Origin of the sequence: Halorientalis regularis (assembly GCF_023698535.1) — an archaeon.
In the GTDB taxonomy this organism is placed as follows: domain Archaea; phylum Halobacteriota; class Halobacteria; order Halobacteriales; family Haloarculaceae; genus Halorientalis; species Halorientalis regularis.
Genome location: NZ_JALJCL010000010.1, coordinates 109,288 through 163,365, shown reverse-complemented (window position 1 = coordinate 163,365; position 54,078 = coordinate 109,288). Strand labels below are relative to the sequence as shown.

Sequence of the window (54,078 nt, the reverse complement as noted above, 5' to 3'; positions counted from 1 at the left end):
AAAGCGACTTTTACGGAAACGTCGCTTTACACCGCCCTGAAAACCATGTCGACGACACAGGATCATCCAGCACGGAGAGGACAGCGCTACAATCGCATCATCATGGCCGTCTTCGCGGTGGGGATCGCGAGTTTCTTCGCCGGAATGTTGCTCGATCGGACCTTCGTCGGGCTGGTCGTGTACGCGGTCGCCTGTCTCGGCGGCATCACGGCCCTGCTGTACCTGCAGTTCGCGAGTTCGGTCCGGCTGAGCGACGAGCGCGAACAGCGGCTCCACGAGCGGGCCAGCGGCGCGCTCATCATGATCGCCGCCTACGTCGGGCTCCCCGTCGTGATCGGTCTCTACCTGCTCGACAGCCTCGGCTACTACACGATCCCGCCGGTCGTCTGGGGCGGCATCTACGCCTACTCCGCGCTCTTCCTGCTGTGGGGGGTCGTCTATACGGTCGTCCGATACAACGCATGAAAAACGACCTGCGTGACCGACGCGAGCAACGCGATCTGAGCCAGGCCGACCTGGCCGCCGAGGTGGACGTGACCCGGCAGACGATCAACTCCATCGAGCGCGGCCGGTACGACCCCTCCCTGGAACTGGCCTTCACGCTCGCCGACTACTTCGACTGCCGGATCGAGGACATCTTCGACCCCGAATAGGTCCCCCTGACGTTACAGCGTGACCGCCATCATCACCTCGTCGACGGCCTCGCCGTCGATCCGGTAGTGGTCCTCGCGGACGGCTTCGACCGCCCCGCCGTGGGCCTCGAAGAACTCGATCGCGCCCTCGTTGGTTGCCGGGAAACTGTTGTACACCTTCGTCAGCTCCATCTCCTCGGCCCAGTCGAGCCCGTGATCCAGCAGACGACTCCCGATGCCGTGGCCGCGGTGGGCCTCGACCAGCCCGATTGTCAACTCCGCGGTGTGGTGGAGTTTGTCGAGTTCGGGAATCTCCAGGTGGACCCACCCGACGACCTCCTCGCCGACCGTGGCGACGAAGAAGACGCGGGACTCGAACTCGTTGTGCCGGAGCAGGGAGTCTTCGTAATCCAGTTGTTGGGCGACGCTCTCGGCCTCGATGTAGGAACCCTCGCTGGCGACCTGCCGGAGCGTGCCCACGATGCCCGCGATGTCGTCCTGCCGGGCCGGGCGGATCGTCACCGTGAGCCCGTCGATCTCGTACTGCTCGGCCGTGCCGGGGTCCATCGCGATCTCCAGTTGGCCGTCCCGCTCGGTCAGATAGCCGTCGCGCTTGAGCATCGAGAGGTGGTGGCCGAAGCGGCGTGGCTCGAACCCCAGCGCCGCCCGCGCTCGCTCGGGTTCGACGCGGCCCTCCCGCTCGACGTACTCGTAGATCCGTTGCCTGTCGTCGTCCAGTCGCCCCGGTTTCGGTGCCTCCATACCCCACGGTCACGGCGAACCGTCTTAGTAATTGATGACAGTTACCACACTGCACACTACTCGGGGCTGTCGCAGGGCTGATTGTCCCGCCGCTCCCAGCCGGGGTATGCAGTTCGATCACGCGGGGATCGCGACAGACGACGCCGACGCGCTCGCCGAACAGTACGCGGCGCTGTTCGACGCGACGGTCGCCCACGAGGAACGGTTCGACGGAATGACGGTGGTCTTTCTCGACCTCGGGAACGGCTTCTTCGAGGTGCTCGAACCCCTCGACGACGAGGGTGCCATCGCCAGCTATCTGGACCGGAACGGCCCGGGCATCCACCACCTCGCGGTGGCGACCGACGACGTCGAGGCGGCCCTGGCTCGCGCTCGCGAGGCCGGCGTCGAGTTGATCGACGAGGAACCGCGGGGCGGGGCCTGGGGTCACGACGTGGCCTTCCTGCACCCCGAATCCACCGGTGGTGTCCTGCTCGAATTCGTCGAACACTAGGCCGCCGCCGTCTCGACTTCGACCGGTTCGCGGAAACACTCGATCTCGAAGCGCGCGCCGCCTTCCGGGCTCTCGGTGATGGAGAGTTCCCAGCCGTGAGCGCCCACGATATCCCGGACGATGGCGAGTCCGAGGCCAGTGCCTTCCTCGTGGGTCGTGTAGCCCTGTTCGAGCACTTCGTCGCGCTCGTCTTCGGGGATGCCGTCGCCGGTGTCCTCGACGTAGAACCCGGTGTCGTCCGCGAGGGTACCGACCCTGATCGTGAGGTCGCCGTCGTTGTGGTCCAGCGCGTTCCGGTAGAGGTTCTCGAAGACGTTGAGCAGGCGGTCACGGTCGCTCTCCAGCCGGAGATCGATGTCGGCTTCTAGCGTCGCCCGGTCGGTGTCGACGTTCTCCCAGGCCTCGGTCGCGACCGATCCCACGTCAACGTCCTCTTTCTCGGTAATGGCCTTCCCGGAGCGGGCCAGCGTGAGCGCGTCGTCGATGATGTCCCGCATGCGTTCGTGGGCCGTATCGAGTTCCTCGACGCTCTCGCGGTGTTCGGCGTCGAGTCTGGCCTCCAGCAGTTCGACGTGGCCGGTGGCGACGTTCAGCGGGTTGCGGAGGTCGTGCGAGACGATGCTGGCGAACCGGTCCAGCCGCTCGTTCTGGTGTTCGAGTTGCTGTTTCTGCCGTTCGAGGTCCTGTTTCTGCTGGCGCAGTTCCTCCTCGCGCTCGCGGAGCTGTTCTTCGCGTTCTTTCTGTTCGGTGATGTCGTAGATCATCACCGACCGACCCACGACCTCACCGTCATTGACGATCTCTGAGACGTTGATGTCGTAACAGTACTCGCCGTTCTCGGTCGAAATCCAGACCTGCTCGCGATGGTTGCCGACCCGTTCGCCCGTCTCGTAGTCGTCGAAATACTGTCCGATGTCGACCACGGTGTGGACCTGTTTGCCGACCACGCGCTCGTCCAGCCCCAGCATCTTCCGTGCCGTCGAGTTGATGTCGACGATCCGGGCGTCGTCGTCCATGATGATGACGCCGCTGTCGATCTCCTCGATCACGAAGTCCCGGGCCAGGGGCAACACGTCGTCGAAGCGTGAACTGAACCGGGCGAGAATGGCGTTGACCGGAATCATCTGGACGAATCTGATACTCGTGAAGAGCACGAGCGCGACGGCCCCCCAGAACAGGAACGAGAAGGGGACGAGCATCATGTGCGGGAACGGGCTGAACCCGGCGACGGTGATCATGTTGGTCGTCCACATCGACAGCCCACCAAACCCGAGCACCAGACTCAGCTTCCGGTAGACGTTCCGTGAGTGGAGCGCCTTCCGGAACAGGAGGACCGTCGCCGCCACCAGCAACGTGTACGTAAATAGGATGAATCCCCAGGCGATCGGCCCCCAGGCGTCGTAGGTCAGCAACACCGTTCCGCCCTCCGTGACGAGTCGAGGGTTCACGATCACCAGGTCGTCTACTGCGCTCGTCAGCGTCGCCGGGACGTACACGAGCGGCACGGTGAGGAGCGCGTGTGGCAGGTACCGCGGTAATCTGTCGTAGTGTCCGGTGTAAGCGACGGCGAAGAGGAACCAACAGCTACAGAGAGCGACACTCGAGACGAGAAACCCGGCGAAAAAGACCAGCTTCAGCCGGTAGCTCGTGCTGGCGACCGTCAGCGCCAGGAACAGCGACCACGTCGCGATAGCGGCCATGGACCCGGCGTACCAGACGGTCCCGCGCCGGTCGCGTTTTACGTACCCGAGGTACGCGGCCACCGCGGAGATGCCTGCGACGAGCAACAACGCGGGAACGTAGATACTGTACTGAAACATTGGCGTGATCGATACACCGTCCCCTCTACGACAGTGTCTCTTGCTCGAATAGGTCTCTCGACGGAGTAAAAGGTATCTCCCGTATTATCGGCCGTGATAACAATCAGCCCCAGTCTGCGGCGCGGAACTCGCCTTCCGGGTGCATCCGCGCGGGCGGCTGGGAAAACCACGCTGCACCGTTGAGTTCGCCGGGCTGGATGGCGAGGTGGCCACCCTCGTACCGGCCGTCGAAGAAGACCCACAGCGTGTGGAGTCGTTCGTCGTGTTCACCCTTCGAAACGCTGACCCGGCGGCGGAGCAGGAACGGTTCGACGATCCGACAGTCGATCCCGGTCTCCTCCCGCACCTCGCGGACCGCGGTCTCCTCGTAAGACTCGCCACACTCCCGGCCGCCGCCGGGCAGGCCCCACCGGGTCGAGCCCCGCGAGAGTATCATCAGGACGCGCCGGTCCTCCTGGATGTCGGCCGGGAGCGACTCCGAGAGCGGGGCCGTCTCGGGGGGTTCGCGCACGACCCAGACGTAGCCGCCGCCGGTGTACCCCTCCGTGGCCAGGTCGCGCAACTCCGGGAACACGCCGGCGGGCACCTCCTCGTGTTCCTCGCGGACGGGCACGTCACCGTACTCCGACAGCAGTCGCTCCTGCCGGCGGTCGACCTCCGTCCGATTCACGTCGCGGACCATTCTCACCCAGCCTTTTCGTTCGCAGTAAAATGTCCTCCGACCCGGCAGAACGAGTCAGGCCGAGAGTGTCTCGAAGACCTCCCGCTCGGTCTCCGCGACCGTCGAGAGATGTCCCAGATCGGGGTAGAAGTGCGATTCCGCTGTCGGGATGGCGTCTGCGAGATAGTACCCCATCGCCGGCGGAACGACGGTATCGGCCTTCCCGTACCACAGCCACGTCGGGACGGAGATTGCCCCGAGGTCGAACCCCCACGGCTGGCCGAACAGCGCGGTCTCCGTCACCAGCGGATCGAGGCCGTGGTGGCGGCGCGACTCCACCATGCTCGCGTGGACGACCGTCCCGAGTTCGCCGGTCCAGACCGGGCCGTCCGCCGGCGCGGCGCTGTCGGCCATGGATTCGAGGAAGGCGTCCCGGTCGTCGAGGGCTTGCCGCCCGCCGAGCCACAGCCCGAGTTTCGTCACCGGCGGCAGGAACCGAGCGCTGTAGTACCAGAGCCGATTCCGGAGCCCGACCGCCGCCATCGGGCCGAGGCCACAGACGATTCCCGCCCGCTCGACGCGCTGGTCGAGCAGCGCCGCCGTCGCCGCGGCGTAGGGGCCGCCAGCCGAGATCCCGAGGACCGGAAACCCGTCCAGGTCGAGCGCGTCGGCCAGATCCGCCACGTCGGCCGGCCAGTCGGTCAGCGTCCGGTCGGGGTCCGGGTCGGAGACCCCAAAGCCCGGGCGCTCCGGGGCGATCACGCGGACGCCTTGCTCGCGAGCAACGCCATCGAACGCCGCCGCGAACACCCGCGAGTTGGGGAACCCGTGGAACAGCATCAGGGGGTCGCCCTCGGGGTCGCCGACGGTCGCATAACCCAGTTCTCGGCCGTCACGGAGCGTGACGGTCCGGGGGTGCTCGGCCATCTCCGCAGCGAGGTCCAGCGCCGCGGACTCCCCGGTGGCCACGTCCGTCGCCCGTTCCGCCTCGCCCTCGAACCACTCGCCGAGCGCGTCGCGTAGTCCCATGGCCCACCGTGGTGTCGCCCCTCGAATAACGGTTCGGGACGCGGCTACTCGTAATACTCCAGGTAGAGTGCGATGATCTTCAGGCCGAGGTAGATCCCCAGCGGAATCCCGACCAGGGCGTGGCCGATCGTGCTGTCGAGAAAACCCAGGATCGCCCAGACGATCCCCCCGAGGGCTCCGACCAGACTGCCGAGGAGACCGAGCACCGTTCCGACGATGCCATCGCTGCCATCGTCGCCGTCACTCGCGGCCGTCTGGAGCTGTGAGCCGTTGCCGGTCGCGTTCGTCGCCGTAGCCGTCCCGGTGGCGGTTTCCTGGGCTTGGACGACGGCCGAACCCGACACGACCAGTGCCGCGACCGCACTCACGACGAGCAGGCAGGCACCGATCCGGCCCGCGAGGCGGGCCCACCGACACACGTGCATCGCCACCGAGTACCGACCGACGCGGGTTAAACCTCACCCGCGTTTCGCCGCCCTAGCCGAAGTTCTCGACCTTGGCTCCATCGGGGTCACCACCCGCCGCGTCGATGGCGGTGGTCGCGGCGTCCAGAAAGTCCGCGAAGCCGTAGACGAACACCTGTTCGCCCTCGTCGTGGGTCAACACGTCGGTCGTCGCCTCGCCCATGTCGTCGTCGGCGTCCAGCACGTGGACCGTGATGCCCTCGGCGGCGAGTTCGTCGAGGGCGTCCTCGTGGATGGGGTCGTCGTCGCGGTAGACGATGGCGGCCTCGTTGCCGTCAGCGAGCGCGCGGCGCGCGATGCCGACCGCGGGACCGACGCCCGGACCGCCGGCGAGAATCACGGCGCGTGGCTCGTCCTCGTAGTAGGCGTTGCCGTAGGGCCCCGAAATCGTCATGGTGTCGCCGGCGTCCAGTTCGGCGAGGATCGGGCCGAGCGCGCCGTCGGGGTCGATCTCGACGGTGACCTCGAAGGTGTCGGCCACGTCCGACGAGGAGATGGTGTAGAAGCGACTCTCGCGCTCGCCGTCGACCTCGGCGACGAGCTTGACGAACTGTCCCGGGCGGGCGGCAAAGTCGGGAGGCGACTCGAAGGCGATGGCGACGGCGTTCTGACCGACCGACGACACGGCGGCGACGGAGAGGGGTTCGTCTTCCATATTTCCCTTCTGGGAGCCCTTGCCGAAAGGTGCTTTCGATCCGAAGAGAAATGGACGTACAGTCAGTTAGCTGAACGATTTGTGGACCTGAACACCTATTGCAGAAGGCTTTTGCGTCGTGGCTGGGTAGCCCCTCGCTAGTATGCCCGCGGACCTCAACTGGGCCATCGGCGGTGAAGCTGGCGACGGGATCGACTCGACGGGCAAGATTTTCGCACAAGCTCTGTCCCGTGCCGGTCGCCACGTCTTCACCTCCAAAGACTTCGCGTCGCGTATCCGTGGCGGGTACACGGCGTACAAGGTACGTACCTCGGTCGACCGCGTCGAGAGTGTCGTCGACAGACTCGACATTCTCATCGCTCTGACCGAGCGAACCATCGACGAGAACATGAACGAACTGCACGAGGGCAGCGTCATCATCTACGACGGTGAGCGCACCACGATGCAGGACGTCGAGGTCCCCGAGGGAATGATCGGGCTCGACGTGCCCCTCAAGTCGCTGGCGGAGGACGCCGGCGGCGCGATCATGCGCAACATCGTCGCCCTCGGGGCTGCCTGCGAGGTGACGAACTTCCCCATCGCGAACCTCGACGAATCGCTGGAAAAGCGGTTCAAAGACAAGGGACAGGCCATCGTCGAGAACAACAAGAAGGCCGCCCGACTCGGCCAGGACTACGTCCAGGAAGAGTTCGACCACGACTTCGACTACGACGTCGAGACCACGGACAACGACTACGTCCTCCTGAACGGCGACGAGGCAATCGGCATGGGTGCCATCGCCGCCGGCTGTCGGTTCTACTCGGGTTACCCCATCACCCCCGCGACGGACGTGATGGAGTACCTGACCGGCCGGATCGACCGCTACGGCGGGAAAGTCGTCCAGGCCGAGGACGAACTCGCCGCGATCAACATGGCGCTGGGCGCGGCCCGCGCGGGAGCCCGCGCGATGACGGCCACTTCGGGCCCCGGTATCGACCTGATGACCGAGACGTTCGGGCTCGTGGCGACCAGCGAGACCCCCCTCGTCATCTGTGACGTGATGCGGTCCGGGCCGTCGACCGGGATGCCCACGAAACAGGAACAGGGCGACCTCAACCAGTTGCTGTACGGGGGCCACGGCGAGATCCCGCGCTTCGTCGTCGCACCGACGAACATCTCGGAGTGTTTCTGGAAGACCGTCGAGGCGTTCAACCTCGCCGAGAAGTACCAGACCCCGGTGTATCTGGTCGCGGACCTCTCGCTGGCGGTCACCGAGCAGACGTTCCCGCCCGAGACCTTCGACATGGACGAGGTCGAGATCGAGCGCGGGAAGATCGTCGACGAGAACGATATCGACGCCTGGCAGAACGAAAAAGGGCAGTTCCAGCCCCACTTCCCGACGGCCGACGGGGTCAGCCCGCGCACCCTCCCCGGCGTCGAGGGCGGTGCCCACATGACGACTGGACTGGAACACGACGAACTCGGTCGCCGGACCGAGGACACGGACGTGCGCATCGAGCAGGTCGACAAACGCGAACGGAAAGTCGATACCGCTCGCGACGAGGAAGACTGGAGTTACCGGGAATTCGGCGATCCCGACTCGGACACCCTCGTCCTCTCGTGGGGTTCGAACGAGGGCGCGATGCGGGAGGCTCTCGAGTTCCTCGAGGGGGAGGGCACCGACGTGCGCTTCATCTCGGTGCCGTACATCTTCCCCCGTCCAGACTTGTCCGAGGAGATCGAAGCCGCAGACGACGTAATCGTCGTCGAGTGTAACGCGACCGGACAGTTCGCCGACCTGATCGAACACGACTCGCTGACGCGGGTCAAGCGCGTCAACAAGTACAACGGCGTGCGATTCAAGGCCGACGAACTCGCAGAGGAAATCGAAGACAAACTCGCAGAACCCACCGAGGTCGAAGCAGAATAATGAGCTCCGAGATCAGATTCACGGACTTCAAATCCGACAAGCAACCGACGTGGTGTCCCGGATGCGGTGACTTCGGGACGATGAACGGCATGATGAAAGCGCTGGCCAACACCGGCAACTCCCCGGACGATACGTTCGTCGTCGCCGGGATCGGGTGTTCGGGGAAGATCGGCACCTACATGCACAGCTACGCGCTCCACGGTGTCCACGGTCGCGCACTGCCCGTGGGCATCGGGACGAAGCTGGCCAATCCCAACCTCGAAGTGATGGTCGCCGGCGGGGACGGCGACGGCTACTCCATCGGTGCGGGCCACTTCATCCACGCCGTGCGCCGGAACGTCGACATGACCTACGTCGTCATGGACAACCGCATCTACGGCCTCACGAAGGGGCAGGCATCGCCGACCTCGCGTGAGGAGTTCGAGACGGCGACCACGCCCGAGGGGCCCAAACAGCCGCCGGTCAATCCGCTGGCGCTGGCCCTGGCGGCGGGCGGTACGTTCATCGCCCAGTCGTTCAGTTCCGACAGCCAGCGCCACACCGAAATCGTCAAGCAGGCCATCGAACACGACGGCTTCGGCTTCGTCAACGTCTACTCGCCGTGTGTCACGTTCAACGACGTGGACACCTACGACTACTTCCGGGACACCATCGTCGACCTCAGCGAGGCCGACCACGACCCGACCGACTACGACGACGCCAAGTCGGCCATCCTCGACGCCGACAAGGAGTACCAGGGCGTCATCTACCAGGACGAGGGTTCGGTGCCTTTCGACGAGCGTGAAGGGCTGACCGACTCCATGGCGGACATCCCCGAGGGCGCACCCGAGGACGCGATGGATCTCGTCCGGGAGTTCTACTAGACGACCTTTTTTCCGGTTCGGGTGCGCTTCGCGCACCATCTGCTCACGGGCGCTTTGCGCCCGTTCGCATGGTATGCGGGACCTCCGATCCGCACTACTCACGGAAAAGAGGTCGATCAAAAAAGCGGAGCGCGCCGACGGCGCGCTCCGTACGACGACCGTGCCCGCACAGCGACCGCCACGCACCGCGACCGCCGCCGAACCGGTGATGCGGCCTCCACGGGGGCCGGTCGTCGAGCGGGATTCCGTAGCCCGTCGGCGGGCCCTCGGAGACGGCATCGCAAACCGCCTGTCGACGCTACCCTGGAAATGTGAACCTAACGACCAGAATGCTTTACTCGGTAAGGGCGGAGATGTGGGGTGATGAGTGCAGACTCCGTCGCCGAGGTTCTCCACCTCTTCCACAAGCGCCACGACGTGTTCCGGTGTCTGTGTGACGACGAGTTCGACAAGCAGGCCGTCGAGGAGCGAACGGGGGCGTCGCGTCCGACAGTCGACCGCGCGTTCCGTGAACTCGAGGACGCGGGCATTCTCACCTCGACGGGGACCGTCTACGAGTTGACCAACTTCGGGGACCTCTGCTGTGCGGAGTTCGAGCGTGTGGCCGGGACGCTGGGGACGCTCACCGAAGCCGAGAGTCTCCTCTCGCACCTCCCCCGTGACGCCGGGTTCGACATGCGGCTTCTGGAGGGGGCCGAGATCCACCACGCCGAGGATCACGCGCCACACGAACCGCTGACGGAGATGGTCGACCTCGCCCGGTCCGCTGGTGAGTTCTACGGCTACTCGAACCGGATCATCCCCTACATCGTCGAGGGGTTCCACCGACTGACCGTCGAAGAAGGGTTGCCCGCCCGCCTGATTCTCTCGGAAGAAGTCGTCGAGACCGGGTTAGCAAACTACCCCGAGAAGTTCGGCGCTATCGTCGACGCCGACACCACCACCGTCTACGCGACCGAGCACGCCTACAACTACGGCGCGGCGGTGGGTGACGGCCGCGTCGCCGTCTCCGTCTCCAACGACATGGACCGCTTGCTGGCAGTCGTCACGAACGATACCGACGCCGCCGTCGAGTGGGTCGAGGAGTTCCTCGACGGGATTGTCGCGTCCGACAGCACACGCGAACGCTGAACACGATCACTTCCCGATCCTCGATCACGATCTGATCGAAAGTCGCTCAGTAATACTTTGCCGGTACAGTTCGTATCCACACTCGATGGGCCAGCAGTTGGTTCGCGGGCTCTCGGGGTTCGGGGAGCTATCGGTGGACGAGGCACTCGAAGCGCTCGCTGACGAGCGCCGGCGGGCCGTCGTCCGTGTCCTCCACGGGACCGAGGGGAGCGTGACCGCTCAGGAACTGGCCACCGAGATCCGTCTCCACCCGGAGGGGCCACAGGACCGCGGCCGGGTCGTCGTCGACCTGCATCACCGGACGCTCCCGAAACTCGACGCGCTCGGGGTCCTCAGCTACGACCCCGAGGCGACGGTGGTGGAGCCACGCCCCCCACTCGACGATCTGGTCGGCCTCGTCGAACACGTCGAGTTCACGAGCCGCTGACCCCGTTCAGTCCAGCGCCCGGACCATCTCGACGTGGGGAATCCCTGCCTCCTCGAACTCGTCGCTCACCGTCCGGTAGCCGAGTCCTCGGTAGAACCCTTCGACCTCGGTCTGTGCGTGCAGGACGAGTCGCGTGAGTCCGCGCTCGCGAGCCGCGGTGTGGACGGTCGCCATCACGCGCCGTCCCCACCCTTCGCCGCGTCGGTCCTCGCGGACGGCGACGCGCTCGACCTTCCCCGTTCCCGTCTCGGGCTCGCGGAGCCGGGCGGCTCCGATGGGGTTCCCGTCGTCGTACGCGACGACGTGGACGGCCCCGTCGTCCAGCCCGTCGAGTTCGCGGTCCTCGGCGATGCCCTGTCCCTCGACGAAGACGGCGTGACGGACGGCGAGGGCGTCGGCCCGCTCGCGTTCGGTGTCGGCGACGACGACGCCGGACTCGACCATGTTGACAGGTAGTGTGCCGGCGACAAAAACACCGCGCCGTCAGGCCTTGCGGATCTGTTCGGCGACTTCCTCGACGCCCTCGTAGGTGTGATCGACGATGCCTTCCATGTTGAGGAAGCCGTGGATCATCGACTCGTGGTTGCTGTACTCCACGTCGACGCCGGCCTCGGCGAGTTCCTGCGCGTAGGCGTGGCCCTCGTCCCGGAGCGGGTCGAACCCGCAGGTCAGGACGAACGCCGGCGGCGTCTCGGCGAGTTTGTCACGCCGGGCGTTCAGCGGGAACGCCCACGGGTGGTGGGCGTCGATCTCGTCGTCGATGTAGTGTTTGACGAACCAGAGCATGTCCTGGGCCGTCAGGAAGTAGCCGTCCCCGTTCTGTGCCCGCGAGGGCATCGGGTCCATGTAGGTCGTGGCCGGATAGAGCAGGAGTTGCCGGTCGATGTTCGGCATGCCGCGCTCGGCGGCCATCAGCGAGACGACGGCACTGAGGTTCCCCCCGGCGCTGTCGCCCGCGACGACGTGCGTGCTCGTGTCTCCACCGTACTCGTCGGCGTTGCGGCTGGTCCACTGCGCGCCGGCGTAGGCGTCCTTGATCGGTTCCGGCCACGGAGCTTCCGGTGCCTTGCGGTACTCGACGGAGACGATCACCGCCTCCGCGCGGTTGGCCAGCATCCGGCAGAGTTCGTCGTGGGTGTCGATATCGCCCGCGACGAAGCCGCCGCCGTGGAAGAAGGTGACCGTCGGGTGACCGTCGCCGGCCGGCGCGTACACCCGGGCCGGGATGGGCTCCTCGCCGTTCCCGGCAGGCGGAATCTCGACGTCCTCGACGGTGTCGACCGCCTCTGGCTCACCCGTCGAGAGGTTCGTCATGATCGTCAACTGCTCGCGTGCGTCCTCCGGTGTCCCCTTCGAGAGTGTGATGTCGTAGTCGTTGAGCAAGTCGAGCATGTTCTCGACGTGCTCGTCGAGTTCCCCCCGTACCGGCTGGTCGTCGAACATGTGCTTTTCTTTCACACCGGGCCCCTGATGAACGTTCTACCTCTCACTTACGGCCACTTTTAACAACCCTCGATCCAGGCCGCGAGAGCCGGCTGTTTTCGCCGCGGAGAGGGTCCTTTTTTACGAGATGAAGCGATAATGGTGAACAATGAGTGCGCAGTCCGAAAACATCGTGTGGGGTGATGCGGTGGGGGCCGTCGTCACGGTGTCGGCGTCGGGGTGTCGGTGCTGCGCACGGCGAGACGGTTCGGTTTCCGGTGGGGAACAGCGCCACGAGAACGGATCTGCAGTTCACAACACGACGCTATGACTGATCACTACGACGTAGTCGTCGCCGGTGCAGGGCCGGCTGGAGCACAGTGCGCTCGCGACCTGGCGGCACGGGACTACGAGGTCCTCGTCCTCGAAACGGAGGCCGAAGACGAGTTCCCGCGCCAGAGCAACAAGTCGACCGCCGGCACGTTCCCGTCGATGATGGCCTCGTTCAACGTGCCAAGCGACGTGGTGATGAACTACACCGACAACGTCGTCCTGGAGTCGCCCAACGATCACTACGTCCAGGAACGGGCGGGTGCGGTCCTCGAATTCGCCGACTTCAAGCAGTGGCTCGTCGCGGAAGGCCGCTCGAAGGGGGCCGAGTACTGGTTCGACGCTCGCGTCGCCAACCCCATCATGGACGGCGGCGAGATCGTCGGCGTCGAGTACAACGGCTCCGAGGAGGTGTACGCCGACGTGGTCGTCGACGCGACCGGTCCGTCCGCGCCGCTGGCCCGTGAACTTGGCGTGACCGATCTGGAACGCCGGAACCAGGCCATCGGCATCGAGTACGAGTTCGAGGGTCTCGGCGTGGATCACGACCGCTACGCCGACCTGACCGACGCGATGATGCTCCGGCTCGACCACGACCTCGCGCCCGGTGGGTACTCTTGGATCTTCCACACCGGGGAAGACACCGCCAAGGTCGGCCTCTGTTACATCCAGAACGAGCGTTTCCAGTCCCGCGGCAAGGACGGGATGACCATCGACGACCATCTGGACTACTGGCTGGAGACCGATCCCCGCTTCGAGAACGCGACCAAACTCGAAGGCAAGATGCACCGCGGGTCGGCCCACATCCAGATGCCCGGCACGCTGAGCACGGACAACTTCATGGCCATCGGCGACACCGTGCCGACCATCGACCCGCTGTGGGGCGAGGGCATCCACAAGTGCATGGAGTCGGGCCGCGTCGCGGCCGTCACGGCCGACAAGTGCCTCACGCCCAACGAGCCCGATACCTCCGCCGAGAACATGGCGACCTACGACGACCTCTGGCACGACCGGGTCGCTCCCCGGATGCGCAACCGACTGCTGATGACGAAGCTCCTCTATCTCGCGCCCAACGAGCGATACGATCAGCTGATGGCCGATCTCCGGCAGACGCCCGACGAGACGCTGGCCAGGGCCAACAAGGGGAGTCCGCTGGCCATCGGGAAGCTCATCCACACCGGCGACCTCCCCTTGCTGGTCGACTACGCGAAACAGCGGTTCGACGGTGCCGGGGCCAACCCCGCCAGTGCCGTCGCGGCCATCGCGAAACTCTTCCAGAACTAGGCCGGTGCCGATTTCACAACGGTTTTGCGCGCGGCACTCATTCCTCCGGTGACTATGACCCCCCAACTCGACCCCGAGAGCGTCCCGCGTGCCAGCGGCATGCCGATGCTCGGTCTCGGCACCTGGCAGAACGACGACGCCGACCAGTGTGCAGAGAGCGTCCGAACCGCACTGGAGACGGGCTATCGCCACATCGACACCGCACAGGCCTACGGTAACGAGGACGCCGTCGGTCGCGGCATCGCCGAGGCCGACGTGGACCGCGAGGACGTCTTCCTCGCGACGAAGGTGTGGATCTCACAGCTCTCCCACGACGACGTAATCGAGAGTACCGAGCGCAGTCTCGACAAACTCGGCGTCGACTACGTGGACCTGCTGTACATCCACTGGCCGTCCGGCGAGTACGACCCCGAGGGGACGATCGGCGCGTTCAATCAGCTCTCCGACGAGGGGAAGATCGAGCGCTTCGGCGTGTCGAACTTCGAGCCCGACCACGTCGAGACGGCTCGCGACCACGCCGACATGCCCGTGTTCGCCAACCAGGTAGAGATGCACCCCCTCCTGCCACAGGCGGAACTGCGGGAGTACGCGGCGGAGACGGAGCTGGAACTGGTCGCGTACTCGCCGCTGGCCCGCGGACAGGTGTTCGAGAACGACACCATCGTCGACATCGCCGAGGCCCACGACGCCAGCCCCGCGCAGGTCAGTCTCGCGTGGCTCCGCGAGAAAGGCGTCACCGCCATCCCGAAGGCCACGAACGAGGCCCACATCCGGGACAACTGGGAGAGCGGCGACCTGGACCTGACCGACGAGGATATCGACCGGATCGACGCCATCGACGAGCGCGACCGCCGCGTCCACCCCGACTTCGCGCCCGACGCCTGGTGACTGGCCGGAGCGGCCATCGAACCCCTCGTATTCACGCCAACTGACACCCGTCTGACGAGGCCAGAATGATTATACCCCCCGCGTCGTTACCCGCCGCACATGGCAGCGGGACGCGGACGCGCGTCGGGCGGTGTCGTCGACGATATCCGCTTCGATCTGCGGCGGATGCACGAGACCTGGATGGAGCTGTTCTTTCCGCGCCAGCGCAACGCTTCGAGTTCCGTCCTCGGGAAGTGGCAACCGAAGACGGCCCGGGAGAAACTGACCTACAACACCTGGTACTACCTCGGGATTCCGATCATCGGACTCGTCTACCCACTCGTCTTGCTCGGCGTCGTCTTGCGCTTCCAGAGCCGGCGACTCGACAGCGCGGCGCTCCGACTCGGGACGGTGGGCGTCGTCGCTCTCTTTGTCGTCCTCTGGGGCGCGCTGACCGCGGCGTCGTACGTCCGGTTCGACGGGCTCACGGAGGGCTTTTTCGCGGTCGCGGCCGCCTCGACGGTCGCCGTCGTCGCCGCGGCGCTGGCGGTCGGCTTCCGCGTCATCGGCGGGCGGGTGACGACGGTCGTGTTCGCGTGGCCGTTCGCGATGACGGCGATCTTCCTCCCGCCGGTCGTCGCGGCGCTGTACTCGCCGACGGTCGCGGCGGTCGTCCTCCCCGAGAGCGAGCGCCTCGCCATCTGGCTGCTGGAGAACCCACTCGACTTCGCGAACGTGAACGCGTACCTCCGGACCCGGTACGACCTCGAAGGGATCGCCTTCGCCGGCATGTGGTTCGGCCTCTCCGTCCCCGTCGGCTGGGTGCTGGGCATCCTGGTGACGCTGGCCGACCTCGTCCGGCCGAAAGCCGACGGCGGTGACGACGGTGACGACGACTGAGGTCGCCGAGACGAGCGCCGTCCCGCGGACCGGCCCGCCGGAAACACAATCCTGATTTTCGTCGCTTCCCACGGGTCAGATATGGAGTTCGATCTGGCGAAGACGCTGGCACTGTTCGCCGTGCTGATCGTCGTCGGTATCGGTGGCCTGATCGCCGCGCCGATCCCGATGGCGACGACCACGATCGTGATGATGGTCCTGCCGTCGACGCTCGTCTTCGGCGGGATCTGTCTGTTCCTGGGCGTCAAACACGGCGAGTATCGCGCCGGTTACTGATCCGCACCGAGGTCCCGCCGCCGCCCCTTCGGGATCTGTGAGCGCAACTCCCCGTGCAGGTAGAGGCCGACACCGAGCGGTTCGGTCTCCCCGACGATGTCGTGGGTGGCGATCAGGTAGCCCCAGTCGCCGTCCCACGCGATCTCCCGATCCTCGCCCGCGACGAACGCCGCGGCCTGCTCGCGGGTGAGGTGGATCACGTTCTGCTCCGCTCGGTTCCCGAATCGCTGGACCGCGTTCGTCGTCGGCTTCCAGTGGTCACCGCGGGTCCGCAGGACGCTCATGCCGAGTCCCTCCACCCGGACGGGCGAGTCGGTGTCGGCGTGGAACGCCCAGATCTTCCCGCGGCCTTTCTCCCAGTAGCTGAACTCGGCGAGGCACTCCCGGCCGATTCCGAACCGGTCGACCCACCAGTCGAGGACTTCCTCACGAGTGGGCTGGTCCTCGTGAATCCGGTCGCCGGGATCGGTCGGGAGGCGGACGAACTCTTGGCCGTCGTGCTGGTCTGTCATCCGGTCACCTCCAGTTTCGCACAGAAGAACCCGCCCGTATCGTTGTGGTGCGGGTAGATTCGCTTCGCTTTCCGGGCCGACTCGTCGAAGATTTCGCCCTCGAACTCGGTCACGCCGGGCGCGTGGTCGAGGGGGAGGTCGAACTCGACCAGCCGGCAGTCCTCCTCTGTGAGGACGTGGTCGAGGACGGCTTCGTTCTCCTCGGGCGCGAACGTGCAGGTCGAGTAGACGACGTGTCCCCCCTCCCGGACCGTCTGGACCGCGCGTCGGAGGATACCCTTCTGTGAGCCGGCGATGCCCTCGACGTGTTCGAGCGACCACTCGTCCAGGGTGTCGGGGTTCTTCCGGATGGTCCCCTCGCAGGAACACGGTACGTCGACCAGTGCGGCGTCGTAGGGTTTCGACTCCCAGGGCTTCAGCGAGTGGTTGCGCGCGTCCTCGCGGGTGACGGCGACGTTCGTGGCGCCCAGTCGTTCGGCGTTGCTCCGCAGTGCGGAGATGCGGCCGAGGTTGTTGTCGGTGGCCACCAGCAGGCCGCGGTCGTCCATCAGCGCCGAGAGCTGGGTGGTCTTGCTCCCGGGCGCGGCGCAGGCGTCCCATACCCGGTCGCCCGGGTCGGGATCGAGGACGGTCGCGGGGACGGCCGAGACCTCCTCCTGGCCGTGGAGCCAGCCGTGGTAGTACGGCCAGTTCGCCCCGGGCTGGGTGTCCAGTCTGAACAGGCCGGGATGCCACTCGCAGGGGTCGACGCTGATCCCCTCCGATTCGAGGGCTTCCCGTGCGGTCTCGGGGTCAGTCTCGATCGTGTTGACGCGGACCACCGGCGGTAGGGGGCGCTCGCAGGCCGCACGGAACGCCTCGAAGTCGTCGATCAGCGGTTCGTAACGGTCCAGTACCTCCATCGGCCGTCCGTTCGCTCCCGGCGGTAAAAACGTCGGCCATCCGGCCCGGGCGACTCGACCAGCGGGGAGTGCGCGGTCAGTACGCTTCGCGCTCGATGTCTTCGAGGTGGGCCTGCAGGTCGGGGAACTGCTCGACCTCGGCGAAGCCGTACTCGGCCCCGCCGTAGAACGATTCGGGGATCTCGGTCTCGACGAGAACGTCTTCGGCGTCGCCGTCGACGTGGTTGACTTTGTCGATGGGGACCAGCCGGACCGACTCCTCGTCCGCTCGCACGCAGACGACCAGTCCGTCCCGGAACAGAACGGCGTCGAACGCCTGCGGTTCGTACTCCGACGTGGTGAAGAGGGTGATCGAACCCATACGGGACGCGACGAGGCCGAGACACAAAACCCTCTCGCGGCTCGGGGGCGGTCCCGGCCGGCCCGGTCACTCCGTCGACGGCTGCCAGGCGACACAGAGGCTCCCGCCCACGACGCCGAGCAGGAGGCCGCCGACGAGGCCGCCCAGCGCGCCGAACACCGACAGCAGCGAGAGGACGATGGCGACCACACCGAGTTCGGTCGTGAACGAGGGCTGGAGGTGGGCGGCCACGCCGACGAGGACGAGCGCACCACCGATTCCGAGGCCCACCGCCGGCGCGCCGTCGGCTCCGAAGACGGCGAGGATATCCCCGAACAGGAGCGGCACGGCGGCGATGACGACCCCGGCGAGGATCACCACGAACGGGCCGGCGACGGGACCGCGGTTCCCACGCATACCGGCACGTCCACGTTCGCACGGAAAACCCTGGGCTCGTCAGGCGTAGTCGGCGAGCGGTTCCTCGATGCCCAGCAGGTCGGCGCTACGCTTCCAGAGGTCGCGCTGGGCCGTCTCGTCGCGGGCGTCGGGTGCGGGGCGGCGCTTGCGACAACGTGCGTAGTACTTCCCGGTGTCTCCCTCGACGTCTCCGGACGCGGCGAGGTAGGCCATGGTGGCCGCGCCGTCCTCGGGCGAGTCGGTCAGTGGCACGTCGTCGAGCAGGTCGCCGAACTGCTGGATCGGGCCCGGGAGCGCACGCGAGAATTCGCTCCCGGGAATGATGCCGGGGTGGAAGGAGTTCGAGGTCACGTCGCTCCCGGCGTTGTCCAGTCGCCGGGCGAGTTCGTTCGAGAAGTGAATGTTCGCCAGCTTCGACTGGCAGTAGGCCGCCCACTCCGAGAACGGACCGGGTTCGATCAGGGCGTCGAGGTTCAGCGAGGAGACGCGGTGACCGATGGACGCCGTCGTGATGACCCGGGCGTCCGACGCGAGCGTGTCGAGCAACTCCGTCGTCAGCAGGAACGGCGAGAGGTGGTTGATGTGGAAGTTCAGGTCCACGCCCAGGTCGGTCCGCTCGCCGTCCTCGAACAGTCCGCCGGCGTTGTTACAGAGGACGTCGATCTCGTCGACGGCCGTCTCGACCTCGGCGGCCATCTCTCGGACCGCCGTCACGTCGGTGTAGTCGGCCGAGACGAACTGGGCGTCCGAGCCGAGTCCCTCCAGTTCCTGCACGGCGCTCTCACCGGCTGCCTGGTCGCGTCCGTGGACGATCACGTCGGCCCCGAGCCGTCCCATCGCCACAGCGGCCTGCCGACCGAGGCCGTTCGTCGACCCGGTCACCAGCACCGTCTGCCCGGACATATCAACATCCTGTACCCCCGCTTTCACTTCCGGATCCCGTTCCCCGAGTATCATCACCCGGCAATTCTACCCAATTCCACATAATATTCGTGGAATTCTTCGCGCACAGAACGCCTACACGGCCGTCGAGGGCACTGGCCGGCGATCCGACACCCGACCGCCGGACGGCGACGGCCCACGGACTTTTTACTCACTCCCGTTCCAAGGTCGGCCATGGCACACGTAGAAGTCCACGACGACCGCTCGCTGGAGTCCCCGGTCCTGATCGAAGGGCTGCCGGGCGTCGGGCTCGTCGGGAAGATCGCGACCGACCACCTCGTCGACACGTTCGACATGAGCTACTACGCATCCTGTCGGTGTGCGGGACTGCCCGACGTGGCCGTCTACCACGAGGGCGACCCCACCGTCGAACCGCCTGTCCGGATCTACGCCGATCACGAGCGGGACCTGCTCGCCCTCCAGAGCGACGTGCCCGTCTCCCCCAGCGACGCCACGGAGTTCGCGGCCTGCCTCTCGGGCTGGATCGACGAGCAGGACGCCCTGCCGCTGTATCTCAGCGGCCTCCCGGCCGAGAAAGACGGGCCGCCGAAACTCCACGGAATCGCGACCGGCGATGCCGGCGACTTGCTGGAGGAGTACGACATCCCCGCTCCGCCACAGAGCGGTCTCATCAGCGGGCCCACCGGCAACCTGCTCTCGCGAGCCGAACAGGACGACCTCGACGGGCTCGGGTTCGTCGTCGAATCCAACGCCCAGTTCCCCGATCCCGAGGCCGCCCGCACGCTCCTGATCGACGCCATCGCACCCGTCGCAGGGATCGAAGTCGACACCCAGAAACTGGTCGATCAGGCCGAAGAGATCGCCAACGCGCGCCAGCAACTCGCCCAGCAGATGGGACAGGCCGGCGACGAGAGTTCGCAGGCCCAGCCCATCGGCTTCCAGTGAGACTTCCCGGGCCGACGCCAGCAGTCGACCCGGATTAGCCTTCGGTCTGGACTTCCTTTCGACCTGTTATCGTCTCCGGATCCAGCACGAAGTCCCGGAACGTAACCTCCTCGCGTGGCCGATCGAAGATATCGACCGCCGGGATCTCCACCGTCCACAGCCCCTGCACGGCGCTCGATTCGTAGGGCATGTCGGCCACCTCTTCCAGCGTGCCCACGGCGACGACGCTTCGCCAGCCGTCAGGTGTCTCCTCGTGTGTCGCGAACGCGACCGGGCCGTCGACGACCGCCGACTTCGTCGAACCCGCCGGGAACGAGAGACTGAAGTACAACAGCCCCGTGTTCGCGTCGTACCCGTAAGATATCGGGAGCAGCCACGGTGGCTCTTCGGGTGGTGTCGAGAACGATAGCACGCCCGTGCCACCGTCGCCGAGGAACGCGTCCCGTTCCTTCGAACTGAGCTGGACCCATCGGAGCCCCTGCATACGCTACCAACCACCGCGAGTCGTAATAACACCCCTCCCGAACCGCTCCCACTCGCCAGCGACTGGTCTCGGAACCGCTCGCTGGCGGGACACGAGCGATGGTCGGTCGGCCACTTCTCGGGAGCCACCGGCGAAGGACCTCGCGATTTGCAGGCTCAGCAAATCGCCGCACGCACTATGTGGGCTCCACCACGACCAGGACGCATGGACGGTCCGGATTCGTCGACGACACGACGAGCCATGCTGGGCGGCATCGGCACGCTCGTCGCCGGCGGGGGTGTCGTTTACGGTGCCTCACGACTCGATTCCGACAGCGCCGAACCGACCTCGAGTGAATCGAACCGCACGCAGTTTCACAGCAGGTCCGAGACGACCGGCCTCGGGATCGAACTCGGGGGCCACCCGATCATGGGCGAGATGGACGCCCCGGTCGACGTGTACTACTGGAGCGACTACCAGTGCCCGTTCTGTCGCCGGTTCGAGGCAGACTCCTTCCCGAAGATCGTCGAGAACCACGTCCGGCCGGGGACTGTCCGCTTCGTGTTCATCCAGTACCCCTACCTCTCCGAGTCGTCGATGACCGCTGCGGTGATGGATCGGTGTGTCTGGCGACAGGTCCGCGGTGGGGACGCCGCCCGGTACCTCGACTGGCACTCGGCGGTGTTCGACGCACAGGGGGAGAAAAACTCCGGCTGGGCGTCCGCGGAGAATCTCCTGGAAATCACGGCGAATGTCGAGGGTGTCGACGCCGACGCCGTCGAGACGTGTCTGGACAGCCACGGCACCGAGATCGAGGCAGCGATCGAAACGGACGTTCAGCAGGCGTCCCAGTACGGGATCCGCGGCTCGCCGGCGTTCGTCCTCTACAATCGCGAGTCCGACAAGGCGGGGAAAATCGTCGGCGCACAGCCCTACGAGCGCTTCGACTCGGCCATCTCCAAAGTGAAAAACGCATGAACGACGCCGTCGACGCCCACATCTCGCGGTTCGTCGCGGCCTTCGGGTATCCGTTCACTTCCACCGGGCGGACGGTAGCCACGTTCGCGTTCGCCGCCGTGACGTACGCCCTATTGATTCTGTCGTCGTTTCCGACCTACTCGATGCAGATGCTCACGACGGATCTGGGCTACCTCGACGAGGCGATCGTCGCACTCACTGCGAACACCTACCAGTCGGTCGGCGCGGTCGCGCTCGGCCTGATCGTCGTCTACGCCGTTTTGACCGGGATCGCCCTCACGACGGCAATCGGCCGCATCCGTCACGCTGGGGGCACGAGCGCTCGCGGACTGTCCAGCGTCCTTCCCGGGCTCCTCGCCTCGGGCTGTGCGAGCTGTGGGGCCGGCCTCCTCGGCACGCTCGGATTCGTCGGTGCACTCTCGATGCTGCCCTTCGACGGGAACCTCCTCCGTCTGGCCGGTCTCCTCCTCCTCGTGGCCTACCTCTCCCGGCTCGGTGATCCCCGTCGGTGTACGATCCCGTCTGCGACCGGCGGCGAGTAAGCGACGGGCACGAAACCGACCTGACCGACGACCTTACTGCTCACAACCGCTCGCGTCGGTGCGTCGTCGCCACACGACGGCGAGGAGACCGACCGTCAGGGCCGAGACCGCGACGCGGATGACACCCCCGCCGAGCGCCGCCGTCGTGCCCCCCGCGACGGCACCGCCCGCGGCGCCGGTCGCCGTGGGCGCGGCGAACAGACAGCAGAGGCTCACTGCACCGCCGACGGCCACGAGCGGCCACCGGGCGTCCGAACCGTCGGCAGACGCTCCAGTCGAATCCGGCATGGGTCTCAGTCGGCCCCCGAACCCGCCGATCGCGAGCCGGCACAGTCCTCACAGGATCGCCGGGAGCGAACGTAGAGGAGTCCCGCGAAGACGACGACGCTCACGACACCGAGCACCGGCCGGAGCGGGTCGAGATAGGTCATCAGTGCGGAACTGCTGAACAGCGCCAGCAGGATGGCGTTACAGATCGGGCAACCGAACGCGAGAAAGCCCAGGGCGGTCCCGGCGGCTGCAGCCCCGTCGTCGCCGTCGGGCGTTCGCTGGAACGTATAGAGGGCGAGCGCGCCCGCAGTGAGCGTCAGGAACAGGTAGTCCAGTCCCGTCCGCGGGACCATGCGGACGTAGAGGGGATTCGGGATCAATCCCGTGACGACCCCGAAGAGCACGAACGTGCCGGTCCCCACCGCCAGCGCCTTCAGGACGCGTGTCCGGAAACGGTTCATACCCCTCGTTCGCCAGTGGCCGACTAAAACGAACTGGCTCTTTGCAGTCTTGTTTAAAACACGCACTACTAATGGCAGTGAGTGCCGAACCGCTGGGCCTTTGTCCGGGGGTGGTGTACGTGAGGTCATGGACGGTGGCGAGCGTGCGCCGATCGCCGATGTTCTTCAGCTCCTCGCGGACGACTACTCGCGGCGAATTCTGCTGGCGGCCGACGAGGAGCCACGGACGGCGAAAGACCTCAGCGATATCTGTGACGCTTCGCTCGCGACGATCTACCGTCGTGTCTCGACGCTCCAAGACTACGAACTCGTCGACGAGCGCTCGACCGTGGACGACGACGGGGCCCACCGACGGAAGTACGAGACGACGCTTGAGGAACTTCACCTCGAGATGGACGACGGCGAACTCCAGGGATCGGTCACGACGCGGGACGAACTCGCGGACAACTTCACCGCCCTCTGGTCGAACCTCAGGGATCGCACATGATCGACGCTCCCTTTTTGCTCGTCAAACTCGTCACGCTCGTGCTCGCCCTCGCAGTTGCGGCGCTTGCCTTCCACGGCTACCGACGGAGTGGGAACGATCCGATGCTGTACGTCGCCGTCGGGTTCGTGTTCATCGGCGTCGGCGCGATCTGTGAAGGGCTGATCTACCAGCTGTTCGGCACCTCCCTCCTGTCGGCGGCGCTCGTCCAGGCCGTGGTCGTCTCAAGCGGGATGGTGTTGATCCTGGCGTCACTGACGCTGGGCAGCGAGTGAGCGGCTCCGCTTCGCAACCTTCACCCCGCTCCCAGTCGGACGGTGTTCCATGACCGACACGGACGAAGCCGTCGAGACGTTCCTCACGGAAACCGAGACCGTCTTCGAGGAGTACGATCAGGGCTACATGAACCCGGACGTGGCGCTGGAGCGTTTGCGGGGGCACATCGAGGACCTCGACGAGGCGACCGACTGAGAGCCAGCCCTTCTGTCCGCTTGGTTCGTGTCTAAGTACCCGGCGATCCAAGATGGAACGATGACGAACGACGAAGTAATCAACCTCCTGCAGACGGCGTACAGCGACGAGATCGAGACCGTGATGAACTACCTCACGAACTCCATCGTGCTGGACGGCGTCAGCGCCGAGGAAGTCAAAGCGAGTCTCCAGGCCGACATCCAAGAGGAGCTGAACCACGCCGAGATGCTCGGCCAGCGGCTGAAACAGCTCGACGCACGCCCGCCGGGCTCGGCGGAGTTCGAGGCGCGCCAGCACTCGCTGCAGCCTCCCGAAGATTCCACCGACGTACTCAGCGTGATCGAGGGCGTGCTCGACGCCGAGAACGACGCCATCGAGACCTACCGCAAACTGATCGACGCCGCCGAGGACGCGAACGATCCGGTGACCGAGGACATCGCGGTGACGGTCCTCGCGGACGAGGAGGCTCACCGGACGGAGTTCCGCGGGTTCCGCAAGGAGTACCGGCAGGACTGAGCTGTTTTAGAATCCACTACCATTATCGGGATCGGTCCCCCGGAGTAGGGTATGACGGAGTTTTCCGACCGGATCGAGCAGGTGTCGATCTCGGGCATCCGCGAGGTGTTCGAGGCCGCCGGCGAAGACGCGATCAACCTCGGGCTTGGTCAGCCGGACTTCCCCACCCCCGACCACGTCCGCGAGGCCGCCGTCGACGCCATCGAGGCCGGCGAGGCCGACGCCTACACCTCCAACAAGGGGACCCGGGAACTCAGAGACGCCATCTCGGCGAAGTACGACCGGGACTACGGTCTGACTGTGGACCCCGAACACGTCGTCGCGACCGCCGGGGGCAGCGAAGCGCTCCACATCGCGCTGGAGGCCCACGTCGACCCGGGCGACGAAGTGATCTACCCCGACCCCGGTTTCGTCTCCTACGAGGCGCTGACCCACATCGCGGGCGGCGATCCGAAACCAGTCCCCCTGCGCGAGGACCTGACGATGGACCCGGCGACCGTCGAGGAAGCGATCACAGACGACACGGCGGTGTTCGTCGTGAACTCCCCGGCGAATCCGACGGGTGCGGTCCAGTCGCCCGCGGACATGCGCGAGTTCGCCCGCATCGCCGACGAACACGACGTGCTCTGTCTCTCCGACGAGGTGTACGAACACATCGTCTTCGAGGGTGAACACCGCTCACCGCTGGAATTCGCGGAGACGGACAACGTCGCCGTCGTCGGTGCGTGCTCGAAGACCTACTCGATGACGGGCTGGCGGCTGGGCTGGATCACCGCCAGCGAGCGCCGGATCGAGCGGATGCTCCGTGCCCACCAGTACGGACAGGCCTGCGCGACCGCCGCCTCCCAGCACGCCGCCGAGGCCGCCCTCTCGGGTCCCCAGGAGCCAGTCGAGGAGATGGTGGGGGCCTTCGAGGAGCGCCGGGACGTGCTGCTGGACGGCCTGGCCGACATCGGCCTCGACTGTCCGACGCCCGAAGGAGCGTTCTACGCGATGCCGCGAGTGCCCGAGGGATTCGTCGACGAAGTGATCGAGCGCGGCGTCGTGGTCGTCCCGGGCGACGCGTTCGGCGAACACGGCACGGGCTACGCCCGCATCTCCTACGCCGTCGACGTGGAGACGCTGAAGGAGGCTCTGGAGATCATGGACGACGCGGCGCAGGCGGTCTGAACCGTCCTGTCACCCGCCGCCGGCACGTTTTATCCGCGCCGAGAACGACGAACGCACCATGGCAATCACTCGCCATGGTAGCGGTCTCACAGCCGCCGTCGGGGCGCTCTCCTCGCAGATTCATCCGGTGTTCATGTTGCCGCCCCTGGCCGCGTCGCTGTTCGGTGCCCTCCTGGCCGGCGTCGAGTCGCTCCCGCTGGCTGGCCTCCACGCCACCGCCGTCTTCGCCGGCCTCTACACGGCCCACGTCAAGGACGGCTACGTCGACTTCTTCGTCCGCGGGGAGGACGACGACCACCCACTGACAGCCCGCGGGTGCCGGCTCGCGCTCGCCGGTGCGACGCTGACCTTCGCCTGCTGTGTCGTCGCCATCGCACTGCTCGTCGACCTCCCGGCCGCGCTGCTGACGGCGCCCGGGTGGGCCATCGGCTACTTCCACGCGCCCCAGCTGGACACCCACCCGGTGACCGCGACCGTCGGCTATCCGACGGGTATCGCGATCGCGTTGCTCGGCGGGTACTACGTCCAGGCCGGGACGCTCGCCCCCGTCGCGCCCGCGTTCGCGGGCACGTTCCTCGTCGTCCTCTCGGGCATCAAGGTGATCGACGACGCACAGGACTACGAATACGACCAGTCCATCGGGAAGCGGACCGTCGCCGTGGTACTCGGCCGCGACCGTGCGCGCCTGACCGCCTACGGACTCATGGGACTCGGCCTGGCTGCGGTCCTGGCCTTCGCCGCGGCCGGGGTCTTCCCGCCCAGCGCGGCCGCCGCACCGGCCGTCTTCGGGGCCGTCGCGCTCACTACCCGGCGTGCCGACGACCGACTGGCCACGATGTTGCTCATCCGGGGATCGTATCTCTTCCTCGCGGTCCTGATCGCCGCTACCTGGTTCCGCCCCCTGGCCGTGTGACCGTCGTCCGCCTCGCCCACGGAACCCGACGCGAAGGCGCCCGCAAACCGGGATTTGTTACGGGACGTCGATCCGAGAAACGATAAGATATATAATAAATGCCGGGGCATAGCCGGCGACACGTACACCCGGGCGGGCCCGTTCGTATACGGCAAGGGATCCCATCACATGTCGACGTTCCAGACTGCGGTGAACGAATCGCTGGCGGTTACCGAAGCGGAACTCGAATCGCTCGTGGTCGCCGACGACGCGATGTCGCTGGGCTACCGCGTGCCGTCCACGGACGACCGGGACGCCATCACGGAACAGGTCGCGGCGGTCGCAGCCGCGTTCCTGCTAGTCGTCCGAGACGGGGCCGGCCGGCCCGAGCTGACGGTCCACATCTACGAGGGGGACGCGCTGGTGCCGACCGCCTCGTATTGCATCGACGCCGACTGGGCGCGAGCCTGCATTCTCGGCGACAGCGAACACAGCGAGTACCTCCAGCGCGTCCTGGACTCGCTCGTCTCCCGCGAGCAACTCGCCGCCGGCAAAGTCTCCTTCGTCGAGGCCTGACACGGCGAACCGTCACGGGTGGGGTGTGGGGTTCGTCGACACCCGTCTCCTCCGGCGTCGGATTGATGCGGCTGTCGGCCGCATAGGCACGTATGTCCGCCCCGAACACGGACGACGGCTCGAACCGCTCGCTCCCCGACATCGGCGTCTTCGGTCCCTACACGTACCTCGTCACCGAATTCCTGTGGGGAGCCGTCGCGGTCGCACTCCTCCGGTACGCAAACGCCTTCCGTGCCGCCGGCCGCGTCGTCGCCGTCGTCTACCTGCCCGCCTACCTCTGGGATCGGTACACGCTCGAAGTCGGCGTCTTCGAGATCCCGCTCCGGACTGGCCTTGAGGTATTCGAGGTGCCGATCGAGGAACATGTGTTCATGATCCTCGTTCCGTCGCTGGTCGTCGGGGTCCACGAGTCCGTCGAGAAGTGGCTGGCCGAGCGACGGGGGACGGAGTCCACGGCCGACACCGGTGAGTGACCGTCACGTCGCCGTGCTCACGATCTTCACCACGTCGGCCTCTTCGAGCTCGTGGTCGTCACTGATCTTCCGCCCGTCCTTCGCGTCGACGGCGTGGAGGTACCCGTCGCCGATGTCGGAGTGGACGGCGTAAGCCAGATCGACTGGCGTCGAACCATCGGGGAGCAGGTGTGCGTCCGGCAGAACGTTCCCTTTCGCGTCGGTCCACTTGCTCTCGTTCTGGACGGGGTAGGCCGTGAAGTGATCGAGCAGGTCGTAGACGGCCGTGTTCAGCGATCTCTGGACGCCGGTGCCGCCCCACTCCTGCATGACCTCGCGGATCCGCTCTAACCCCTCGGCCTGCTGGTCGCTCACGTCCCCGACGATGTCGAAGTCCGGGTCCCCGGGGTCGTAGTCGACGATGCCCGCCTCGGCCCCGTTGCGCAGGGCCAGCTCCCCGTCGGCGGTCGCGGGGACGACGTACTCGGCGGCCTCGCGGAGGCGTTCGACGTTGCCCTCGGGCGCGACGTCGGCCTTGTTCGCGACGACCACGATGGGTTTGGTGCGCTGACGGATCTTCTCGGCCAGCGCCTCGCGATGTTCGTCGGTCCACTGGATCGGGTCGTCGGGATAGTCGAGTTCCCGGAGGGTGCGAGCCACGTCGAGTTCCGTCGCGCCGACGCCGGTGAGCATCTCCGCCAGCGCCTCGTCGATGTCGAAATCGGGCGAGCGCGACTGGCGTTCGACCGACTCCCAGTTGCGCGAGACGATGCTCGCCAGCCAGAGGTCCATCTCCTCCTCGACGAAGTCCACGTCCTCCACGGGGTCGTGCTCGCCCACCTCGACTGGCTCGCCCTCTTCGTTGGTGCCACCGGAGGCGTCCACGACGTTCAGGATGGCGTCGGCGTTCGAGAGTTCGTCCAGGAACTGGTTGCCGAGCCCTCTGCCCTCGTGGGCACCGGGGACGAGGCCGGCCACGTCGAGCAGTTCGACGGGGACGTAGCGTTTGCCCGCGCGGCAGTGTTCGTCGCCACAGCGCTCGTCGCGTTCGAGGCAGGGGCACTCCGTCCGGACGTAGCTGACGCCGCGGTTGGCGTCGATGGTCGTGAAGGGATAGTTGCCCACGTCGACGTCGGCCCTGGTTGCGGCCGTGTAGAACGTCGACTTGCCGGCGTTTGGCTTGCCGGCGAGTGCGACCGATAACATGCCCCGAGATACCCGGGATGCGTGGAAGGGGCTTTCGGTTCCGGGGGTCGTGGTGGGCGCGCGGTAGCTGTCACTGACTCGCCGCCAAAAGAGTCGATTTACTCCGCGAGGCCGGCCTCGTGGCCGTTCTCGCGGTAGTCGTCGTCGGTGTCGGCGGACTCGTCTTCGGGCGCAGTCACACGCTCGCCCTCCGAGTCCTCCGCAGTCACACGCTCTGCATCCGTGTCGTCGTCCTCCTCGGGCACAGTCACACGCTCGTCGTCGGTCGAGTCGTCGGCCTCGTCGGCCGGCTCCGCGTCCGGGCCGCCCGTTTCGTCGGCGGCCGGGTCGTCGGCCTCGGTGGCCGCCTCGTCGGTCGCCGAGTCGTCGGCCGCCGGCGCTCCAGTTCCGGAGTCCGACTGCAACATGGTCATCTCACCGCGCGCACGGATGGATCCCTCGACGGTCGCGTCCTCGTGCAGTTGCACGTCGGTCGCGGAGATGTCACCCCAGACGGTGACGCCCGGGCTGACGCTGACGGTGCCGTCCCGGGTCGTCACGTCGCCTTTGATCTCCGTGCCTGCGCCGACGTGCACGTCGGACTTGGCGCGGAGACTCCCGAAGACGACGGTGTCCTCGCCGACGGCCAGCCGTTCGGCGCGGACGTTGCCGTGCAGTCGGCAGTCGTCGCCGACGGTGGCCGGCGTCGAGACGCGCCAGGCGTCGTCGCTGACGCTCCCGTTCCGGGGGATCAGGACCGGGTCGCCCTCGGCCCCGTCGTCGCTCAGCACTTCGGAGACGACCTCGTCTGCAGCCTCCTCCTCGCCGATCCGGAGGAGATGCGAGAGGTACACGAAAAGGAAGACGATGGTCGGCATCGGATTGCGGATGACGATCCAGCCGTTGGCCTCGAAGCCGTCCTCGATGTCGACGTCGTCGCCGATGTCGAGGTCGCCCGAGACCATCAACTGGCCGCCGATGTGGACGCGCTCGCCGATGTACGCGTTCTCACCGACAAGGACGTTCCCGGCCACGTCGCTCCACATGTCGAGCCGACAGTCGCCCTCGGCCTCGATGTCGCCGCCGAAGCGGACGCGCTCGCCCGCGATGACGTTGTGCCCGCGGACGCCGAACTCGACGGTACTCTGTCCGCCGACGATCACGTCCCCGTCGGTGACGAGGTCGTGTTCCTCGACGGTAGTCCCGTCCGGGATCTGCAGTTCGTCCAGGAGATCCGAGCGCAACGGCACACCCGCACAACTGTCGGGGTCGATATTAAACTCGGGGGCAACGTCTGACGCCCGTCTGACGCTGACAGCCGTCGCTGCCCCGCCGTGACTGTGACACCGCGCAGTTTTTTACCGGCGATGGCGTAGCGCCCCAGCATGACGGCGCTTTCCTTCGACGAACAGGGTGTCGACGTGGTGTACCAGGGCACCGAATTCCGCCTGGAGAAATCTCTCATCGAGGACGCGATCGGCAAGTCCTACCCCGACGTGACCGACCACGAGGTCCTGAAGATCGTCGCCGAGGACCCGGCGCTGTCGGGCGAGCCACGCCGCATCGCCGAGATCCTCGCCTGAATCGAGTCGGTACAACTAAATTCCGCGCCCCGAATATTTCCCCCATGAACGACCTCGTCGAGAAGTTCGATCATCCGTCGTGGTTCACTATCGGTGGGACAGTTGCTGGCTACGGGCTCATCCTCGTGGCGATGTTCGTGTTGCTCTTCGTGGTGCCGTTCCTCATTTTCTCGGCGCTGTGATTGCGCCAGGACCCGCGTTCCGTTTCTCCTTTCCGACCAGGGTCTCCGTTCGCGTCCGGTCGTTTCGGGTCCGATTCGACGCACTCACCGGAGCGCGATGTACGGACCAAGGAGCAACAACAGCGCCGCGAGGACGCGGGTGAGACGCTCCGAGTCGACCGATTGGGCGACTCTCCAGCCGGCGACGACGCCCGCGACTTCCGGAACGCCGACGACGACGACCAGCGGCCACGAGACGGCGTCGCGGGCGACGTAACCGAGGGTCGCGAACCCGGCGACGAAGATCGACTGGACCTGCGCGATACCGACGGACAGGAGCATCGGGACGCCGACGGCGACCAGTAGCGGCACCGCCAGAACCGGTCCGCCGACGCCGAGGAGCCCGCCGGAGACGCCGACGAACGCGCCGATCGCTCCGATGCCAAGCGTCCCGCGGCGCGTCGTCGCGTCGTACTCCCCGTCGGTCGAACCGTAGCGATTGCGGTAGAAGACGAGGATGCCCGTCAGCGAGACGAACACGCCCAGCAGGACGGCGAACACCGACTCGTCGACGAGCGCGTTCAGGCGGACGCCCGCGAGCGCCCCGGCCAGTCCGGTGAGGCTCAACACGACGGCCATCCGCCTCCCCGCCCGCGAGGCGAGTTCGCCCGAGCGTCGGTAACTCTCGGCACCGATTAGCCCCGTCGCGACGAAGGTCGCACTCGCCGTGCCGACGACGACGGCCGGCGGGAGGTCGGTCACCGTGACGAGTGCGATCGTGACGAAGATGCCGCCCGGGCCGACGGCGGTGATCCCGACACCCGCCAGCAGCGAGACGGCGACGACGAACGCCAGCGTCGCGGTGGAGAGACCGGCGACCATCGCGTCAGAATCCGCCGGTGAGGATGGCGTTGATGACGAACCGGCCGGCGCTCCACGCCGAGTAGACGGCGAGGAGGATGAGCGCGCTGTTGACGGCGTTGAGCTTCCAGCCGTTCGTGTACTCGCCCATGACGTCGGTGTCGTTGACCGCCCAGAACAGCAGGACGGCGGTAACGGGGAGCCCGACGACGCCGTTGTACGCCGGGAAGAGAATTATCATGTCGATGACGCTCAACCCGAAGTACTGGTGGACCAGCGGCGAGAGGCTCCCGAGGGCGACACCGCCCACGTAGACGAGCTTGAACACACGGTTGCTGTCGGCGACTTCGCCGCCGATCGCTTCCGGGATCATGTACGCGGGTGCCCACATGATCGGGACGATGCTGTTGAACGCGGCCGCGAGCGTCCCGACGAGGAAGACGACCATCGCCCACTCGCCGAGGACGGACGCGAGCGCGCGGCCGGGCGTGAGGAACGACCGCAGTTGCTCGTACCCTGCTGGTCTGAGGACCGCGGCCGCGACGACGACGATCGCGATGGTCGTGATGCCGCCGATCGCGTAGCCGATGGACAGATCGCGCCGCATCGTCGGCACGTCGGCCCGCTCGGTCCATCCCTTCTTGTCGACGAGCTGTGATTCAAGGAAGAAGTTCGGCCACAGCGCCGTGGTTCCGAGGATACTCACGGCTAGCGCCATCGAGCCGGTCGGGCCGAGCGAGGGGACGAACCCCGTGGCCGTGGCGACGAGGTCGGGGCCGCTCGCCCCCGCGACGACGATGTACGCTATCAGGAGGCCGAACATCATCGCGACCATGATCTTCTCGACGGCGTCGTACCCGAGTACCCCGACGACGAGGGCCAGGAGTCCAGTCAGATACGCGAAGGGTTCCCAGCCGATCCCCTGGAGATTCAACAGGACGACGATACCCTTCCCGACCGCAGCCGTGAGTTCGAGCGTCCAGGCGACACAGCCGACCGAGAGCAACACCATCAGGGCGGTCGCGGCCCTCGATCCGAGTTTCGTCCGGGCGAACCCCGCCAGGGAGTCCCCGTGGATGCCGAGGCGAGCGCTCATGTCCTGGGCCACGAACCCGAGCAACACCGCGCCGACGACGGCCCACAGCAGCGTGTAGCCGTACCTGACACCCGCGGCACTCGCGATGAACACTGACCCCGATCCGAAGTAGCTCGCGACCATGACGAGCGCGAGCCCGTACTTCCGGAAGAACTCCGAGAGAGAGGGAACCGATACGCTGTCCGTTATGTTTACAGTTTCCATTGTCTCACCAGTAGCTCCGTATCCTGTTACTGAGACCGACGAAAGCGGATCTCAGAACCGATCCGTTCGGATACCAGACGAGCCAGGTGGAAGGAAGTTGTGCTATCGTCACGGCCGAGTTCCGACTCCGTGTGGGCGTACCACAGGGCTTCTCCGGAGTCGGAACTCGGCGACTCGATACGACGGCGGCGAGGCCGGCAGCGGGCTACACCGGAGCGTTCAGAATGGGGCCTATGCGAACGTCTTCGAGACTTCTTCGTCCTCGTCGGCCTCCTCCTGAATCTTCTCCCAGGCCTCCTCGAAGTCCGTCATGCGGACCTCGGTGCGGTCGTCGCGGATGGCGAACATGCCGGCCTCGGTACAGATCGCCTTCACGTCAGCGCCGGACGACTCGTCGGCCATCTCGGCGAGTGCCGCCCAGTCCACGTCGTCGGAGACGTTCATGTCACGGGTGTGGATCTGGAAGATCTGTTCGCGACCCTCGGCGTCGGGCTTGGGCACTTCGATGAGCCGGTCGAAACGACCGGGGCGGAGGATGGCACGGTCGAGCATATCGAAGCGGTTGGTGGCAGCGATGATCCGGATTTCGCCCCGATCCTCGAAGCCGTCCATCTCCGAGAGCAACTGCATCATCGTCCGCTGGACCTCGGCGTCGCCGGAGGTCTTGGAGTCGGTCCGCTTGGCCGCGATGGCGTCGATTTCGTCGATGAAGACGACGGCGGGCTCCTCCTGACGGGCCAGTTCGAACAGGTCCCGGACGAGTTTCGCCCCCTCACCGATGAACTTGTGGACCAGTTCGGAGCCGGCCATCTTGATGAAGGTGGCGTCGGTCTGGTTGGCGACGGCCTTGGCGAGCATCGTCTTCCCCGTGCCTGGCGGGCCGTGGAGCAACACGCCGCTCGGCGGGTCGATGCCGACTTCCTCGAACATCCCGGGGTTTTTCAGCGGCATCTCGACGGTCTCGCGGACTTCCTCCATCTGGTCCTCGATGCCGCCGATGTCTTGGTAGGTCACGTCGGGGCTCTTGTCGACCTGCATGACACGGGCCCGAACGTCCGTCTCGTCGTCCAGGGACTTCACGATCGAGAGGGAGTTGTTGACGGCGACCCGACTGTCGGGTTCGAGGTCCTCGCGCATCTCGTCGGTGACCTCCGTCAGGGCCTCCTGGTTGTTGCCGTGCTGTTTGATGATGACGCCCTCGTCGGTGAGTTCCTGCACCGTTGCGACGAACAGCGGGGACTGCTTGAGCTTCTTGTTTTCGTGGGTGAGCCGTTCGAGCTTCTGCTGGTACTTGTTGTTCTCGGCGTTGGCGTCCAGCAACTTGTCCCGCATCTCCTCGTTCTGGGACTCGAGGACTTCGAGCCGTTCCTGGAGGGCGTTGATCTTCTCCTGCTGAGAAGCGTCCTCGTCGTACGGCAACTCGACGTCGTCCACGGTGTCGGTCATTGGCACTGGATAAGGGATGTAGTAATAAGAGACTTCGGGTAGACACAAGCACCGAAGCAAGCCCGAAGGCACGCGATTCCGGATTTTGGCGATTACTATTGGGCATAATCCTGAACAGGAAATATTATTAGCCTGTATGCGAAATTGACGGGTAAGATGAGTGCCTCAGAGTCCGCCGGAACGGACGCCGATGCCGCGGGCTGGGACGCGGTGCGGGAGCTCCCGCCCAGTGCCAAGCTGGTCGCGAAGACCCTGGAGTACAACGACACGTTGACACAGAGTCAGCTGGCAGAGGAGACGCTGTTGCCGCCCCGGACCGTTCGGTACGGGTTGAACAGGCTGGAGGAGGTCGGCGTCGTCGAGTCGCGGTTCTCCTTCTCGGACGCTCGCAAGCGGATATACACGCTGACGATCGACGAGTCCCGCTGAGCGACGCCTCCAGTCACGTCCGAACGTTCAAGTACGGTCACGCGGCCATTCCGACGCGTGCCCGATACAGCCACCGTCAAGCGCGCCCTCTCCCGTCTCGCAGCGCAGTCAGCGGACGCGCCGGCCGTCGACGGCGGGTGGTTCGGTGGCGACGACTACCGGACCGTCGTCACGGCCGCGGACGACGCCGTCGAATCCCTCGCGGCCGCCGTCGACTTCCTCGACAACGACGGCCTCGACCGTCTCGACGCGGCGATCGAAGCCGCCGATGACGCGGGCGACTACGCGGCCGCCCGCCGTGGCCGACGCGCCCGTGAAACCCTGGCTGACTTCCGGCGGGCGGTCCGGTCGGACCAGTTTCACCACGGTCGCGGAACCACTTTAGGGGGTGGTGCCCAAGGGGATGAAAATGACACGGGTGATACATACGGGTGATACCCACCTCGGGTACCGGCAGTACCACCGACCCGAGCGCCGTGAGGACTTCCTCGCGGCCTTTCGACGGGTCGCAGAGGACGCGGTCGAGGACGACGTGGACGCCCTCGTCCACGCCGGCGATCTCTTTCACGACCGCCGGCCGGACCTGCCCGATATCCTGGGAACGCTCTCGATCCTGCGGGACCTGGCCGACGCCGACGTGCCCTTCCTCGCCATCGTCGGCAACCACGAGACCAAACGCGACGCCCAGTGGCTCGACCTGTTCGAGTCGATGGGCCTGGCGACCCGACTGAGCGACGACCCCGTCACCGTCGGCGACACGGCGTTCTACGGGCTCGACTTCGTCCCCCGGTCCCGGCGCGATGACCTGGACTACGACTTCGAGCCCCACGACGCGGCCAACGCCGCCCTCGTCGCCCACGGACTCTTCGAACCTTTCGACTACGCCGACTGGGACACCGAGCGCCTCCTCGCCGAGTCGACCGTCGACTTCGACGCCGTCCTGCTCGGGGACAATCACGAACCGCAGAAAGCCGAGATCGAGGACACCTGGATCACCTACTGCGGGTCGACCGAACGGGCGAGTGCCGACGAGCGCGAGGACCGGGGGTACAACATCGTCGAGTTCGACGAGCAGGTATCGATCAGGCGGCGCGGACTCCCGACCCGCGAGTTCGTCTTCGTCGAGGTCGAACTCGACGAGGGCGAGGGCGTCGAGCGGGTGCGGGAACGCGTCGGCCAGTACGACCTCGACGACGCAGTCGTCGTCGTCCACATCGAGGGCGAGGGCGATCCCGTCGCGCCGGCCAGTATCGAGGAGTACGCCGACGAGGCGGGCGCGCTGGTCGCCAGGGTCACCGACCACCGCGAGGTCACCGACAGCGGCGAGATCGACGTGAACTTCGCGGACCCCGACGACGCCGTCGCCGAGCGCATCCGCGAGATGGGGCTCAGCGAGGCGGCCCGCGACATCGACGAGACCGTCCGGGCGAGCAAGACCGCCGACTCGAACGTCACCGACGAGGTCGAACGGCGCGTCCGGGACATCCTCGACGAGGGCGACGACGCCGCGTTCCGGGCCGCCGAGTCCGAGACTGCCGATGCCGACCCGACCGGCGAGTCGGCGACGACCGACGACGCCGCCGAACCCACGCCGACCGAGGAACCGACGAAGACCGACGGCGGCGACGCGGGCGAGGAACAGTCGGCAGACGCCGAGGCCGGCCCCGACTCGGATCCAGACACCGAAGGGAACGGCCAGCCCTCGCTGGGTGATTTCGAATGAGGTTCGAGCGTGTCCGGCTGGAGAACTTCAAATGCTACGGGAACGCGGACCTGACCCTCGACAGTGGGGTGACAGTCATCCACGGGTTGAACGGGAGCGGGAAGTCCTCGTTGCTGGAGGCCTGCTTCTTCGCGCTGTACGGGGCCCGTGCCCTGGACGAGACGCTGGACGAGGTCGTGACCATCGGGGCCGAAGACGCCACGGTCGAACTGTGGTTCTCCCACGGCGGCGGGTCCTACCACGTCGAACGCCGGGTGCGCGTGACCGACGACCGCGCGACGACGGCCACGTGCGTGCTGGAGACGCCCGAGGCGACCTACGAGGGCGCGCGCGACGTTCGCGGCCACGTCGCGGAACTGCTCCGGATGGACCACGAGGCGTTCGTCAACTGTGCGTACGTCCGCCAGGGCGAGGTGAACAAGCTCATCAACGCCTCCCCCGCGGACCGACAGGACATGATCGACGACCTGCTCCAGCTCGGCAAGCTGGAGGACTACCGCGAGCGGGCCAGTAAGGCCCGACTCGGCGTCAAACACGTCCGGGACGGCAAGCGGGAGCTGCTCGACGACCTCGCCGACCAGATCGATCGGAAGGAAGACCAGGACCTCCACGGACGGCTCAACGCGCTCCAGACCGAGCGCAAGGACCTCGAAGCCGAGATCGAGCGGTTCGACGAGAACCGACAGGAGGCAGTGAAGACCCGCGACGAGGCCGAGGCGATCCTCGAGGAACACGAGGAGAAACGCGAGCGCCTCGGCACGCTCGAAACCGAGATCGAGGAGCTGACCGAGACCATCGAGGAGACCGAACGTGAACGCGAGCGACTCGGCGACCGGATCGGCGAGCTGAAAACCGAGATCGATGAGATCGAGGCCGAACGCGACGGATTGCTCGCCGAGTCGGAACTCGACGACCCCGACGAGGCGACGGTCAGTGCGACCATCGCGGACCTCGAATCCCGGGACGAGCAGTTACGCGACGACATCGAGGACCACCGCGTCGCGGCCAGCGAACACACGAGCGAGGCCGAATCGCTCCGGGAGAGCGCCGAGGACCTGGCGACCCGCGCGGAAGAGAAACGCCAGGAAGCCGAGGAACTGGCGAGCGACCTCGCAGAGACTCGAGAGACACTCGCCCAGCGGCGCGAACAGATAGAGCAACTCGAAGCCGACATCGAGGCCAAACGCGAGGCCTTCGAGGACGCCCCGGCCGCGGTCGGCGAGGCCAGCGACCACTGGGACGAACTCGTCGACGAGTTGAACGAGGCCCGCGAGCGACAGAAGGAACTGGAGACCAAACTCGAAGCCGAACAGCGGAGTCTCGACGAGGCCGAACAGTTGCTCGACGCCGGGAAGTGTCCAGAGTGTGGCCAGCCCGTCGAGGACTCCCCGCACGTCGAGTCCATCGACGAGCACCGCGAACGGATCGACGACCTGCAGGACGAACTCGTCTCGGTCCGCCAGCGCCGCGAACGGCTGGAGGAGGAGGTCGACGAGGCCAGCGATCTGGTCGACCGCGAGAACGAACTCCAGACGCTCCGGAACGATCTGGACAACGTCGAACAGCTGGTCGAAGAGCAGGAAGACGGGCTCGACGACACCGTCGAGAAGATCGAACGGCTCCGCGAGGAAGCCGACGAACTGGACGCCGAGGCCGAACAAAAGCGCGAGACCGCCCAGGAGGCCGAGTCGGCGGCCGAAGCGAAACGCGAGGCCGTCGCCGAGTGCAACGAAGAACGCGAGCGGATCGGCGACCGCCTCGACCGGCTGGAAGCAATAGAGGAGACCGTCGAGCGCATCGCCGACCGCGAGGACGAGATCGGGCGCCTGCGCGAGCAACGGACCAACAAGGCCGAGCTGAACGACGAGCGCCGCGACCGGCTAGCGGACAAACGCGACCAGCGCGACGAGCTCGACGCCGAATTCGACGAGTCGGCGGTCGAGCAGGCTCGCGAGGAGAAAGAACGCGCCGTCGAGTACATCGAGAAAGTCGAGCCGAAACTCGACGAACTCCGCGCGGAGCGCGACGACCTGATCGACGAGATCGGCGGCGTCAAACAGGAGATCGAGGAACTGGAGGAGCTGCGGGACCGGTACGACGACCTCGAAGCGACGGTCGAGCGCCTGGACTCGCTGTACGGCGAAACCGAGCGACTGCAGGAGATGTACGGGCAGCTACGCGCGGAGTTGCGCCAGCGCAACGTCGAGAGCCTCGAACGAATGCTCAACGAGACGTTCGACCTGATCTACGGCAACGACTCCTACTCCCGGATCGAACTCGACGGCGAGTACGAACTCACGGTCTACCAGAAAGACGGCCAGCCACTCGATCCCGAACAGCTCTCCGGCGGGGAACGGGCGCTGTTCAACCTCAGCCTGCGCTGTGCGATCTACCAGCTGCTGGCCGAGGGGATCGAGGGGGCCGCGCCGATGCCACCGCTGATCCTGGACGAACCCACCGTCTTTCTCGACTCGGGGCACGTCTCGCGGCTCGTGGACCTCATCAGACACATGCACGACCTCGGTGTCGAGCAGATTCTCGTCGTCAGCCACGACGAGGAACTGTTCGGTGCGGCCGACGATCTGGTGATGGTCTCGAAAGACGCCACGACGAACCGGTCGACGGTGGTGCGGAAAGACCCCGACGAGGCGACGCGGGAGGCCGTCGCCGACGCCGCGACGGACTAATCGCTGTCTGCGGTCTCGGTCGTGCCGTCACGGAGGTGAGAAAGCCCCTCGCGCCCCACGTCGGTGAGTTCGTAGCCACGTTCACCGGCGACGGTCGCGTCGGCGACTATGCCTGCGGCGCGGAACTCCCCGAGCAGGCCGTGGAGGTCGCTCTCACAGAGGTCGTACCCACCCATGAGGTCGCGCACGGCGACCGCGCCGCGCCGGTCGAGCTCGAAGAGCAGACCGAGTGCCCGGTCGTCGCGGACGGCGGTCAGGATCGTCCGCGCCGGGGCTGGAACGGAGCGCGCGGCGGTTTCGAGGGGTGACGCGTCGACGAACTCCAGCTGGTCGTTTGGGAGGTACCGCTCCTCGCCGGTTTCGGGGTCGCGGACGCGACTCGAATCGCCGGACTGTTTGACCAGCAACAGCCGCCTGCCGGACTCGTCGCGGACGGTACGCATCGACTGCGGGTAGTACTCGGTGACTGGTAACCGTTCTGGACTGCGCTCAGCCGTCGTCGCCGAACTTGTCTCTTGCGCGCTGATAGCGGACGTAGCCGTAGAAGAAGAAGGCGATGCCGAGGAAGAACACGGCCCCGCCGTCGACCACCTGGCCGCGGAAGACGACGAGCATCGGGCCCAGCGCGATGGCGAACAGGGCGACGTTGAAGATGGCGACGAGCTTCCAGAACGACCGGACCAGCCCCTCCGGCGCGTCGTTCTCGGATGGGTCCGGTGGCTCGGGGATGTCGACCGACGGAGCCCCGGGAGCCAGATCCGACTCCGGATCGGGTTCGCCCACGCTCTCGGGACTCCCCGGGTCGTCGGGCTCGTGGGGCCAGCGCTCCTCGTCCTCGCTCACTACCCCATGCGTCGGATAGCCGCCGAGAAAAGGGTTCCGTGACTGGCTTACACCGCGTCCTCCAGCGTCGTCGCCGCACTGGACTGGACCCACGCGAGCGGGTTCTGGGCGTCGTAGAGGACGACTCCGTCGTCGGTCTCGTAGGCCTCGATTGTCTCGACTTCGGGGCCGTCCGGTCCCGTTTCGGCACTGTCCAACTCCGACCGACTTCCGTTTGCGCGGTCCGTCATGTCGCTTCAGACTGTGGTATGACGTGTCATGGCATATACCTTGTGTTCCAGTCGCGGCTCGAAACGCGGGGACCGTCGGGATTTTAATCGGGGGTCTCGAACGGGTGGACAGTATGGACGAGACCGGGGACGGAACACAGACAGGTCTCTCTGCGTTCGAGGACGGGACGAGGAGCGATACAGGTGAGGGCGACGAGCGAGACGCCGCCGCCGAAGCCGCGGCCGTCGCGGGAAACGGCGGCGACACCTTCGAGATCGTCGACCTCGACGACATCCGCTATCCCGATGCCGACGAGTACGTGACCTTCGCGGTGACACAGATCGACTACACCGTCGAGGGCCGTGGCGACGACGAGTTCCCAGTCGTCCACCTGTTCGGCCGCACGCCCGGCGCCGAGGAACTGGTCCACGTCGAAGTCTACGAGTTCAGACCCTACTTCTACGCGCCGACCGACTCGCTCACCGACGCGGACCTCCAGCGCGACCGCATCACCGGCTGGGAGGAGGAAGACGAGGACGGCGAGCCCTACGAGTCGATCCGGGGCGAGCGCCTGACCAAAATCTTCGGCCAGACACCCCGGGACGTGGGCCAGATGCGCGACGAGTACGATCACTACGAGGCGGACATCCTCTTTCCCAACCGCCTGCTCATCGACAAGGACATCACCAGTGGCGTGCGCGTGCCCGTCCGCCGCGAGGCCGCGGACGAACCGATCCGGGTGCCCCACGAGGAGATCGAAGCCGTCGACGCAAGCGCCCAGCCCCGCGTCAACACCTTCGACATCGAGGTCGACGACCGCCAGGGGTTCCCCGAGGACGGCGAGGAGAAGATCGTCTGTCTCACCTCCCACGACTCCTACGACGACGAGTACATCACGTGGCTGTTCGACGCCGACGAGGGCATCGATCCGCCCGAGGCCCTGGCCGCCTACGACCCCATCGAGGACGACTTCGAGGCCGACGTGCGCGTCTTCGAGGAAGAGGAGGCGATGCTCGAAGCGTTCGTGGACTACCTCGTCCAAGACACCGATCCAGATCTCGTCACTGGCTGGAACTGTCTTCCGGCTGACAGCGAGGTTTCGATGGCTGACGGGACAGTCCGAGAGATACAGGACGTTCAGGTTGGCGACGAAGTGGTTGGCAACGATCAACAGCAGACCGCAGTGGCAGAAGTGACGAACAAGTGGGAAAGCGAGAAAGAGGTTCTCGAGTTCGACCTCGCCGACGGAACGTCGCTCCGTTCGTCTGGCGACCACCGGATCATGATCGGTGACGACGAACGGGTCGACTGGAAGCGAGGTAACGACGTGGAACCGGGGGACTACGTTCTCAAGCCTCGGAAACTGAATATCGATTCTCCAACCATTCCGGCCTTGTCGGAACTCGTCCCGACCGAGAACCAGCGTTTCATCGATAAAACACAAGTAAAAGAATTCAAGTCTGCACTCCCGCACGGAGCGGTCACCGAACTCGCCGACGAGTTCGAAGTGACGAAAGAGACACTGTATCATCCGAAAACTGACGTTTGGACTCCCGAACGTTGTCGGACCGCAGCGGACACATACGAAGTTCCACTGCCGGATGGAGGTCGTGAATATCGGCGTAACGGTATCGAACTGGACCGCGAGATCTCCGAAACCGAAGTCTACCTTGCCGGACTCGTCCTCACGGACGGGACGATGTCGACTGATGATGGGATTCGGTTCTACAACACCCGCGAGGAGTTGCACGAGCAGTTCCCCGGTGATACCGCCCTCCAACCCGACGGGAAGGGTTGTTACAAGCAGGATGTCCTCGACTGGGCGAGGATGCACGTATTCAACGGGCTCGGAATCCCCTTGGGTGACAAGAACGAAGCTGATGTCGACCTCTCGCAGGTGTACGAACTCCCTGAAGAGTACGTTGCTCGATTCCTCGCTGGCGTCATCGACGGGGACGGGAGTGTCTCGTCGTCCGTAGTCGTTGCCGCGGAAAACCGTTCCATCGGGGAGTGGTACACCAAACTGTTCCGGCGTCTCGGAATATACGCGCAGCAGCGCGAGAACATCGTTCGTGTCCCGGACGCGGAGCGTGACCTGAATCGAGTGCAGCGGGACATTCTTCCCCATATGAACCATCCCGAAAAAGTCGAGGCGATCGAGGCCCTCGAAGGCGGGAAGAGCGGTCAGAGTGAGACCGTTCCCTATGCGCTGTTCGAGGCTGAGACGGGGAGTGACGAGAAGCGCATCGGTCGAGATAAACATCGACGAGGTATCAACCTGAAACGCCACGAGACCACCAGCGAACAGTGGGAGGAATACGTCTTCGTAGCTGTAGAAGACGTGAATGTCACGGGGACTGAAACGACGTACGACATCGAAACGACGACGCACAATTTCGTCGCCGACAACTGTCTCGTCCACAACTGCGACGATTTCGACGTTCCCTACCTGCTCGACCGACTCGAAGAACTCCAGGGGCCACACCACGACTACGACCTCTCGGCCGAACGGCTCTCCCGCGTGAACGAGGTCTGGCGCAACAACTGGCAGGGCCCCAACATCAAGGGACGCGTCGTCTTCGACCTGCTCTACGCCTACCAGCGCACGAAGTTCACCGAACTCGACTCCTACCGCCTGGACGCCGTCGGCGAACAGGAACTAGGCGTCGGCAAGGAGCGCTATCCGGGCGACATCGGCGACCTCTGGGAGGACGACCCCGAGCGCCTGCTGGAGTACAACCTCCGGGACGTGGAACTCTGCGTGGAGCTGAACGAGCAACAGGAGATCATCCCCTTCTGGCAGGAGGTCGCCTCCTTCGTCGGCTGTAAACTCGAAGACGCCACCACGCCCGGCGACGCCGTCGACATGTACGTCCTCCACAAACTCCACGGCAACCTGGTACTCCCCTCGAAGGGTCAGCACGACGCCGAGGACTACGAGGGCGGCGCGGTCTTCGACCCCATCACCGGCGTGCGGGAGATGGTGACGGTACTGGACCTGAAGTGTTTCAGTGCGGACACCGATGTTCTCACACCCGACGGGCCCAGGAACATCACCGAGATAGACGAGGGGGAGGACGTGTACACGCTGAACCCCGAGACGTTCGAGTGTGAGGTCAAGCCGGTCGCGGAAACCCACGAGTACGAGAACAAATTCGGCGAACTCCACCATCTCTCGGGCAACACGCACGATTTCAAGATCACCGAGAACCACCGAATGCTCTACTCGAAGGAACGCGGCTGGGACGAGCAGGACCCAGCCGACTTCGAGTTCGACGAGTACCGGGATATTCCCGACTACGAGCGGTACGCCTTCCCCCAGCACGAATCGATGTCGGGCCGTTCTCCGGAGACCTTCGACCTGATCGACGAAGTAGACGGTGGTCACGTCGTCGCGTACTACGAGGACGACCTCCGGACGTTCCGCCACCGAATGCCTGAGCAGGTCACGGACTCACTCGACCTGATCCGTGGCTCTTCCGAAGCAATGGGACTCCAGAAAAAAGTCGGCAAGTATCTGATTCCGCTGTCGGTCTACCAGGAACACCGCGACGCTATCGAGGCACACGCCGACGAAGTGTCTCTCAAGTACGAGGCACAACATCGGGAGACGCCACTCTCTTTCGAGATGTCCAACTGGCTCGAACTCGTCGGCTGGTACGTCACCGAAGGGAGTGCAGACGAGGCCAACCGACGCATCACGATCCATCAGGACGAGGGTTCCGAGCGGCAGGCTATCCGTCGTCTGCTCGACGAGATGGGCATCAATCACAGTGTCGATGATCGTGGCGTCAACGTCTCCAACGCGTATCTGCTCGACTGGTTCGTCGAGAACTGTGGAAAGGGATACAGCGAGAAGCGGCTCCCAGAGTGGGTGTTCGAACTGGACGGCGAACTTCTGGCGGTTCTCCTGAACACGATGATCCGCGGCGACGGGAGTCGGGCGGACTCTGGACTCGGAAAGTTCTGGACGAAAAGCGAAGCTCTCAAAGACGGATTCGCAACCGTCGCCGTTCGCTGTGGTCACAAACCGACCGTCTCGAAACAGTCGGACGGAACCTGGTACGTCTCCGTCGGCAAGCGAGGCTCGTTCAAGAAGTCGACGAACGCGACCGTCGAAGAACACGACGGCAACGTCCACTGTATCACCGCCGAGGACAACCACGTCGTCCTCGCCGGCCGGAACGGGAACTTCCAGTGGATCGGGCAGTCGCTCTATCCGATGTGCATGGTGACGATTAACGCATCCCCCGAGACCAAGGTCGACCCCGATGCCTACGAGGGTGACACATTCCGCGCCCCGAACGGCCAGCACTTCCGGAAGGAGCCCGACGGCGTCATCCGGGAGATGGTCGACGAACTGCTCTCCGAGCGCGAGGAGAAGAAATCCCTGCGGAACGACCACGATCCCGACTCCAGCGAGTACGAACAGTTCGACCGGCAGCAGGCCGCCGTGAAGGTGATCATGAACTGCTTCACGCCGGACACCGACGTGCTAACGCCCGACGGCGTTCGCAACATCCGGGACCTCGACGTTGGTGACGAGGTGTATTCGCTGGACCCAGATACGATGGAGATGGAGGTCAAACCGGTCGTCGAGACGCACGCATATCCCGACTATCGGGGTGATCTGGTCGACATCGAGACGAACAAGATCGACTTCAGCGTGACGCCGAACCACCGGATGCTCGTCCGGAAGAACGAGACGAACGGGATCACCGAAGACGAGTACGACTTCGTCGAAGCCGGTGACCTGGACGACGCGACGAACTACGAACTTCCCCACGACTGGGACGGACCCGACGGCGAGTACCTCGACGAGGTAGACCTCACCGAGTACCTCGACGAGTACGAGGTGTGGGTCAGACCCGAGGTTCACGGACACACGTTCGCCGCCGAAATCGGCTACTACCCGGACAAAGTACTGAAAAACGACATCGGGGAGGAGGGCTACGTGTTCGGCCCCGGTGAGTTCGAGGCCAACCGTGAGTATATCGAGTCCGTCGCCGAGCGAACGTACGTCCACGCCGAATCCGGTCGGAAGTGGATTCCACGGACGTTCGACGGTGATGACTTCCTCGACCTGCTGGCGTGGTACATTACCGAGGGGAACGTCTACACGTCCGAAACCAAAGAGTTCGGAGAGAAGGTCCGTGGTTCGGCGACGACAATCAAGATCGCACAGGAGGCCATCGCCGATGGCGGTGAGTCCCACCACGATGGGATCGGTGATTTGCTGGACCGGATGGGGTTCGACTACTACGTCGACGACCGGAGTTACCAGTTCACCTCCAGACTCCTCGGCGATTTCCTCGAACGACTCTGTGGAACGGACAGCTTCGAGAAGCGGATTCCGGAGTTCGTCTTCGAGTGCAGCCAGCGCCAGAAACGGCGGTTCCTCGACACGCTCATCGACGGCGACGGCGACCGGCAAGAGAATTCCTGGCGGTACAGCACCGCTAGCGAGCGACTTCGCGACGACGTGCTTCGGCTCTGTACCCACCTCGGTCTCACGGCCAGTTTCAACGAGGACAGCGGCGCATACCGCATCTACGTCACAGAGGACAGCAAGAACACGCTCCGGATGCACCGAAGCAGCGAACGTTCGACCGCCGACGACGGTGTGTACTGTGTCACGGTCGAAGACAACCACACGCTCATGGCCGGTCGAAACGGCAAACTCCAGTTCGTCGGGCAGTCGCTCTACGGCGTGCTGGGGTGGGATCGCTTCCGACTGTACGACAAGGAGATGGGCGCGGCGGTGACGGCGACCGGCAGAGATGTCATCGAGTACACTGACAAGGTCGTCGAAAACGAAGGGTACAAGGCTGTATACGGCGACACCGACTCCGTCATGCTCGAACTCGGGAGCGTCAGTCCCGACGACGTAGAGGGCGAGGTCGAAGTCACCGACGAGATGCGAGAGAAACACCCGGAGATGGGCGACGAAGAACTCCGGACCATCGCCGCGACGATCCAGAAGGGATTCGAACTCGAAGAAGTCATCAACGAATCGTACGACGACTTCGCGCTCGAACAGCTCAACGCGGAGTTCCATCGGTTCGAGATCGAGTTCGAGAAGCTCTACCGACGGTTCTTCCAGGCGGGCAAGAAGAAACGTTACGCCGGCCACATTGTCTGGAAGGAGGGCAAAGATGTCGACGACATCGACATCACGGGCTTCGAGTACCAGCGCTCAGACATCGCGCCGATCACCAAGGAAGTCCAGAAGGAAGTGATCGACCGCATCGTGAAAGGCGCGGACACGGAGGACATCAAAGACTACGTCCACGAAGTCATCCAGGACTTCGAGGCCGGCCAGTTGAGTCTGGACGACATCGCCATCCCCGGCGGAATCGGGAAGAAACTGGACAACTACGACACCGATACCGCGCAGGTCCGCGGCGCGAAGTACGCCAACCTCCTGCTGGGGACGAACTTCTCCTCGGGGTCGAAACCCAAGCGACTCTACCTCGACCGGGTGCACTCGGACTTCTGGGACAAGGTGGAGGCCGAACACGGACTGGACCCCTCGACGGATCCGCTGTACGGTGAGTTCCGGCGCGACCCGGACGTGATCTGTTTCGAGTACGAGGATCAGGTGCCCGAGGAGTTCGAGGTCGACTGGGAGAAGATGCTCGACAAGACACTCAAAGGGCCAATCGAGCGGATTCTGGAGGCGCTGGACATCTCCTGGGACGAGGTCAAGAGCGGGCAGGAACAGACCGGCCTCGGGAACTTCATGTAGCGTTGGCGACCGACTCGACGTCGACGCTGGCGTCGTCCGTGTCGGAGCGGTCCGCGAACTCGAAGCATGCGCCCCCCGTCTCGGCCTCGGTGACGGTTATTTCCCAGTCGTGGGCCTCGGCGATGGACTGGACGATGCTGAGCCCGAACCCCGTCCCGGACTCGCTGGTCGTGAACCCCTTCTCGAAGATGTCGTCGCGCTGATCCGCGGGGATGCCGGGACCGTCGTCGGCGACGAAAAAACCGTCCTCGAAATCGCCGACCGTGACGGTCACGTCCGGGCCACCGTGTTCGACCGCGTTGCGAAAGAGGTTCTCGAACAGCTGGGTGAGCTGTGAGTCGTCGGCCGAGACGGTTCGGGCCGTCGTGATTTCGACGGTCGCCGACCGGGTGTCGACGTTCTCCCACGCGGACCGACAGACTCGTTCGAGCGACACTGGCTCGCGGTTCAGGACGGCCTGTCCCTGTCGGGCCAGCGCGAGCGCGTCCGAGATGAGTTCGTCCATTCGCTCGTGAGCTTCGGCGATCTTCGCCATGTGGACGCTGTCGTACTCGTCGCGAGCGAGTTCGAGGCGGCCGTCCGCCACCGAGAGCGGGTTACGGAGGTCGTGCGAGAGGATACTGGCGAATTCCTCCAACCGTTCGTTCTGTTCTTCGAGGCGTTCTTTCTGATCGCGGAGCTGTCGTCGTGCCTCGATCTGTGCGGTCACGTCCTGGAAGAGGACGACCGACCCGGTGTCCGGTGCCGTCCCGTCGTCGCCGGGGCCGAGGGCCGACGTTTCGACGTTGTAGTAGCGTTCCTCGCCGTCTTCCACCCGCGTGAGGGTGTTGAAGCCGTCGTCGCCTTCGAAGGCAGTTTCGATCTGCGGGAAGGTCGATTCGAGGACGCCCCGATCACAGCCGAGTAGTCGTTCTGGGTCGATCCCGAGCAACTCCGCTGCACGGTCGTTGACGTCGACGACTACGTCACCGCGGTCCAGCACGAGGTAGCCGGTGTCCATCTCCTCGACGACCGACGAGCGGGCGACCGGGATGAGACGGAGGATGCGGTAGCGAAAGACCATCAACACGCCGATGGGGAGGGCGGCGGCGAAGCCGATGCTCGTGTAGTTGAACGCGGTCAGGTCGGTGAGATAGGCCACGTTGAGGAACCACGGGATGGTGAGTGCGCCGACGATGGACCACACCTGGCCGCGATAGTGACGGTTGGTCGTCTCGTAGGTGAGGAACATGAACGCGGCGCCGGCGACGAAGCAGTAGGCGAGGCCGTGGTGGAGGTAGAACATGGGGCCCCAGGTCACGTCGGCGACGACGGTGCCGTTGCGGGTGACGGTGGTCGCCGACTGAATCGTCCACGAGCGGAAGTTCGTGACTTCGAGGCCGGTCGAGACCAACAGCGGGGCGGTGACGAGTCCGAGCCGGCTCGGCCGGAACCAGGCAGACCGCTCGGTGTAGTCGGCGGCGAAGACGAACAGCGAGACTACGACGACGGTCCCCATCAGGTAGTAGCCGGGGTACAGCGCGAGTTTCGCGTCGATGTCGGTGACCGCGAGCCGCGCCGCGTCGCTGAGACACCACAGCGAGACCGCGACGATCAACACGAGAGGCGGGATCGGCGACAGGCGGGGGTTTTCGAAGTTCCTGACGATCACGAGAATCGTTGGAACGGCGACGAGAAGCGGGAAGACGAGCGGCAAGAGGAGCCAACTGAACTGCAGCATTTCCATCAGAACTACTCAGTTACGGGGCATGAATGTTGTGGGCATTTCACGTGACTGCTGGCGAAAACAGGTGTCGGCCGTCGGTTCTGTGGCCACTGCCTCCGTCATGCCGGCCCATCACAGGGGTCGTGAGTGACGGCCGCCATCGCCACGGGGACATCTGCTTTTCCAGATTACGAAATCAAATTTTCCATTGACGAAATCCTAACTGGGTGAATGCGAAAGTATTATGAACGTCTCGCACGGAGTTTGAGACGACTTAGGTGTCCCTAAACAATGGCAACACTCGAAATATCCAACCTACACGCTGAAGTTGCCGAGGAGGGCGGCGAGCAGATCCTGCGCGGGGTCGATCTCGAAGTCGAATCCGGCGAGATCCACGCGCTGATGGGTCCAAACGGCAGTGGGAAATCGACGACCGCGAAGATCATCGCCGGCCACCCGGCCTACGAAGTGACCGACGGTGAAGTCCTGTTGCACATCGAGGACGACGAGTTCGACGACCTCGACGAGGAGGTTCCCGAGGACCTCCGTACGTGGAACCTTCTGGAGCTGGAACCCAACGAGCGCGCGGCGCTCGGTATCTTCCTGGCCTTCCAGTACCCTGCGGAGATCGAGGGCGTCACGATGGTCAACTTCCTTCGGACGGCGCTGAACGCCAAACTCGAGGAGCGCGAGGAGCTGTTCGAGGAGGACGACGAAGACGAGGAAGCCGACGCCGACGACACCAACGAGGACGCGGCCGGCTACGACACGTCCCCGATGGAAGGCGACCCCGAAGAAGGCGACATCGGTGTCGCCGAATTCCAGGAGATACTGCAGGAGAAGATGGAACTGCTGGACATGGACGAGAGCTTCGCCCAGCGGTACCTCAACGCCGGCTTCTCCGGCGGGGAGAAAAAACAGAACGAGGTCCTCCAGGCCGCGATCCTGGAGCCCTCGATCGCGGTGCTGGACGAAATCGACTCCGGGCTGGACATCGACCGCCTGCAGGACGTATCCAACGGTATCAACGCCCTCCGCGACGAGCAGGGCGCTGGTATCCTCCAGATCACCCACTATCAGCGTATCCTCGACTACGTCGAACCCGATCACGTCCACGTAATGTTGGATGGCCAGATCGCCAAGTCCGGCGACGCCGAACTGGCCGAGGAACTCGAGGACAAGGGGTACGACTGGGTGCGCGAGGAGTTCTTCGAAACCGCGTAACCGTGCAGGGCTAGCACAGGCTAATATAGCTAGAGAAATAAACCAACATCACCAATGAGTTCAGATCAAGACCATCTCAGAGAGACGGACACGGAGAAGCGCTTCGAGTTCAAGAAAGAGGAGAACTCGGCTTTCGAGGCAGAGAAGGGCCTCACCGAGGAGACCATCCGTGTCATCAGTGAGGACAAGGACGAACCGCAGTGGATGCTCGACCGGCGACTCCGTGCGCTCGAGCAGTTCCAGGAGATGCCGATGCCCGACGACTGGCCGGGCGCGCCCGACCTGAGCGAGGTCGACGTCGACGAAATCGTTCCCTACATCCGCCCGGACATCGAGACGCGCGGGGGCGCCGAGAACTGGGAGGACCTCCCCGACGAGATCCAGGATACCTTCGACAAACTGGGCATTCCCGAGGCCGAAAAGAACGCCCTCTCGGGCGTCGGCGCCCAGTACGAATCGGAGATCGTCTACCAGAACATGCAGGAGCGCTGGGAGGACAAGGGCGTCATCTTCTGTGACATGGACAAGGCCGTCCAAGAGCACGAAGAGATCGTCAAAGAGTACTTCATGACCAAAGCGGTGCCGCCCAGCGACAACAAGTTCGCGGCGCTGCACGGCGCGATCTGGTCGGGCGGGAGCTTCGTCTACGTCCCCGAAGACACCACGGTCGATATGCCCGTGCAGGCGTACTTCCGGATGAACTCCGACGGGATGGGCCAGTTCGAGCACACGCTGATCATCGCCGAGGAGAACTCCGAAGTCCACTACATCGAGGGCTGTTCCGCGCCGAAGTACTCGGCCTTTAACCTCCACAGCGGCGGGGTCGAAGTGTTCGTCAAGGAGAACGCCCACGTCCAGTACTCGACGGTGCAGAACTGGTCGAAGAACACCTACAACCTCAACACCAAGCGCGCCATCGCCGAAAAGGACGCGACGATGGAGTGGGTGTCGGGGTCGATGGGGTCGAAAGCGACGATGCTGTACCCGTCGACGATCCTGAAGGGCCCGGGCGCGACGGACAACCACATCACGATCGCCATGGCTGGCGAAGGACAGAACATCGACACCGGCGCGAAGGTCTACCACAACGCGCCGGACACGAAGTCGACTATCGAGTCCAAGTCGATCAGCAAGGACGGCGGCCGGACGAACTACCGCGGCCTGGTCCACATGGCAGACGGCGCGGAGAACTCCTCCACGTCGGTGGAGTGTGACGCGCTGATGTTCGACAACGAGTCGACCAGCGACACGATGCCGTACATGGAGATCCAGGAGAACAAGGTCGACGTGGCCCACGAGGCGACGGTCGGGAAGATCGGCGACGAGGACGTGTTCTACCTGGAGACGCGCGGGCTAGACGACGACGACGCCAAGCAGATGATCGTCGCTGGCTTCATCGAGCCGATCACGGAGGAGTTGCCCATCGAGTACGCGGTGGAACTCAACCGCCTCATCGAACTGGAGATGGAGGGCTCGCTCGGGTAATCCCCGGATTCCACTATGAGTACGCAGGTACACGCAAACCTCACGGAGGAGCAGGTAGCGGAGATCAGCGAACAGCTCGACGAGCCCGAGTGGCTGCTGGAGACGCGACTCGACGCGCTCGACGCGCTCGAAGACCTCGACATGCCCGCGGTCATCCAGACGCCGGGCCGGGAGTGGACGAACCTCGACGCCCTCGACTACGAGAGCTTCGTCGACCCCCTCGAGATGGCTCAGGAGAAAGACCGCGTGGACGCCGACGGCGTCGACGTGCTCTCCTGGTCCGAGGCGCTGGACGAACACGGCGACCTGATTGAAGAACAGTTCGGCAGTGTCGTCGATCCCCAGCGCAACTACCTCACCGCGCTGTCGACGGCGCTGTTCTCGGCCGGGACGGTCGTCTACGTCCCCGAAGGCGTCGACGCCGAGGACGTGAAGATCCGGACCCGGATGAACAGCCGGGCGCTGTTCAACTACACGCTCGTGGTCGCCGAGGAGTCCGCGTCGGTCACCATCCTCGAACGGCAGGAGACCGGCGAGGACAGCGAGGTCGCGTCAGCGACCTCGGATGCGAGCGGGCGCTACTACAGCGGCGTCGTCGAAGCCGTCGCCGACGAGAACGCCCACGTCCAGTACGGTGCGCTCCAGAATCTGGACGAAGACACCTACAACTACCAGGTCAAGCGCGGCCACACCGATCAGTACGCCACGGTCAACTGGATCGAGGGCAACATCGGGTCGCGCCTGACCAAGACCAGCGTCGAGACCCGCCTGCTCGGTGACAGCTCCGAGAGTAAGATCGTCGGTGCCTTCTTCGGCCACGAGGACCAGCACTTCGATCTCGGGTCGCGGGTCTGGCACGAGGCCGAACACACGACTGCCGATCTCGTGACCCGCGGTGTGCTGGACGACACCGCCCGCTCGGTCTACGAGGGCGTCCAAGACGTGGGTCAGGACGCCTGGGACACCAACTCCTACCAGCGCGAGAACACGCTGATGCTGAGCGACGAGAGCGAGGCCGACGCCTCCCCGAAGCTGATCATCAACAACCACGACACCGAGGCCAGCCACTCTGCGACGGTCGGACAGGTCGACGCCGAGGACATGTTCTACATGACCTCCCGGTCGATCCCCGAGCAGGTCGCCGAGAACATGCTGGTCGAGGGCTTCTTCGAGCCCGTCCTCTCCGAGGTCGCGGTCGACGAGTTCCGCGAGGACCTCGCGGACCTGATCGCGCACCGACTGCGCGAGTAGGAACTGCTGGTTCGCGGTCTCGTCTTTTTACGTCACGCCAGCCAGGAGAGCCAGCTCCCGTAAGCCTCGAATTCGGCGATCTCTGCGGTTTCGGCCGTGCCGTCCTCGAAGCGGACGTGTCGGTAGGTCGGATCGCTGGGCGGCGTCGCCGGATCGCCCGAGAGCCAGTGGACGGGGCGGTCGTGGCTGGCCTCGGCCAGTGTCTCCCGGACGGCTGTCACGGCCTCGTCGGGGAACTGGTAGAGCGCGATGGTACTGAACACGACGAGCGTCGCGTCCGTCGGTGCGTCGCCGAGGCGGTCGGGCAGGACCTCGGCGGCGTCACCGGCCACGAGTTCGGGGGGATCGTCGGCGGCCAGGTCCAGCGCGGCGGCCAGTCGTTCGTGCCGTCGGTGCTGGTTCGGCAGGACCAACGCTCGGAGCCAGCGGGCGTCGGCGTCGCCCGTCACGTCGAGGGGATTCAGGTCGACACCCCACCGCTCTGCGACGGTCGGCGGTTCGTCGGGCAGTGGCGGCGTCCCGTCCCGGACGGTGGTCTCGATGCAAACCGGAGAGTCGGAGTCGCCGACGACGCGCTCGTCGAACTCGTAGCGGTACCGGTCCCAAAGCAGGTTCAGCCCGGCGCTGGCCCCGAGTTCGACGAGGGCGAGGGGGCCGCCGTCGGCGCCGGCGACGCGAGCGAAAGCCGGATAGAGGACGGCCGACCGGCCCACGTCGTTGGTCTGGACCAATCGATCGCCGAGGCGCTCGCGGATCGCCTCGCGGTGGTCGCGACAGAACGCCTCGAACGCTGGAAATGGATCGCGCTCGGTCGGATCGGCGGGGTCGTCGGCACAGGTGGGATAGAAGTCGGCCAGCTGGTGGTCGACACCGGAGAGAAGGAGGTCGTGGACGGCACCGAGCAGGAGGTTCGGGGCGGGCTGACTCGGCGGGGCCGTCGCGGCGAGGTCGAGGAGGGCATCGTCGTCTGCGGCGGCGCGGCACAGTCGCTCGTACAACGGGGACTAGTCGCTCGCCCAGTCGGCGCAGTCGTGGAACTCGTCGGCGCGGGGCATGGTCGCTGGTCCCACAGCGGCCGTTTAGCGGTGTCGGTCCCGAGGGAACGGCTTAAGTTCCCGCCTCCCCGATTCCTGGGTATGCAGGCGGGACAGAGTCGATGCCGCTGGCGGTGGTCGCTGTGAGCGTCCAGCAACCGGTGTCCAGCGACCACCAGCTGGCGCGGTTACTGCAGATCGGCGTCGTCCTCGAGGAGGTCGTGGAGGCGCGAGCGGGCGAACACGCCCGGACGATGGAGGTCGACGACCCGGAACTGGAGGCGTTGCTCGCCGAGGCCGCCGAGGAGTCGGCCGGCCACCGCGAGCAACTCGAGGATCTGATCGACGACCTCGAAGCCGACACGATCCCGTTCGAGGAGATCAAGGGGCTGGTCAGGGCCCAGTACGAGTCCGAGGCGGACTTCGACGGCGTCCTCTACGACCAGCTGTGTAACGAGGAGACGGCCTACAAGTTCTACGACGACCTCATCGCGGCCATCGAGGACTCCGACGCGGCACTCAGCGTCGACCGGGCGCAACTGATCGAGACGCTGTCGTCCATCCGGGAGGAAGAAGCCGAAGGGGTCGAAGAGGTCACCGAACTCATGGAGAAACGAGAATGACTGGGAGCTATCCGTACGGAGGGGGTCTCGCGTGAACACGTCCGACCAGTATCTGAAGGCGATCTATCTCGTCCAGCAAGAGGAGGACGGCCCGGCCTCGACCGGCCGCGTCGCCGACATGCTCGACGTGAGCCCCGCGAGCGCCAACGAGATGATCGGCAAACTCGAGGAGCAGGACCTGCTCGAACACGAGAAGTACAAGGGCGTCACCCTCACCGACGAGGGCATCGTCCGCGCCCGGGACGCGCTCCAGACCTACTGTATCATCGAGCGGTTCCTGCTGGAAGTCCTCGAAGTCGAGGAGTTCCGCACCGAGGCCAAGCAACTCGAACCCGTCATCGACGAGACCGTCGCCGACCGC

Annotated in this window: 60 protein-coding genes (1 of these 60 only partly in view); 34 read left to right on the top strand and 26 right to left on the bottom strand. The window is 65.4% G+C overall.

Annotation, left to right across the window (positions count from 1 at the left end):
* Positions 1 to 45 precede the first annotated feature (45 nt).
* On the top strand, positions 46 to 465 hold the full coding sequence (locus tag MU521_RS14340; protein WP_092693200.1) for a hypothetical protein: 420 nt from the start codon (positions 46 to 48) through the stop codon (positions 463 to 465).
* Positions 462 to 653: a helix-turn-helix transcriptional regulator gene (locus tag MU521_RS14335; RefSeq protein ID WP_092693202.1), complete on the top strand. Its 192-nt coding sequence runs from the start codon at positions 462 to 464 to the stop codon at positions 651 to 653. Before MU521_RS14340 ends, MU521_RS14335 begins: the two co-directional genes overlap by 4 nt.
* A gap of 12 nt (positions 654 to 665) precedes the next feature.
* Here MU521_RS14335 and MU521_RS14330 read toward each other — a convergent pair whose 3' ends face one another.
* Complete coding sequence (locus MU521_RS14330; protein WP_092693204.1) at positions 666 to 1,394, bottom strand: GNAT family N-acetyltransferase; 729 nt, start codon at positions 1,392 to 1,394, stop codon at positions 666 to 668.
* A gap of 106 nt (positions 1,395 to 1,500) precedes the next feature.
* Here MU521_RS14330 and mce point away from each other — a divergent pair, with 106 nt between their 5' ends.
* Complete coding sequence (gene mce / locus MU521_RS14325; RefSeq protein ID WP_092693205.1) at positions 1,501 to 1,887, top strand: methylmalonyl-CoA epimerase; 387 nt, start codon at positions 1,501 to 1,503, stop codon at positions 1,885 to 1,887.
* Here the strand turns inward: mce and MU521_RS14320 are convergent.
* From MU521_RS14320 to MU521_RS14300, 5 genes are all read right to left on the bottom strand, one after another.
* Positions 1,884 to 3,707: a histidine kinase N-terminal 7TM domain-containing protein gene (locus tag MU521_RS14320; protein WP_092693207.1), complete on the bottom strand. Its 1,824-nt coding sequence runs from the start codon at positions 3,705 to 3,707 to the stop codon at positions 1,884 to 1,886. The genes mce and MU521_RS14320 overlap by 4 nt on opposite strands.
* A 103-nt stretch (positions 3,708 to 3,810) precedes the next feature.
* Positions 3,811 to 4,389: an NUDIX domain-containing protein gene (locus MU521_RS14315; protein WP_092693208.1), complete on the bottom strand. Its 579-nt coding sequence runs from the start codon at positions 4,387 to 4,389 to the stop codon at positions 3,811 to 3,813.
* A gap of 54 nt (positions 4,390 to 4,443) precedes the next feature.
* Positions 4,444 to 5,397: an alpha/beta fold hydrolase gene (locus MU521_RS14310; RefSeq protein ID WP_092693210.1), complete on the bottom strand. Its 954-nt coding sequence runs from the start codon at positions 5,395 to 5,397 to the stop codon at positions 4,444 to 4,446.
* Positions 5,398 to 5,441: 44 nt separating this feature from the next.
* Positions 5,442 to 5,822: a hypothetical protein gene (locus MU521_RS14305; protein ID WP_092693212.1), complete on the bottom strand. Its 381-nt coding sequence runs from the start codon at positions 5,820 to 5,822 to the stop codon at positions 5,442 to 5,444.
* A gap of 52 nt (positions 5,823 to 5,874) precedes the next feature.
* On the bottom strand, positions 5,875 to 6,516 hold the full coding sequence (locus MU521_RS14300; RefSeq protein ID WP_092693215.1) for an FAD-dependent oxidoreductase: 642 nt from the start codon (positions 6,514 to 6,516) through the stop codon (positions 5,875 to 5,877).
* Positions 6,517 to 6,658: 142 nt separating this feature from the next.
* On the opposite strand from MU521_RS14300, the gene MU521_RS14295 reads away from it, so the two are divergent.
* From MU521_RS14295 to MU521_RS14280, 4 genes are all read left to right on the top strand, one after another.
* Positions 6,659 to 8,425 (top strand): 2-oxoacid:acceptor oxidoreductase subunit alpha, encoded by a 1,767-nt coding sequence (locus MU521_RS14295; protein ID WP_092693217.1) that lies wholly within the window; start codon positions 6,659 to 6,661, stop codon positions 8,423 to 8,425.
* The gene (locus MU521_RS14290; RefSeq protein WP_092693218.1) at positions 8,425 to 9,288 is read left to right on the top strand and encodes a 2-oxoacid:ferredoxin oxidoreductase subunit beta; all 864 of its coding nucleotides are present in this window, start codon (positions 8,425 to 8,427) and stop codon (positions 9,286 to 9,288) included. The genes MU521_RS14295 and MU521_RS14290 overlap by 1 nt, the downstream gene beginning before the upstream one ends.
* Before the next feature lie 363 nt (positions 9,289 to 9,651).
* The gene (locus MU521_RS14285; protein WP_092693220.1) at positions 9,652 to 10,419 is read left to right on the top strand and encodes a helix-turn-helix transcriptional regulator; all 768 of its coding nucleotides are present in this window, start codon (positions 9,652 to 9,654) and stop codon (positions 10,417 to 10,419) included.
* Positions 10,420 to 10,504: 85 nt separating this feature from the next.
* Positions 10,505 to 10,846 (top strand): DUF7344 domain-containing protein, encoded by a 342-nt coding sequence (locus MU521_RS14280; protein WP_092693222.1) that lies wholly within the window; start codon positions 10,505 to 10,507, stop codon positions 10,844 to 10,846.
* A 6-nt stretch (positions 10,847 to 10,852) separates the two neighbouring features.
* Here the strand turns inward: MU521_RS14280 and MU521_RS14275 are convergent, their stop codons facing one another.
* Positions 10,853 to 11,290 carry a GNAT family N-acetyltransferase gene (locus MU521_RS14275; RefSeq protein ID WP_092693224.1) on the bottom strand — a complete coding sequence of 146 codons (438 nt, stop codon included), beginning with the start codon at positions 11,288 to 11,290 and terminating at the stop codon, positions 10,853 to 10,855.
* A 39-nt stretch (positions 11,291 to 11,329) separates the two neighbouring features.
* Positions 11,330 to 12,289: an alpha/beta hydrolase gene (locus MU521_RS14270; RefSeq protein WP_092693227.1), complete on the bottom strand. Its 960-nt coding sequence runs from the start codon at positions 12,287 to 12,289 to the stop codon at positions 11,330 to 11,332.
* Positions 12,290 to 12,595: 306 nt separating this feature from the next.
* Between MU521_RS14270 and MU521_RS14265 the strand changes: the two genes are divergently transcribed.
* The 4 genes from MU521_RS14265 to MU521_RS14250 all read left to right on the top strand — a co-directional run bounded on the left by MU521_RS14265 (position 12,596) and on the right by MU521_RS14250 (position 15,925).
* Positions 12,596 to 13,882, top strand: a complete 1,287-nt coding sequence (locus MU521_RS14265) for a digeranylgeranylglycerophospholipid reductase (protein ID WP_092693230.1) — start codon at positions 12,596 to 12,598, stop codon at positions 13,880 to 13,882.
* A 99-nt stretch (positions 13,883 to 13,981) separates the two neighbouring features.
* Entirely contained in the window at positions 13,982 to 14,770 is a 789-nt protein-coding gene (locus MU521_RS14260) for an aldo/keto reductase (protein ID WP_092693509.1), read from the top strand.
* A gap of 99 nt (positions 14,771 to 14,869) precedes the next feature.
* Positions 14,870 to 15,649 carry a hypothetical protein gene (locus MU521_RS14255; RefSeq protein WP_092693231.1) on the top strand — a complete coding sequence of 260 codons (780 nt, stop codon included), beginning with the start codon at positions 14,870 to 14,872 and terminating at the stop codon, positions 15,647 to 15,649.
* Between the two features lie 81 nt (positions 15,650 to 15,730).
* Complete coding sequence (locus MU521_RS14250; RefSeq protein ID WP_092693233.1) at positions 15,731 to 15,925, top strand: DUF7333 family protein; 195 nt, start codon at positions 15,731 to 15,733, stop codon at positions 15,923 to 15,925.
* Here MU521_RS14250 and MU521_RS14245 read toward each other — a convergent pair.
* From MU521_RS14245 to MU521_RS14225, 5 genes are all read right to left on the bottom strand, one after another.
* Positions 15,919 to 16,437: a DUF7122 family protein gene (locus MU521_RS14245; protein WP_092693235.1), complete on the bottom strand. Its 519-nt coding sequence runs from the start codon at positions 16,435 to 16,437 to the stop codon at positions 15,919 to 15,921. The genes MU521_RS14250 and MU521_RS14245 overlap by 7 nt on opposite strands.
* Positions 16,434 to 17,339 (bottom strand): RsmB/NOP family class I SAM-dependent RNA methyltransferase, encoded by a 906-nt coding sequence (locus tag MU521_RS14240; RefSeq protein ID WP_092693236.1) that lies wholly within the window; start codon positions 17,337 to 17,339, stop codon positions 16,434 to 16,436. The genes MU521_RS14245 and MU521_RS14240 overlap by 4 nt, the downstream gene beginning before the upstream one ends.
* 76 nt (positions 17,340 to 17,415) lie before the next feature.
* On the bottom strand, positions 17,416 to 17,700 hold the full coding sequence (locus MU521_RS14235) for a hypothetical protein (RefSeq protein ID WP_092693238.1): 285 nt from the start codon (positions 17,698 to 17,700) through the stop codon (positions 17,416 to 17,418).
* Positions 17,701 to 17,766: 66 nt separating this feature from the next.
* A complete protein-coding gene (locus MU521_RS14230) occupies positions 17,767 to 18,096 on the bottom strand; it encodes a DUF6114 domain-containing protein (protein ID WP_092693240.1) in 330 nt (109 codons plus the stop codon).
* A gap of 39 nt (positions 18,097 to 18,135) precedes the next feature.
* Entirely contained in the window at positions 18,136 to 19,053 is a 918-nt protein-coding gene (locus MU521_RS14225; RefSeq protein WP_092693241.1) for an SDR family NAD(P)-dependent oxidoreductase, read from the bottom strand.
* Positions 19,054 to 19,212: 159 nt separating this feature from the next.
* Here MU521_RS14225 and MU521_RS14220 point away from each other — a divergent pair, with 159 nt between their 5' ends.
* A complete protein-coding gene (locus MU521_RS14220) occupies positions 19,213 to 19,944 on the top strand; it encodes a proteasome assembly chaperone family protein (protein ID WP_092693243.1) in 732 nt (243 codons plus the stop codon).
* 34 nt (positions 19,945 to 19,978) lie between these two features.
* Here the strand turns inward: MU521_RS14220 and MU521_RS14215 are convergent, their stop codons facing one another.
* Positions 19,979 to 20,428, bottom strand: coding sequence for a pyridoxamine 5'-phosphate oxidase family protein (locus MU521_RS14215; RefSeq protein WP_092693244.1), 450 nt, complete (start codon positions 20,426 to 20,428; stop codon positions 19,979 to 19,981).
* Between the two features lie 204 nt (positions 20,429 to 20,632).
* On the opposite strand from MU521_RS14215, the gene MU521_RS14210 reads away from it, so the two are divergent.
* On the top strand, positions 20,633 to 21,385 hold the full coding sequence (locus tag MU521_RS14210) for a DsbA family protein (RefSeq protein ID WP_175452883.1): 753 nt from the start codon (positions 20,633 to 20,635) through the stop codon (positions 21,383 to 21,385).
* Positions 21,382 to 21,927: a hypothetical protein gene (locus MU521_RS14205; protein WP_092693246.1), complete on the top strand. Its 546-nt coding sequence runs from the start codon at positions 21,382 to 21,384 to the stop codon at positions 21,925 to 21,927. The genes MU521_RS14210 and MU521_RS14205 overlap by 4 nt, the downstream gene beginning before the upstream one ends.
* Before the next feature lie 33 nt (positions 21,928 to 21,960).
* Here the strand turns inward: MU521_RS14205 and MU521_RS14200 are convergent, their stop codons facing one another.
* Together MU521_RS14200 and MU521_RS14195 are read right to left on the bottom strand one after the other, a co-directional pair.
* Entirely contained in the window at positions 21,961 to 22,215 is a 255-nt protein-coding gene (locus tag MU521_RS14200) for a hypothetical protein (RefSeq protein WP_092693249.1), read from the bottom strand.
* Positions 22,216 to 22,220: 5 nt separating this feature from the next.
* A complete protein-coding gene (locus tag MU521_RS14195) occupies positions 22,221 to 22,658 on the bottom strand; it encodes a hypothetical protein (protein ID WP_092693251.1) in 438 nt (145 codons plus the stop codon).
* A gap of 127 nt (positions 22,659 to 22,785) precedes the next feature.
* Here MU521_RS14195 and MU521_RS14190 point away from each other — a divergent pair, with 127 nt between their 5' ends.
* The 8 genes from MU521_RS14190 (at position 22,786) to MU521_RS14155 (ending at position 27,240) form a co-directional block, all read left to right on the top strand.
* Positions 22,786 to 23,145 carry an ArsR/SmtB family transcription factor gene (locus MU521_RS14190; RefSeq protein WP_092693253.1) on the top strand — a complete coding sequence of 120 codons (360 nt, stop codon included), beginning with the start codon at positions 22,786 to 22,788 and terminating at the stop codon, positions 23,143 to 23,145.
* A complete protein-coding gene (locus MU521_RS14185) occupies positions 23,142 to 23,417 on the top strand; it encodes a DUF7521 family protein (protein WP_217630168.1) in 276 nt (91 codons plus the stop codon). The genes MU521_RS14190 and MU521_RS14185 overlap by 4 nt, the downstream gene beginning before the upstream one ends.
* Before the next feature lie 49 nt (positions 23,418 to 23,466).
* Positions 23,467 to 23,613 (top strand): hypothetical protein, encoded by a 147-nt coding sequence (locus MU521_RS14180; protein ID WP_175452884.1) that lies wholly within the window; start codon positions 23,467 to 23,469, stop codon positions 23,611 to 23,613.
* Positions 23,614 to 23,673: 60 nt separating this feature from the next.
* On the top strand, positions 23,674 to 24,129 hold the full coding sequence (locus MU521_RS14175) for a ferritin-like domain-containing protein (protein ID WP_092693254.1): 456 nt from the start codon (positions 23,674 to 23,676) through the stop codon (positions 24,127 to 24,129).
* 51 nt (positions 24,130 to 24,180) lie between these two features.
* On the top strand, positions 24,181 to 25,299 hold the full coding sequence (locus MU521_RS14170; protein WP_092693256.1) for a pyridoxal phosphate-dependent aminotransferase: 1,119 nt from the start codon (positions 24,181 to 24,183) through the stop codon (positions 25,297 to 25,299).
* A gap of 58 nt (positions 25,300 to 25,357) precedes the next feature.
* Complete coding sequence (locus MU521_RS14165; RefSeq protein ID WP_092693258.1) at positions 25,358 to 26,212, top strand: UbiA family prenyltransferase; 855 nt, start codon at positions 25,358 to 25,360, stop codon at positions 26,210 to 26,212.
* 168 nt (positions 26,213 to 26,380) lie between these two features.
* A complete protein-coding gene (locus tag MU521_RS14160; protein WP_092693259.1) occupies positions 26,381 to 26,767 on the top strand; it encodes a DUF8159 domain-containing protein in 387 nt (128 codons plus the stop codon).
* A 92-nt stretch (positions 26,768 to 26,859) separates the two neighbouring features.
* A complete protein-coding gene (locus MU521_RS14155) occupies positions 26,860 to 27,240 on the top strand; it encodes a lycopene cyclase domain-containing protein (protein WP_092693261.1) in 381 nt (126 codons plus the stop codon).
* A gap of 3 nt (positions 27,241 to 27,243) precedes the next feature.
* Here MU521_RS14155 and MU521_RS14150 read toward each other — a convergent pair whose 3' ends face one another.
* Entirely contained in the window at positions 27,244 to 28,425 is a 1,182-nt protein-coding gene (locus tag MU521_RS14150) for a redox-regulated ATPase YchF (protein WP_092693263.1), read from the bottom strand.
* Between the two features lie 98 nt (positions 28,426 to 28,523).
* A complete protein-coding gene (locus MU521_RS14145) occupies positions 28,524 to 29,654 on the bottom strand; it encodes a polymer-forming cytoskeletal protein (protein ID WP_092693265.1) in 1,131 nt (376 codons plus the stop codon).
* Positions 29,655 to 29,789: 135 nt separating this feature from the next.
* On the opposite strand from MU521_RS14145, the gene MU521_RS14140 reads away from it, so the two are divergent.
* Both MU521_RS14140 and MU521_RS14135 read left to right on the top strand, forming a co-directional pair.
* Entirely contained in the window at positions 29,790 to 29,987 is a 198-nt protein-coding gene (locus MU521_RS14140; RefSeq protein ID WP_092693266.1) for a DUF5800 family protein, read from the top strand.
* A gap of 44 nt (positions 29,988 to 30,031) precedes the next feature.
* On the top strand, positions 30,032 to 30,169 hold the full coding sequence (locus MU521_RS14135; RefSeq protein ID WP_175452885.1) for a hypothetical protein: 138 nt from the start codon (positions 30,032 to 30,034) through the stop codon (positions 30,167 to 30,169).
* 84 nt (positions 30,170 to 30,253) lie between these two features.
* On the opposite strand, the gene MU521_RS14130 is transcribed toward MU521_RS14135, so the two are convergent.
* The 3 genes from MU521_RS14130 to pan1 form a co-directional block, all read right to left on the bottom strand.
* Positions 30,254 to 31,030 carry a sulfite exporter TauE/SafE family protein gene (locus MU521_RS14130; RefSeq protein ID WP_092693268.1) on the bottom strand — a complete coding sequence of 259 codons (777 nt, stop codon included), beginning with the start codon at positions 31,028 to 31,030 and terminating at the stop codon, positions 30,254 to 30,256.
* Positions 31,031 to 31,034: 4 nt separating this feature from the next.
* The gene (locus MU521_RS14125; RefSeq protein ID WP_092693269.1) at positions 31,035 to 32,309 is read right to left on the bottom strand and encodes an Nramp family divalent metal transporter; all 1,275 of its coding nucleotides are present in this window, start codon (positions 32,307 to 32,309) and stop codon (positions 31,035 to 31,037) included.
* 231 nt (positions 32,310 to 32,540) lie between these two features.
* Entirely contained in the window at positions 32,541 to 33,755 is a 1,215-nt protein-coding gene (gene pan1 / locus MU521_RS14120) for a proteasome-activating nucleotidase Pan1 (protein ID WP_092693272.1), read from the bottom strand.
* A gap of 156 nt (positions 33,756 to 33,911) precedes the next feature.
* Between pan1 and MU521_RS14115 the strand changes: the two genes are divergently transcribed.
* The 4 genes from MU521_RS14115 to rad50 are packed head-to-tail and all read left to right on the top strand — an operon-like array spanning position 33,912 to position 38,594.
* On the top strand, positions 33,912 to 34,184 hold the full coding sequence (locus tag MU521_RS14115; protein ID WP_092693274.1) for a winged helix-turn-helix domain-containing protein: 273 nt from the start codon (positions 33,912 to 33,914) through the stop codon (positions 34,182 to 34,184).
* Positions 34,185 to 34,241: 57 nt separating this feature from the next.
* Positions 34,242 to 34,619 (top strand): DUF7966 family protein, encoded by a 378-nt coding sequence (locus tag MU521_RS14110; RefSeq protein WP_139171129.1) that lies wholly within the window; start codon positions 34,242 to 34,244, stop codon positions 34,617 to 34,619.
* Entirely contained in the window at positions 34,594 to 35,907 is a 1,314-nt protein-coding gene (mre11, locus tag MU521_RS14105) for a DNA double-strand break repair protein Mre11 (RefSeq protein ID WP_092693278.1), read from the top strand. The genes MU521_RS14110 and mre11 overlap by 26 nt, the downstream gene beginning before the upstream one ends.
* On the top strand, positions 35,904 to 38,594 hold the full coding sequence (rad50, locus tag MU521_RS14100; protein ID WP_092693280.1) for a DNA double-strand break repair ATPase Rad50: 2,691 nt from the start codon (positions 35,904 to 35,906) through the stop codon (positions 38,592 to 38,594). Before mre11 ends, rad50 begins: the two co-directional genes overlap by 4 nt.
* On the opposite strand, the gene MU521_RS14095 is transcribed toward rad50, so the two are convergent.
* Genes MU521_RS14095 through MU521_RS14085 form a run of 3 tightly spaced genes read right to left on the bottom strand, consistent with a single transcriptional unit; the run spans position 38,591 to position 39,667 of the window.
* Positions 38,591 to 39,037, bottom strand: coding sequence for a DUF7346 family protein (locus MU521_RS14095; protein ID WP_092693281.1), 447 nt, complete (start codon positions 39,035 to 39,037; stop codon positions 38,591 to 38,593). The genes rad50 and MU521_RS14095 overlap by 4 nt on opposite strands.
* 46 nt (positions 39,038 to 39,083) lie before the next feature.
* The gene (locus MU521_RS14090) at positions 39,084 to 39,437 is read right to left on the bottom strand and encodes a DUF7322 domain-containing protein (RefSeq protein WP_092693282.1); all 354 of its coding nucleotides are present in this window, start codon (positions 39,435 to 39,437) and stop codon (positions 39,084 to 39,086) included.
* Between the two features lie 47 nt (positions 39,438 to 39,484).
* A complete protein-coding gene (locus MU521_RS14085; RefSeq protein ID WP_077205259.1) occupies positions 39,485 to 39,667 on the bottom strand; it encodes a DUF7331 family protein in 183 nt (60 codons plus the stop codon).
* A 113-nt stretch (positions 39,668 to 39,780) separates the two neighbouring features.
* Here MU521_RS14085 and MU521_RS14080 point away from each other — a divergent pair, with 113 nt between their 5' ends.
* Positions 39,781 to 46,395, top strand: a complete 6,615-nt coding sequence (locus MU521_RS14080; RefSeq protein WP_092693284.1) for a DNA polymerase domain-containing protein — start codon at positions 39,781 to 39,783, stop codon at positions 46,393 to 46,395.
* Here MU521_RS14080 and MU521_RS14075 read toward each other — a convergent pair.
* Positions 46,388 to 48,115, bottom strand: coding sequence for a sensor histidine kinase (locus tag MU521_RS14075; RefSeq protein WP_175452886.1), 1,728 nt, complete (start codon positions 48,113 to 48,115; stop codon positions 46,388 to 46,390). The two genes, MU521_RS14080 and MU521_RS14075, sit on opposite strands and share 8 nt — an antisense overlap.
* Positions 48,116 to 48,391: 276 nt before the next feature.
* Between MU521_RS14075 and MU521_RS14070 the strand changes: the two genes are divergently transcribed.
* Genes MU521_RS14070 through sufD form a run of 3 tightly spaced genes read left to right on the top strand, consistent with a single transcriptional unit; the run spans position 48,392 to position 52,060 of the window.
* On the top strand, positions 48,392 to 49,324 hold the full coding sequence (locus tag MU521_RS14070) for an ABC transporter ATP-binding protein (RefSeq protein WP_092693287.1): 933 nt from the start codon (positions 48,392 to 48,394) through the stop codon (positions 49,322 to 49,324).
* A gap of 54 nt (positions 49,325 to 49,378) precedes the next feature.
* Positions 49,379 to 50,809 carry a Fe-S cluster assembly protein SufB gene (sufB, locus tag MU521_RS14065; protein ID WP_250864806.1) on the top strand — a complete coding sequence of 477 codons (1,431 nt, stop codon included), beginning with the start codon at positions 49,379 to 49,381 and terminating at the stop codon, positions 50,807 to 50,809.
* Between the two features lie 15 nt (positions 50,810 to 50,824).
* Complete coding sequence (gene sufD, locus MU521_RS14060; RefSeq protein WP_092693290.1) at positions 50,825 to 52,060, top strand: Fe-S cluster assembly protein SufD; 1,236 nt, start codon at positions 50,825 to 50,827, stop codon at positions 52,058 to 52,060.
* Positions 52,061 to 52,092: 32 nt separating this feature from the next.
* On the opposite strand, the gene MU521_RS14055 is transcribed toward sufD, so the two are convergent.
* Complete coding sequence (locus tag MU521_RS14055) at positions 52,093 to 53,058, bottom strand: DUF2332 domain-containing protein (protein ID WP_245681190.1); 966 nt, start codon at positions 53,056 to 53,058, stop codon at positions 52,093 to 52,095.
* 179 nt (positions 53,059 to 53,237) lie between these two features.
* Here MU521_RS14055 and MU521_RS14050 point away from each other — a divergent pair, with 179 nt between their 5' ends.
* Both MU521_RS14050 and MU521_RS14045 read left to right on the top strand, forming a co-directional pair.
* Complete coding sequence (locus MU521_RS14050; protein WP_092693513.1) at positions 53,238 to 53,717, top strand: rubrerythrin; 480 nt, start codon at positions 53,238 to 53,240, stop codon at positions 53,715 to 53,717.
* A 31-nt stretch (positions 53,718 to 53,748) separates the two neighbouring features.
* Positions 53,749 to 54,078, top strand: the 5' portion of a protein-coding gene (locus MU521_RS14045) for a metal-dependent transcriptional regulator (protein WP_092693291.1). 102 nt of this gene lie beyond the right edge of the window; only the first 330 of its 432 coding nucleotides appear in the window; the start codon lies at positions 53,749 to 53,751; its stop codon lies off the right edge, out of view.

Excerpts from the sequence above, each read along its gene's own strand:
- MU521_RS14300 (WP_092693215.1), bottom strand. The coding sequence starts at position 6,516 with ATGGAAGACGAACCCCTCTCCGTCGCCGCCGTGTCGTCGGTCGGTCAG.
- MU521_RS14175 (WP_092693254.1), top strand. The coding sequence starts at position 23,674 with ATGACGAACGACGAAGTAATCAACCTCCTGCAGACGGCGTACAGCGAC.
- MU521_RS14290 (WP_092693218.1), top strand. The coding sequence starts at position 8,425 with ATGAGCTCCGAGATCAGATTCACGGACTTCAAATCCGACAAGCAACCG.
- MU521_RS14310 (WP_092693210.1), bottom strand. The coding sequence starts at position 5,397 with ATGGGACTACGCGACGCGCTCGGCGAGTGGTTCGAGGGCGAGGCGGAA.
- sufD (WP_092693290.1), top strand. The coding sequence starts at position 50,825 with ATGAGTACGCAGGTACACGCAAACCTCACGGAGGAGCAGGTAGCGGAG.
- MU521_RS14215 (WP_092693244.1), bottom strand. The coding sequence starts at position 20,428 with ATGCAGGGGCTCCGATGGGTCCAGCTCAGTTCGAAGGAACGGGACGCG.
- MU521_RS14190 (WP_092693253.1), top strand. The coding sequence starts at position 22,786 with ATGGACGGTGGCGAGCGTGCGCCGATCGCCGATGTTCTTCAGCTCCTC.
- MU521_RS14185 (WP_217630168.1), top strand. The coding sequence starts at position 23,142 with ATGATCGACGCTCCCTTTTTGCTCGTCAAACTCGTCACGCTCGTGCTC.
- MU521_RS14220 (WP_092693243.1), top strand. The coding sequence starts at position 19,213 with ATGGCACACGTAGAAGTCCACGACGACCGCTCGCTGGAGTCCCCGGTC.
- MU521_RS14335 (WP_092693202.1), top strand. The coding sequence starts at position 462 with ATGAAAAACGACCTGCGTGACCGACGCGAGCAACGCGATCTGAGCCAG.
- mce (WP_092693205.1), top strand. The coding sequence starts at position 1,501 with ATGCAGTTCGATCACGCGGGGATCGCGACAGACGACGCCGACGCGCTC.
- MU521_RS14245 (WP_092693235.1), bottom strand. The coding sequence starts at position 16,437 with ATGACAGACCAGCACGACGGCCAAGAGTTCGTCCGCCTCCCGACCGAT.
- MU521_RS14285 (WP_092693220.1), top strand. The coding sequence starts at position 9,652 with ATGAGTGCAGACTCCGTCGCCGAGGTTCTCCACCTCTTCCACAAGCGC.
- MU521_RS14210 (WP_175452883.1), top strand. The coding sequence starts at position 20,633 with ATGGACGGTCCGGATTCGTCGACGACACGACGAGCCATGCTGGGCGGC.
- MU521_RS14080 (WP_092693284.1), top strand. The coding sequence starts at position 39,781 with ATGGACGAGACCGGGGACGGAACACAGACAGGTCTCTCTGCGTTCGAG.
- MU521_RS14160 (WP_092693259.1), top strand. The coding sequence starts at position 26,381 with ATGTCGACGTTCCAGACTGCGGTGAACGAATCGCTGGCGGTTACCGAA.
- MU521_RS14295 (WP_092693217.1), top strand. The coding sequence starts at position 6,659 with ATGCCCGCGGACCTCAACTGGGCCATCGGCGGTGAAGCTGGCGACGGG.
- MU521_RS14315 (WP_092693208.1), bottom strand. The coding sequence starts at position 4,389 with ATGGTCCGCGACGTGAATCGGACGGAGGTCGACCGCCGGCAGGAGCGA.
- MU521_RS14180 (WP_175452884.1), top strand. The coding sequence starts at position 23,467 with ATGACCGACACGGACGAAGCCGTCGAGACGTTCCTCACGGAAACCGAG.
- MU521_RS14195 (WP_092693251.1), bottom strand. The coding sequence starts at position 22,658 with ATGAACCGTTTCCGGACACGCGTCCTGAAGGCGCTGGCGGTGGGGACC.
- MU521_RS14170 (WP_092693256.1), top strand. The coding sequence starts at position 24,181 with ATGACGGAGTTTTCCGACCGGATCGAGCAGGTGTCGATCTCGGGCATC.
- mre11 (WP_092693278.1), top strand. The coding sequence starts at position 34,594 with ATGACACGGGTGATACATACGGGTGATACCCACCTCGGGTACCGGCAG.
- MU521_RS14150 (WP_092693263.1), bottom strand. The coding sequence starts at position 28,425 with ATGTTATCGGTCGCACTCGCCGGCAAGCCAAACGCCGGCAAGTCGACG.
- MU521_RS14125 (WP_092693269.1), bottom strand. The coding sequence starts at position 32,309 with ATGGAAACTGTAAACATAACGGACAGCGTATCGGTTCCCTCTCTCTCG.
- MU521_RS14155 (WP_092693261.1), top strand. The coding sequence starts at position 26,860 with ATGTCCGCCCCGAACACGGACGACGGCTCGAACCGCTCGCTCCCCGAC.
- MU521_RS14070 (WP_092693287.1), top strand. The coding sequence starts at position 48,392 with ATGGCAACACTCGAAATATCCAACCTACACGCTGAAGTTGCCGAGGAG.
- MU521_RS14280 (WP_092693222.1), top strand. The coding sequence starts at position 10,505 with ATGGGCCAGCAGTTGGTTCGCGGGCTCTCGGGGTTCGGGGAGCTATCG.
- MU521_RS14275 (WP_092693224.1), bottom strand. The coding sequence starts at position 11,290 with ATGGTCGAGTCCGGCGTCGTCGTCGCCGACACCGAACGCGAGCGGGCC.
- MU521_RS14305 (WP_092693212.1), bottom strand. The coding sequence starts at position 5,822 with ATGCACGTGTGTCGGTGGGCCCGCCTCGCGGGCCGGATCGGTGCCTGC.
- MU521_RS14200 (WP_092693249.1), bottom strand. The coding sequence starts at position 22,215 with ATGCCGGATTCGACTGGAGCGTCTGCCGACGGTTCGGACGCCCGGTGG.
- MU521_RS14270 (WP_092693227.1), bottom strand. The coding sequence starts at position 12,289 with ATGTTCGACGACCAGCCGGTACGGGGGGAACTCGACGAGCACGTCGAG.
- MU521_RS14235 (WP_092693238.1), bottom strand. The coding sequence starts at position 17,700 with ATGGGTTCGATCACCCTCTTCACCACGTCGGAGTACGAACCGCAGGCG.
- MU521_RS14330 (WP_092693204.1), bottom strand. The coding sequence starts at position 1,394 with ATGGAGGCACCGAAACCGGGGCGACTGGACGACGACAGGCAACGGATC.
- MU521_RS14265 (WP_092693230.1), top strand. The coding sequence starts at position 12,596 with ATGACTGATCACTACGACGTAGTCGTCGCCGGTGCAGGGCCGGCTGGA.
- MU521_RS14165 (WP_092693258.1), top strand. The coding sequence starts at position 25,358 with ATGGCAATCACTCGCCATGGTAGCGGTCTCACAGCCGCCGTCGGGGCG.
- MU521_RS14255 (WP_092693231.1), top strand. The coding sequence starts at position 14,870 with ATGGCAGCGGGACGCGGACGCGCGTCGGGCGGTGTCGTCGACGATATC.
- MU521_RS14075 (WP_175452886.1), bottom strand. The coding sequence starts at position 48,115 with ATGCTGCAGTTCAGTTGGCTCCTCTTGCCGCTCGTCTTCCCGCTTCTC.
- MU521_RS14135 (WP_175452885.1), top strand. The coding sequence starts at position 30,032 with ATGAACGACCTCGTCGAGAAGTTCGATCATCCGTCGTGGTTCACTATC.
- rad50 (WP_092693280.1), top strand. The coding sequence starts at position 35,904 with ATGAGGTTCGAGCGTGTCCGGCTGGAGAACTTCAAATGCTACGGGAAC.
- pan1 (WP_092693272.1), bottom strand. The coding sequence starts at position 33,755 with ATGACCGACACCGTGGACGACGTCGAGTTGCCGTACGACGAGGACGCT.
- MU521_RS14230 (WP_092693240.1), bottom strand. The coding sequence starts at position 18,096 with ATGCGTGGGAACCGCGGTCCCGTCGCCGGCCCGTTCGTGGTGATCCTC.
- MU521_RS14085 (WP_077205259.1), bottom strand. The coding sequence starts at position 39,667 with ATGACGGACCGCGCAAACGGAAGTCGGTCGGAGTTGGACAGTGCCGAA.
- MU521_RS14225 (WP_092693241.1), bottom strand. The coding sequence starts at position 19,053 with ATGATACTCGGGGAACGGGATCCGGAAGTGAAAGCGGGGGTACAGGAT.
- MU521_RS14240 (WP_092693236.1), bottom strand. The coding sequence starts at position 17,339 with ATGGAGGTACTGGACCGTTACGAACCGCTGATCGACGACTTCGAGGCG.
- MU521_RS14260 (WP_092693509.1), top strand. The coding sequence starts at position 13,982 with ATGCCGATGCTCGGTCTCGGCACCTGGCAGAACGACGACGCCGACCAG.
- MU521_RS14115 (WP_092693274.1), top strand. The coding sequence starts at position 33,912 with ATGAGTGCCTCAGAGTCCGCCGGAACGGACGCCGATGCCGCGGGCTGG.
- MU521_RS14095 (WP_092693281.1), bottom strand. The coding sequence starts at position 39,037 with ATGCGTACCGTCCGCGACGAGTCCGGCAGGCGGCTGTTGCTGGTCAAA.
- MU521_RS14320 (WP_092693207.1), bottom strand. The coding sequence starts at position 3,707 with ATGTTTCAGTACAGTATCTACGTTCCCGCGTTGTTGCTCGTCGCAGGC.
- MU521_RS14250 (WP_092693233.1), top strand. The coding sequence starts at position 15,731 with ATGGAGTTCGATCTGGCGAAGACGCTGGCACTGTTCGCCGTGCTGATC.
- MU521_RS14140 (WP_092693266.1), top strand. The coding sequence starts at position 29,790 with ATGACGGCGCTTTCCTTCGACGAACAGGGTGTCGACGTGGTGTACCAG.
- sufB (WP_250864806.1), top strand. The coding sequence starts at position 49,379 with ATGAGTTCAGATCAAGACCATCTCAGAGAGACGGACACGGAGAAGCGC.
- MU521_RS14205 (WP_092693246.1), top strand. The coding sequence starts at position 21,382 with ATGAACGACGCCGTCGACGCCCACATCTCGCGGTTCGTCGCGGCCTTC.
- MU521_RS14130 (WP_092693268.1), bottom strand. The coding sequence starts at position 31,030 with ATGGTCGCCGGTCTCTCCACCGCGACGCTGGCGTTCGTCGTCGCCGTC.
- MU521_RS14340 (WP_092693200.1), top strand. The coding sequence starts at position 46 with ATGTCGACGACACAGGATCATCCAGCACGGAGAGGACAGCGCTACAAT.